The organism is Streptomyces sp. NBC_01460, from assembly GCF_036227405.1.
Taxonomy (GTDB): domain Bacteria; phylum Actinomycetota; class Actinomycetes; order Streptomycetales; family Streptomycetaceae; genus Streptomyces.
Genome location: NZ_CP109473.1, coordinates 7369749 through 7425907, shown reverse-complemented (window position 1 = coordinate 7425907; position 56159 = coordinate 7369749). Strand labels below are relative to the sequence as shown.

53 protein-coding genes and 2 tRNA genes (2 of these 55 cut by a window edge) are annotated in these 56159 nt (G+C 72.0%); 30 read left to right on the top strand and 25 right to left on the bottom strand.

Annotated features, from left to right (window positions below):
• A protein-coding gene (locus tag OG488_RS33480; RefSeq protein ID WP_329239186.1) for a type VII secretion system-associated protein crosses the window boundary here: on the bottom strand, window positions 1-198 show its start. Its footprint begins 609 nt before the window's first position; 198 of the gene's 807 nt are visible here — the first part of the coding sequence; it begins with the start codon at window positions 196-198; its stop codon lies off the left edge, out of view.
• A gap of 455 nt (window positions 199-653) precedes the next feature.
• Here OG488_RS33480 and OG488_RS33475 point away from each other — a divergent pair, with 455 nt between their 5' ends.
• A complete protein-coding gene (locus OG488_RS33475; RefSeq protein ID WP_329236057.1) occupies window positions 654-1427 on the top strand; it encodes a thioesterase II family protein in 774 nt (257 codons plus the stop codon).
• A 102-nt stretch (window positions 1428-1529) separates the two neighbouring features.
• On the opposite strand, the gene OG488_RS33470 is transcribed toward OG488_RS33475, so the two are convergent.
• The 4 genes from OG488_RS33470 to OG488_RS33455 all read right to left on the bottom strand — a co-directional run bounded on the left by OG488_RS33470 (window position 1530) and on the right by OG488_RS33455 (window position 7328).
• The gene (locus OG488_RS33470; RefSeq protein WP_329236055.1) at window positions 1530-2201 is read right to left on the bottom strand and encodes a HalD/BesD family halogenase; all 672 of its coding nucleotides are present in this window, start codon (window positions 2199-2201) and stop codon (window positions 1530-1532) included.
• 96 nt (window positions 2202-2297) lie between these two features.
• Complete coding sequence (locus tag OG488_RS33465) at window positions 2298-4040, bottom strand: acyl-CoA dehydrogenase family protein (protein ID WP_329236053.1); 1743 nt, start codon at window positions 4038-4040, stop codon at window positions 2298-2300.
• A 506-nt stretch (window positions 4041-4546) separates the two neighbouring features.
• Window positions 4547-4620 (bottom strand) — tRNA-Pro (locus OG488_RS33460).
• 50 nt (window positions 4621-4670) lie between these two features.
• Complete coding sequence (locus tag OG488_RS33455; protein WP_329236051.1) at window positions 4671-7328, bottom strand: ATP-binding protein; 2658 nt, start codon at window positions 7326-7328, stop codon at window positions 4671-4673.
• A 106-nt stretch (window positions 7329-7434) separates the two neighbouring features.
• On the opposite strand from OG488_RS33455, the gene OG488_RS33450 reads away from it, so the two are divergent.
• The 3 genes from OG488_RS33450 (at window position 7435) to OG488_RS33440 (ending at window position 8957) form a co-directional block, all read left to right on the top strand.
• Window positions 7435-8001 carry a DUF309 domain-containing protein gene (locus OG488_RS33450; RefSeq protein WP_329236049.1) on the top strand — a complete coding sequence of 189 codons (567 nt, stop codon included), beginning with the start codon at window positions 7435-7437 and terminating at the stop codon, window positions 7999-8001.
• Between the two features lie 105 nt (window positions 8002-8106).
• The gene (locus OG488_RS33445) at window positions 8107-8529 is read left to right on the top strand and encodes a DUF350 domain-containing protein (protein WP_329236047.1); all 423 of its coding nucleotides are present in this window, start codon (window positions 8107-8109) and stop codon (window positions 8527-8529) included.
• Window positions 8530-8591: 62 nt separating this feature from the next.
• Window positions 8592-8957 (top strand): hypothetical protein, encoded by a 366-nt coding sequence (locus OG488_RS33440; protein ID WP_329236045.1) that lies wholly within the window; start codon window positions 8592-8594, stop codon window positions 8955-8957.
• Between the two features lie 18 nt (window positions 8958-8975).
• Here OG488_RS33440 and OG488_RS33435 read toward each other — a convergent pair whose 3' ends face one another.
• Genes OG488_RS33435 through OG488_RS33425 form a run of 3 tightly spaced genes read right to left on the bottom strand, consistent with a single transcriptional unit; the run spans window position 8976 to window position 13089 of the window.
• A complete protein-coding gene (locus OG488_RS33435; protein ID WP_329236043.1) occupies window positions 8976-10241 on the bottom strand; it encodes an FAD-dependent oxidoreductase in 1266 nt (421 codons plus the stop codon).
• Window positions 10238-11659 carry an FAD-dependent oxidoreductase gene (locus OG488_RS33430; protein ID WP_329236041.1) on the bottom strand — a complete coding sequence of 474 codons (1422 nt, stop codon included), beginning with the start codon at window positions 11657-11659 and terminating at the stop codon, window positions 10238-10240. The genes OG488_RS33435 and OG488_RS33430 overlap by 4 nt, the downstream gene beginning before the upstream one ends.
• Window positions 11656-13089 (bottom strand): FGGY family carbohydrate kinase, encoded by a 1434-nt coding sequence (locus tag OG488_RS33425; protein WP_329236039.1) that lies wholly within the window; start codon window positions 13087-13089, stop codon window positions 11656-11658. The genes OG488_RS33430 and OG488_RS33425 overlap by 4 nt, the downstream gene beginning before the upstream one ends.
• A 373-nt stretch (window positions 13090-13462) precedes the next feature.
• Between OG488_RS33425 and OG488_RS33420 the strand changes: the two genes are divergently transcribed.
• Together OG488_RS33420 and OG488_RS33415 are read left to right on the top strand one after the other, a co-directional pair.
• Entirely contained in the window at window positions 13463-14470 is a 1008-nt protein-coding gene (locus OG488_RS33420) for a hypothetical protein (RefSeq protein ID WP_329236037.1), read from the top strand.
• A gap of 104 nt (window positions 14471-14574) precedes the next feature.
• Window positions 14575-16104, top strand: a complete 1530-nt coding sequence (locus tag OG488_RS33415) for an amino acid permease (protein ID WP_329236036.1) — start codon at window positions 14575-14577, stop codon at window positions 16102-16104.
• A 22-nt stretch (window positions 16105-16126) separates the two neighbouring features.
• Here OG488_RS33415 and OG488_RS33410 read toward each other — a convergent pair whose 3' ends face one another.
• Window positions 16127-16894: a sulfite exporter TauE/SafE family protein gene (locus OG488_RS33410; RefSeq protein WP_329236034.1), complete on the bottom strand. Its 768-nt coding sequence runs from the start codon at window positions 16892-16894 to the stop codon at window positions 16127-16129.
• A 146-nt stretch (window positions 16895-17040) separates the two neighbouring features.
• Here OG488_RS33410 and OG488_RS33405 point away from each other — a divergent pair, with 146 nt between their 5' ends.
• From OG488_RS33405 to OG488_RS33370, 8 genes are all read left to right on the top strand, one after another.
• A complete protein-coding gene (locus OG488_RS33405; RefSeq protein ID WP_329236031.1) occupies window positions 17041-18162 on the top strand; it encodes a substrate-binding domain-containing protein in 1122 nt (373 codons plus the stop codon).
• Window positions 18163-18264: 102 nt separating this feature from the next.
• The gene (locus tag OG488_RS33400) at window positions 18265-19632 is read left to right on the top strand and encodes an ABC transporter substrate-binding protein (RefSeq protein ID WP_329236029.1); all 1368 of its coding nucleotides are present in this window, start codon (window positions 18265-18267) and stop codon (window positions 19630-19632) included.
• Window positions 19633-19680: 48 nt separating this feature from the next.
• Window positions 19681-20682: a carbohydrate ABC transporter permease gene (locus tag OG488_RS33395; RefSeq protein ID WP_329236027.1), complete on the top strand. Its 1002-nt coding sequence runs from the start codon at window positions 19681-19683 to the stop codon at window positions 20680-20682.
• Entirely contained in the window at window positions 20679-21554 is an 876-nt protein-coding gene (locus OG488_RS33390; protein WP_329236024.1) for a carbohydrate ABC transporter permease, read from the top strand. Before OG488_RS33395 ends, OG488_RS33390 begins: the two co-directional genes overlap by 4 nt.
• A 37-nt stretch (window positions 21555-21591) precedes the next feature.
• On the top strand, window positions 21592-22620 hold the full coding sequence (locus OG488_RS33385) for a hydroxyacid dehydrogenase (RefSeq protein ID WP_329236022.1): 1029 nt from the start codon (window positions 21592-21594) through the stop codon (window positions 22618-22620).
• Window positions 22617-24509, top strand: a complete 1893-nt coding sequence (locus OG488_RS33380) for a DUF2264 domain-containing protein (RefSeq protein WP_329236020.1) — start codon at window positions 22617-22619, stop codon at window positions 24507-24509. Before OG488_RS33385 ends, OG488_RS33380 begins: the two co-directional genes overlap by 4 nt.
• 471 nt (window positions 24510-24980) lie before the next feature.
• Window positions 24981-25643 carry a fascin domain-containing protein gene (locus tag OG488_RS33375; protein WP_329239184.1) on the top strand — a complete coding sequence of 221 codons (663 nt, stop codon included), beginning with the start codon at window positions 24981-24983 and terminating at the stop codon, window positions 25641-25643.
• A gap of 250 nt (window positions 25644-25893) precedes the next feature.
• Entirely contained in the window at window positions 25894-26805 is a 912-nt protein-coding gene (locus OG488_RS33370) for a hypothetical protein (RefSeq protein ID WP_329236018.1), read from the top strand.
• A 101-nt stretch (window positions 26806-26906) separates the two neighbouring features.
• On the opposite strand, the gene OG488_RS33365 is transcribed toward OG488_RS33370, so the two are convergent.
• The 5 genes from OG488_RS33365 to OG488_RS33345 form a co-directional block, all read right to left on the bottom strand.
• A complete protein-coding gene (locus OG488_RS33365) occupies window positions 26907-27539 on the bottom strand; it encodes a LutC/YkgG family protein (protein WP_329236016.1) in 633 nt (210 codons plus the stop codon).
• A complete protein-coding gene (locus OG488_RS33360) occupies window positions 27536-29080 on the bottom strand; it encodes a lactate utilization protein B (protein ID WP_329236014.1) in 1545 nt (514 codons plus the stop codon). Before OG488_RS33360 ends, OG488_RS33365 begins: the two co-directional genes overlap by 4 nt.
• Window positions 29077-29844: a (Fe-S)-binding protein gene (locus OG488_RS33355; RefSeq protein ID WP_329236012.1), complete on the bottom strand. Its 768-nt coding sequence runs from the start codon at window positions 29842-29844 to the stop codon at window positions 29077-29079. Before OG488_RS33355 ends, OG488_RS33360 begins: the two co-directional genes overlap by 4 nt.
• Before the next feature lie 153 nt (window positions 29845-29997).
• Entirely contained in the window at window positions 29998-30729 is a 732-nt protein-coding gene (locus OG488_RS33350; protein WP_329236010.1) for a FadR/GntR family transcriptional regulator, read from the bottom strand.
• 81 nt (window positions 30730-30810) lie between these two features.
• Complete coding sequence (locus OG488_RS33345; RefSeq protein ID WP_329236008.1) at window positions 30811-31071, bottom strand: hypothetical protein; 261 nt, start codon at window positions 31069-31071, stop codon at window positions 30811-30813.
• A 213-nt stretch (window positions 31072-31284) separates the two neighbouring features.
• Between OG488_RS33345 and OG488_RS33340 the strand changes: the two genes are divergently transcribed.
• From OG488_RS33340 to OG488_RS33320, 5 genes are all read left to right on the top strand, one after another.
• Window positions 31285-32238, top strand: a complete 954-nt coding sequence (locus tag OG488_RS33340; protein ID WP_329236006.1) for a HAMP domain-containing sensor histidine kinase — start codon at window positions 31285-31287, stop codon at window positions 32236-32238.
• Between the two features lie 2 nt (window positions 32239-32240).
• A complete protein-coding gene (locus tag OG488_RS33335) occupies window positions 32241-32912 on the top strand; it encodes a response regulator transcription factor (RefSeq protein WP_329236004.1) in 672 nt (223 codons plus the stop codon).
• A gap of 51 nt (window positions 32913-32963) precedes the next feature.
• Entirely contained in the window at window positions 32964-33356 is a 393-nt protein-coding gene (locus OG488_RS33330; protein WP_329236002.1) for a MarR family transcriptional regulator, read from the top strand.
• A gap of 189 nt (window positions 33357-33545) precedes the next feature.
• Window positions 33546-34085, top strand: coding sequence for an ArsR/SmtB family transcription factor (locus OG488_RS33325; protein WP_329236000.1), 540 nt, complete (start codon window positions 33546-33548; stop codon window positions 34083-34085).
• A 17-nt stretch (window positions 34086-34102) separates the two neighbouring features.
• A complete protein-coding gene (locus OG488_RS33320; RefSeq protein WP_329239181.1) occupies window positions 34103-35419 on the top strand; it encodes an MFS transporter in 1317 nt (438 codons plus the stop codon).
• Here OG488_RS33320 and OG488_RS33315 read toward each other — a convergent pair.
• Window positions 35416-35940 (bottom strand): SMI1/KNR4 family protein, encoded by a 525-nt coding sequence (locus OG488_RS33315; RefSeq protein ID WP_329235999.1) that lies wholly within the window; start codon window positions 35938-35940, stop codon window positions 35416-35418. The genes OG488_RS33320 and OG488_RS33315 overlap by 4 nt on opposite strands.
• A gap of 251 nt (window positions 35941-36191) precedes the next feature.
• On the opposite strand from OG488_RS33315, the gene OG488_RS33310 reads away from it, so the two are divergent.
• Together OG488_RS33310 and OG488_RS33305 are read left to right on the top strand one after the other, a co-directional pair.
• Window positions 36192-37100, top strand: coding sequence for a DUF2510 domain-containing protein (locus tag OG488_RS33310; protein WP_329235997.1), 909 nt, complete (start codon window positions 36192-36194; stop codon window positions 37098-37100).
• 276 nt (window positions 37101-37376) lie between these two features.
• Window positions 37377-38600, top strand: coding sequence for a hypothetical protein (locus OG488_RS33305; protein ID WP_329235995.1), 1224 nt, complete (start codon window positions 37377-37379; stop codon window positions 38598-38600).
• Window positions 38601-38776: 176 nt separating this feature from the next.
• Here the strand turns inward: OG488_RS33305 and OG488_RS33300 are convergent.
• Window positions 38777-38850 (bottom strand) — tRNA-Pro (locus tag OG488_RS33300).
• Window positions 38851-38978: 128 nt separating this feature from the next.
• Here OG488_RS33300 and OG488_RS33295 point away from each other — a divergent pair.
• From OG488_RS33295 to OG488_RS33285, 3 genes are all read left to right on the top strand, one after another.
• Window positions 38979-39680: a transketolase gene (locus OG488_RS33295; RefSeq protein WP_329235994.1), complete on the top strand. Its 702-nt coding sequence runs from the start codon at window positions 38979-38981 to the stop codon at window positions 39678-39680.
• A 34-nt stretch (window positions 39681-39714) separates the two neighbouring features.
• Entirely contained in the window at window positions 39715-40614 is a 900-nt protein-coding gene (locus OG488_RS33290; RefSeq protein ID WP_329235992.1) for a transketolase family protein, read from the top strand.
• Window positions 40615-40839: 225 nt separating this feature from the next.
• Complete coding sequence (locus OG488_RS33285) at window positions 40840-43884, top strand: ThuA domain-containing protein (RefSeq protein ID WP_329235990.1); 3045 nt, start codon at window positions 40840-40842, stop codon at window positions 43882-43884.
• A gap of 30 nt (window positions 43885-43914) precedes the next feature.
• On the opposite strand, the gene OG488_RS33280 is transcribed toward OG488_RS33285, so the two are convergent.
• From OG488_RS33280 to OG488_RS33255, 6 genes are all read right to left on the bottom strand, one after another.
• Window positions 43915-44535, bottom strand: a complete 621-nt coding sequence (locus OG488_RS33280; protein WP_329235988.1) for a GTP-binding protein — start codon at window positions 44533-44535, stop codon at window positions 43915-43917.
• A complete protein-coding gene (locus tag OG488_RS33275) occupies window positions 44513-44884 on the bottom strand; it encodes a DUF742 domain-containing protein (protein WP_329235987.1) in 372 nt (123 codons plus the stop codon). Before OG488_RS33275 ends, OG488_RS33280 begins: the two co-directional genes overlap by 23 nt.
• 2 nt (window positions 44885-44886) lie before the next feature.
• Window positions 44887-45321: a roadblock/LC7 domain-containing protein gene (locus OG488_RS33270; RefSeq protein ID WP_329235985.1), complete on the bottom strand. Its 435-nt coding sequence runs from the start codon at window positions 45319-45321 to the stop codon at window positions 44887-44889.
• Between the two features lie 7 nt (window positions 45322-45328).
• Complete coding sequence (locus OG488_RS33265; RefSeq protein WP_329235983.1) at window positions 45329-47416, bottom strand: sensor histidine kinase; 2088 nt, start codon at window positions 47414-47416, stop codon at window positions 45329-45331.
• Window positions 47417-47778: 362 nt separating this feature from the next.
• Window positions 47779-48558 (bottom strand): hypothetical protein, encoded by a 780-nt coding sequence (locus OG488_RS33260; protein ID WP_329235981.1) that lies wholly within the window; start codon window positions 48556-48558, stop codon window positions 47779-47781.
• Between the two features lie 337 nt (window positions 48559-48895).
• Window positions 48896-50692 carry an ABC transporter ATP-binding protein gene (locus OG488_RS33255; RefSeq protein WP_329235979.1) on the bottom strand — a complete coding sequence of 599 codons (1797 nt, stop codon included), beginning with the start codon at window positions 50690-50692 and terminating at the stop codon, window positions 48896-48898.
• A 179-nt stretch (window positions 50693-50871) separates the two neighbouring features.
• On the opposite strand from OG488_RS33255, the gene OG488_RS33250 reads away from it, so the two are divergent.
• Entirely contained in the window at window positions 50872-51207 is a 336-nt protein-coding gene (locus OG488_RS33250) for a hypothetical protein (protein ID WP_329235977.1), read from the top strand.
• A 141-nt stretch (window positions 51208-51348) separates the two neighbouring features.
• Here the strand turns inward: OG488_RS33250 and OG488_RS33245 are convergent, their stop codons facing one another.
• On the bottom strand, window positions 51349-51792 hold the full coding sequence (locus tag OG488_RS33245; RefSeq protein WP_329235975.1) for an SRPBCC family protein: 444 nt from the start codon (window positions 51790-51792) through the stop codon (window positions 51349-51351).
• Window positions 51793-51943: 151 nt separating this feature from the next.
• Window positions 51944-52444: a cupin domain-containing protein gene (locus OG488_RS33240; protein ID WP_329235973.1), complete on the bottom strand. Its 501-nt coding sequence runs from the start codon at window positions 52442-52444 to the stop codon at window positions 51944-51946.
• A gap of 274 nt (window positions 52445-52718) precedes the next feature.
• Here OG488_RS33240 and OG488_RS33235 point away from each other — a divergent pair, with 274 nt between their 5' ends.
• Window positions 52719-53462, top strand: coding sequence for a LamG-like jellyroll fold domain-containing protein (locus tag OG488_RS33235; protein WP_329235971.1), 744 nt, complete (start codon window positions 52719-52721; stop codon window positions 53460-53462).
• A 165-nt stretch (window positions 53463-53627) separates the two neighbouring features.
• Here the strand turns inward: OG488_RS33235 and OG488_RS33230 are convergent, their stop codons facing one another.
• On the bottom strand, window positions 53628-53942 hold the full coding sequence (locus OG488_RS33230) for a glycosyltransferase (RefSeq protein WP_329235969.1): 315 nt from the start codon (window positions 53940-53942) through the stop codon (window positions 53628-53630).
• 208 nt (window positions 53943-54150) lie between these two features.
• Between OG488_RS33230 and OG488_RS33225 the strand changes: the two genes are divergently transcribed.
• From OG488_RS33225 to OG488_RS33210, 4 genes are all read left to right on the top strand, one after another.
• Complete coding sequence (locus tag OG488_RS33225) at window positions 54151-54888, top strand: SDR family oxidoreductase (RefSeq protein ID WP_329235966.1); 738 nt, start codon at window positions 54151-54153, stop codon at window positions 54886-54888.
• Between the two features lie 136 nt (window positions 54889-55024).
• Complete coding sequence (locus tag OG488_RS33220; RefSeq protein WP_329235964.1) at window positions 55025-55498, top strand: carboxymuconolactone decarboxylase family protein; 474 nt, start codon at window positions 55025-55027, stop codon at window positions 55496-55498.
• 100 nt (window positions 55499-55598) lie between these two features.
• Window positions 55599-55964 (top strand): iron chaperone, encoded by a 366-nt coding sequence (locus OG488_RS33215; protein WP_329235962.1) that lies wholly within the window; start codon window positions 55599-55601, stop codon window positions 55962-55964.
• A gap of 140 nt (window positions 55965-56104) precedes the next feature.
• A protein-coding gene (locus OG488_RS33210; protein WP_329235960.1) for a sigma factor-like helix-turn-helix DNA-binding protein crosses the window boundary here: on the top strand, window positions 56105-56159 show its start. It continues 797 nt past the right edge of the window; 55 of the gene's 852 nt are visible here — the first part of the coding sequence; the start codon lies at window positions 56105-56107; its stop codon lies off the right edge, out of view.

Sequence of the window (56159 nt, the reverse complement as noted above, 5' to 3'; positions counted from 1 at the left end):
CTCCTCGGTCCACTCCGGATCCACCACCCCGATCCAGTGCCCCGGTGCCTCTCGGGCGGCGGCCTTCACGGCCTCGGGTATCTCGGGCGGTTCGGCGGCCCCGTCAGCGGGTGACGGCTGGTCAGCGACTGGGCCGACGGCGTCCGGCACGGTGAACGGAGCTTCGTGCCCGCCCTCTTGCCGCTCTCCGGGCCGCATCTCCACCTGAACTCTTGGGTCCGTACGAATCCTTGGGCGCCGAGCGACACGCGCGTACGCCGACACTGATCAAACCGAGTCAACAGGATGTCACACCAGCCCCGCCCGTTGACGTCCCCCCAGGGTCCGTTTCGGTTGCCCGCACACCCGTTTGCCGCCCGGACAGGTCACGATCCGGGAGCAGAGAGGCGCAGACGGACAATTCGACGAGGGGGCATTCCGGGCGAGGGGGCACCGTCGCCTCACGACGGGTTACGTGGTGTACGCCTTCGGCCCCCTGGGGGCATGCGGTTCCGGCCGCACCGCAGGCCGGGCCCCGGACGACGACTCGGTCCGCCCCCCTCTCGGTTGCGTGGAATCGCGTGCCCTTTCGACAGCGATGCGAGAGGCTGTCGCTCTGCAAGGTAGGCACATGAGGCACCGAAGCGTGATGATCCGTCAGGGGTGTTCCGGAAGTGGCACGTAGTGAACGGGATCTCTGGCTACGGGGATTCGGCACGGACGCACAGAGAGCTGCGGCGGCCGACGCGCCCTTCGAGCTGATCTGTTTTCCGCATGCCGGCGGCTCGGCATCGTACTGGTGGGGGCTCGCCAAGGCGCTCGCCGGTGACGCGGATGTCCTGGCCGTCCAGTACCCGGCCCGCCAGGACCGCTACCAGGAGTCGGCCGTGCCCGACCTGCACCGGCTGGCAGACCTGATCGCCGGAGTGCTGGACGGTCCCCGCGACCGCCCCCTGGTGCTGCTCGGCCACAGCATGGGCGCCTCCCTGGCGTACGAGGTGGGCGCGCGGCTCTCCCGCACCGCCGGCGGCGGTCCCGGTCTGCTCGTCGTGTCCGCCCGGCGGGCCCCGAGCGTCCCCGAGACGGCCTGGGACCGGATCGGGGACGACGCGGCCCTGGTCAAGAGGGTGCGGGCACTCGGCGGAACCGACCCCGCCTTGCTGGACGACCCCGATCTGCTGGAACTGATCCTGCCCGGGCTGCGCGGCGACTACGGGGCCCTCGCCTCCTACCGCGGGACCACGGGGAAGCCGCTGTCCTGTCCGGTGCTGGCCCTCGCCGCCGACGAGGACCCGTCGGTGCCTGTCGAGGAGGTCGAGGCGTGGCAACGGCACACCTCGGGCACCTTCCGCCTGCACGTCTTCGACGGCGGCCACTTCTACCTGGCCGACCGGCTCGATGAACTCGCCGAGCTGATCCGCCGCAGCGTCACGGCCTCCGCCCGGTGACATCGTGCGCGGGTCCGCGGTCTGCGGCGTCTTCGCCGGAGCCGCGGGGTCCTGTGGCTGCCTCTTCGTGAGGGGGACGGGTTCCCGCGGCGCGGGTTCACCTCAGTCGTAGAGGAGCGAGGCGGACGGCGCGGTCGTTCCCTGGCGGCCCGGTGTGGTGTACGCGAAGTTGAGCACCGTACGCCGCAGTCCGGGACGCCCGAGCGGGGTGACGCGGTGGGCGGTGCGGTCGCTCCGCAGGAGGTAGCCGTCGCCGGAGCGGTGGTGCACGAGCCGGGCGCCGGGTGCGTCGAGGCCCTCGAGGTCGCTGCCGGGGTGGAACGCCAGCAGTCCGCCGTCGGCCGGGTGCGTCGGGGCTTCGAGGAAGAGGACGAGGGCGAGCGGGTAGTCATCGGTGTGCGCGCCGTGGGTGTCGCCCGGGCGGTGCAGGACGTTCAGGACGTGCCGTTCGACGGGGTCGTGGACGGCGACGACCGTCTCGCCCAGGAGCGAGGACAGGAGCCGCATCAGTTCCCGGTCCTCGTAGAGACGCGTGATGAGCGGTGAAGCGCGGGCGATCCGGTGTCCGCCGAGCGTGGTCATGTGCCGAGGGCTGTCCGCCGTGCACGGCATGCGGAAGTCCCGCCGTACCGCGTCGGACTCCAGCCGGCGCGCTTCCCCTACGAGCGCCGCCAGCCCGGCGGGGCCGATGAGCCCGGGCAGGGCGACGTAGCTGTCGGCGGAGAACCGTCGGCGCAGGGACTCCCAGCGCGAGTCCACGGGCAACGAGAGCATGGACGATCCATCCCTCGTGCCCGAACCGGACAAACCCACCTCGACCCGGTCCGCTCAAGGCGACCGAGCCGATGTCCCCCGTCGTCGGGGTCTCGTTCAGGCGGATGTCAGCATCGGCAGGGACATCAGGTACTCCTCCGGGATGTCGAAGGCTCCGGTCAGGGTCTGCAGATGAGGGGCGAGCCGGGACGTCAGCGTGCGCACCGTCTCGGGGAGGGCGCGGACCTGGTCCATGGTGAGTGCGTTCTCGACCAGGAGGAGGCCGGTCAGAGTGGTCAGCCGGTCGAGCAGGAACAGCGCGCGCAGGTCGTCCAGGGTGGCGCGGGTGCCCGGGTGGGTGACGTCGGAGCAGGCTGCGGCGAAGGCGTCGGCGGCCTGGCCCACGGCGTACGTCTCGACCAGGGCGAGGGCGGCGGCGGACGCGTGGTTCCAGCGGCCGAGTGCGTCGCCCCCGGCGCCGCCGCGCAGGTCGCGCCGTGCGGCCAGGTGCCAGTGGCGTTCGGCGGTGGCGAGGGCGCGGCGCAGGAATTCGGGGTCGGTCAGGGGCTCCTGGCCGGTCGCCCGCGCCGGCTCCGGGAGGATCGCGTGGCCGAAGATCATCTCGGCTCCGGCCTTGCACCAGATCGCCAGGTTGTCCCCTTCGGCGGTGATGGCTCCGTCCGTGTTGGCGGCGAACTCCGCCAGTCCGTTCACCGGGAACAGGGCCCTGGCACCGCAGCGTTCTCGGCTCTCGATCGTGATCTCGCGGGCCCGCCAGGTGATCCAGCCCTTGGCCACCGCGACCAGCCGTTCGGTTGCGGCCCGGTCCTCGGGGGCGTGGGTGATCCAGCGCTCGGTGACGGCCCGGTGCAGGAAGGTCATGGCGTAGGCGGTGGCCGTGCAGGTGAGCAGCCTGGCGTGATGGCTGCGGTGCGCGGCCAGGGGAACGCTCTGTCCGGCCACGGGACCGGAGATGCGCCGGATGCCCCCGTAACGGACCGCGATCGCCAGGGCGGCGCGGCTGCCACCGAGGGTGCTCGCGCTCATGCACAGCTTTCCGACCGTCACCCGGCGGATGGCGTGCAGGAACCGCTTGCGCGGGCTGCCCACGGCGCTGGTGAAGGTGCCGTCCGGCCGTAGCTCTCCGTGCTCCCCCTGGATCAGGGCGGTGCGCGGCAGACGTACCTGGTCGAAGGTGGTGACACAGTGGTCGACCGGGCTGCCGATACGTTCCGGCAACACCGTCACGGTGATGCCCGGCAGGGTTCCGTGACGATCGCTCAGCGGTGTGAGGAACAGGAAGACGCCGTGGTCGCGGTCGTCGACCAGGAGCCGGGCCGCCACCAAGGCGCTCTTCGGCCCGCCGGCGGGACTGGTGTTGGGCATGTACTTCTGCGCGCCCTCGTGCGGGGTGTGCAGCACGAACTCGTCACGCTCGCGGTCGTAGCGGGCCGAGGTCTCCAGCGCCGCCGCGTCGTTGCCATGGGCGCGCTCGGTACAGAGGAACGTCCCTGTGCGCGCCAGCGCGGCGAACCGGGAGAGGTCACGCACCGGTGAGGTGCGGTCGTCGAGCAGGCTGCCGAGGAAGAGGTTGTAGTGGATGCCGGCCACGGTGGCCGTGGCCCCGTCCACCACCGAGGTCCACTCGTGCAGGGCGGCCAGCCCGCGGGCGTCCTGAGCCAGGGACTGCGGGCACAGCACCTCTTCGTTCAGAGCGCGCAGCCGGTCGTACGACAGCTGCCACCGTTCCTCGGCACCCATATCGGCCCGATGGCGGAACCGGTCGGTCGAGATCACCTTGCGCCAGGAGCCGTGGATGTCCGGCCCCCCTACACCGTCCCGGAAGAGGATCTCGGCCAACTCATTCGGGCGGGGCGTGAGTTGCGTACCGCCCTGCGTGTGAACATCGATGCTGATCATTATGCCCGACCCAACGAGCGGACCGGTTCACAGAAACGTTCTTTACGAAACTGTTCGGCGGACGGCCCACTCGCCGCCGTCCGGAGCCCGATGTCGGTACGGACGGGTCCCAGCGCTGACCCCCGCGACGTGACTCACCAAAACGACGTGGTCACCGAGCTCGGCCACGAGCACCTTCGCCCCCCACGGCCTCCGACGCAGGGGACCGACCTGGTTCGCCGACCCCGGGGTCCAGATCCACGTCCTGCGCAGGATCGCGCGGCCACGGATCACTGATGACCACACGGCGCTACCCGCACCCGGACACACCAGGATCACGGCAGCCGGCACAGCGCTCTCCGCACACCGCGGCGTGCTCCCCGCCGAGCCCGGCCGAACCCCCAAAAACGATCAAGGGCCGGTTTCGGATTTCTCCGAAACCGGCCCTGACCTGCGACTGTCTCCAGTCGGGACGACAGGATTTGAACCTGCGACCCCTTGACCCCCAGTCAAGTGCGCTACCAAGCTGCGCCACGTCCCGATGCGTTTCCCCCCGGTGTTCCCGGGTGGCCGCGCAGGACAAACATTACCTCACTCCGAGGGCCGGATCGACGCGCGTACCTGCTGGGCGCGGGCCGCGAGTCCTTCCGCGCCGCAGGCCGTGGCGATCTTCTGGGCCCGGGCGACCTCCCGCTCGGAGTGGATCGCGATGCCGTACTCGAAGCGGGCCAGCGCGTGCTCGTAGGCGGACGAGGACGCCTCGAGGTGGCGTACGGACTCGGCGAGCAGCTGCTTGGCCTCCTCCTCGGGCGCGAAGAGTGCCACGCAGCGCAGCGCCTCCCCGATCGCCGTGTCCGTGCCGAAGCGCTCCGCGTGGACCCGGGCACGACTGGCGAGCTGGGCGGCCCGGACCGGGTCGCTGTCGGCCAGGGCACGGGCCAGGTCGCCCGCCCAGGGTGCCCAGACGCCGTTGAAGCGGCCTCGTGGCTCCAGGGCCGCCCCCGCCGATTCCAGCTCGGCCACGGCCTCCTCCGTACGGCCTTCGGCCAGCAGCAGCCGTCCGCGTACGCACGGGGCGTCCGGCAGGACCATCGCCGTGGGGTACGGCGGGCCGAAGTCGTACCGGTCGGCGACCAGCCGGGCCTCGGCCGTCCGGCCGCGGGCGAGCAGGGTGTCGACGAGAAGGCAGGCGGCGTCCCAGTGGACGGGCAGTCCGCGTCCGGCCCGGTCGGCGAGGCGCAGGCCTTCGCGCAGGAAGCCCTCGGCCTCGGCGAGACGGCCGCGCCTGCGGTGCACGAGGCCGAGGAGGGTGTGGGCGAACGCGAGGTGCGCGCCGCTCCACCCGGAGATCTCGAAGGCGCGCACGGCCTCGCTGAAGAGTTCCTCGGCGCGGTCCGTCCGGTCGGTGAAGGCGTAGGTGATGCCGACCATCGTGGGGAGTTCGAAGCCCCATTCGGTGTCGGTCCAGCCGAGCCCGCGGGCCGGCCGGCCGTCGACGAGGGCGCGTTCGCAGAAGTCGACGACGAGTTGGGCGTTCTCCCCGCGGAGCATGGCGTCGAAGGCCCGCAGGGTGAGCAGGGCGCGCTCCGCGTTGTCGCGGCCCTTGAGGTGGTCGGCGTTGCGGGCGAGCCGGGCCGACCGTCCTGGCCCGTCGTCCTCGGCGGCCTGCATGCCCTCCCAGAGGAAATGCGCGGCTTGGAGACGCATCAGGCCGGGCCCGGGCGCGGTCCGGGACGCCTCGGCGGCCAGCGAGAGCGCCGCGTCCTTGAGCTGGTTGTTGTGGGACAGGGCGGAGGCGAGCCGGAAGGTGGCGTCGATCCGGAGCGTCTCGTCGAGGCCGGGGGTGTCGAGTGCGGCGCGCAGGTGCTGCACCGTCGTGGCCGGCGAGAAGAGCAGCGTGGCGCAGCCCAGTTCGTACAGCAGGGCCGCCCGCTCGTCGGGGCGCGGCGGTTCGTCCAGGGCGCGTTCGAGGCAGCGCCTGGCGGCTTCCGGGGCGCCGACGGCGAGGTGCTGCCGTGCCGCCTCGCGGAGCTGCGCGACCAGTTCCTGGTCGTCGTCCGGGTGGACTTCGAGCAGGTGGCGGGAGGCGGCGGCCGCCCCGAGCCCGGCCTGGGTGATCGCCCAGGCCGCCCGTCCGTGCATGGCGGTGCGGGTGGCCGGCGGGATGGAGCGGTAGACGGCGGTGGCGATGAGCGGGTGGACGAATTCCAGCGGGTCGAAGCCGCTGACGATACGGGCGTCACGCAGGCGAGCCGTGCAGTCGGCGGCCTCCGCCGAGCTCATGCCGGCGAGTGTCGCGGCCAGCTCCTGGGAGATCTCGGTCCCGAGCACGGCGGCCGCCCAGGCGAAGCGGTTGGCGTTGGTTCCCAGGCGTTCGAGACGGGCGACGAGTCCGCTGCCCCGGGCCGACGCGCCGAGCTCGCGGAGGAGTCCGGCGGACTCCTCGACCGGTGCCAGCTCGCGGTCCTGCGCCTTGGCGACGAGCTCGACCGCCTCGTACGGATTGCCTCCCGTCACGGCCCAGACCTCGCGGCAGAACGGGTCGTCCGCGTGGTCGCCCAGGCCGGCGCGCACCAGCTCGGCCGTGGCGTCCGGGGTGAGCGCGCGCAGCGCCACCCGGGTCAGCGCCGGGTGGGAGGCGGCCGTGCCCCGCTCCTGGGAGCGGGCGACGGCCCAGTCCGCGTCGCGGTCGGCGAGCTCCTGGGGGCGGTGCGCCTGGACGACCAGCACGGGCAGTTCGGACAGCCGTGCGGTGAATCCGGAGAGCCAGGCGAGGGATTCGCCGTCGGCCCAGTGCGCGTCATCCACTATGAGGAGCAGGGGCCGGTGACTGAGGCGGGAGGCGAGCCGGGACACGACGTGGTCGAGACCGTCCCGGACGCCCTGCGGGTCGGGCTGCGGGCCGCTGGGGTCGGCGAGGCCCAGAGCCGGCGCGGCGATCTCGAACCAGTCACCGAACAGGGCGCGGATCTCGTCGGCGGGGAACCGGTCCAGTGCGGGCTGGAGCAGCTGACGTACGACGTGGAACGGCACCGAGGTGACCGTCTCGCCGCCGCGTGCGGACCACACGGTGCAACGGTCGGCGGCCATGGCCTGGATCTCGCCGAGCAGCGCGGTCTTGCCGATGCCGGCTTCGCCGCTGAAGACGAGCAGCCCGCCGGCTGCTTGTCCGCCGCAGAGGGCGTCCACCGCCTGTGCGGCGACGGCGAGTTCCGGTTCGCGCTCGTACAACGGCCGGGACGGCTGCATGCCTCCCCTTCCCAGGGTGGTTGCGGAGAGTTCGAGCCTAGCCGTGCGCGGGTGCTCGCGGACAGGGTTCACGTGGTTCCCCGCAGGTGCGAGGCACAATCGGGGGGTGGACGAATCTCGCAGGGACCGGGACGAGGAAGGGCGGGCGCGCAACGCGCGCCCCAGGGACGGGCTGGGGCGCCCCCTGCCGTACGGGACTCCGGGGGTGGAACGGCAGCCCGAGGGAGTGGTCCGTTCACCGGACGAGACGGTGCGCGAGGCCCAGCGGCTGCTGGACGCGGGCATGCCGTTCCACGCCCACGAGGTGTTCGAGGACGCCTGGAAGTCGGGGCCGGACGGGGAGCGCGAGCTGTGGCGCGGGCTCGCGCAGATGGCGGTGGGGCTCACTCACGCAGCCCGGGGCAACGCCGCGGGCGGAGCACGGCTGTTGCGGCGGGGCGCCACCGCCGTCGAGGGGTTCGGGGCAGCCGCTCCGCACGGGATCGGTGTGGACGGGCTCATCGGCTGGGCACGGGAGCTGGCCGACCGGGTGGACGGGTCCGCCCCGGCCGGGCCCGAGGGCGGCCCGGGCGGCGCCCGCGGCGTGGGCGGGGACACCGCGCACGCTGCGGCCGTGGTGGACGCGGCCACGGAGGCACCGCGGTTGCGGCGGGAGGACCGGGCCGGGGGGTGAGCGCCCGCATGGGATAGGTTTTGCCTTTTCCTGACGGCGTGTTGATCACGCCTGTCACACTCCTGTTCCATTCTTCGCTCACGCGCTCAAGAGACGGACGCCCCGATGACCGACATCATCAACGGCCTCGGCCGTGCCACCGCGTACGGGGCCCTCGGCGTCGTACTGCTCGTTCTCGGCATCTTCCTGATCGACGCCCTGACGCCGGGCAAGCTCGGCCGCCAGATATGGGAGGAGCGCAACCGCAACGCCGCGCTGCTCCTCAGCTCGGCGCTGCTGGGCATCGGCGGCATCGTGTTCACGTCGATCTGGACGACCTACGAGGACTTCGGCAAGGGGCTCGTCTCCACGGCCGCCTTCGGACTGCTCGGTCTGATCATGATGGCGGTGGCGTTCCTCGTCGTGGACCTGGTCACGCCCGGGAAGCTGGGAGCCACGCTGGTGGAGCGTGAGCCGCACCCGGCGGTGTGGGTGACGGCGTCCTGCAACCTGGCGGTGGCCGCCATCGTCTCGGCGTCGATCGCCTGATCACACGGGTGATCCAACGGTCCGGCGAACACCGCGCTGCGCAGCCATTACGATCCGGCGTCATGAGCACTTCTGACCAGGACCAGGACCAGGAACACGAGCAGGCCCGCGAGCAGGACGCGGAGCAGGGCGAGAACGACGGGGCGATACCCGGGCCCGCCGCGCAGGAGCGGAGACTCACGCCGCGTCAGGCCCGGCGGCTGCGGATCGTCCTCTCCTCGGCGGGCATGGCGGCGATGGCCGTCGTCCTGGCCCTGCGGATCGCGAGCCGCTCGTCGGTGCTGGTCGTCGGGGTGTACGGCCTCGCCCTCATCCTCTGCGGTGTGGTGATCGAGCTCAGCAGGAACGGCCGCACCCGGCTCGGCAGCTGGCTGCTGGCGGCCGGACTGGTGGCGGCGGTCGGCGCGGACTGGCTGCTCATCCCTTAGGGCACGCCGCTCCGCCGGTCACCGCGCGGAGATCCGTACGGAGGCGCCGTCCGGGTCGACCCGGTCGAGCCAGTCGGCCCGGAGAGCGATCGGCCGGCCGGGGACTGCGGGCAACAGCAGGCGCTCCCGGTGGAGTTCGCGCCCGTTCTGCGAGACGACCAGCGTCGGCCGGAGCAGCCGGCGCGCGGTGCGCAGCACGAACCGGTCCCCCGTCGGCCGCGCACCGTGCGGTCCCGTCACATTGGGGGCGATCCACCGCAGGGGGGCGTCGACGACCAGCCGTCGTCCCTCTCCGGAGGGATCCTCGGTGCCGGCCAGGTGGTGCAGCACGGACACCGCCACGGCCCGGCCCTCCTGGGCCGCGAACCCCGCCCGTTCGACGGCGTGCAGCAGGTTCCCGGCGGCGAGGACGCCCGGCCGCGAGGTGCGGAAGGCGGCGTCGTACGCCGGGCCCCGGGTGCCGGGATCGAGGCGGAGGCCGCCGCGCCTGGCCAGTTCGTGGTCGGGGACGAAGTCGCCGGTCAGGACGACGGTGTCGCAGCGCAGCGTGGTGGTGCGGCCGTCGTCGTGGCGCAGTTCCACCCCGGTCAGCCGGGCCCTGCCGGTGAGCCCGGTGACGGTCGCACCGGTGAGCAGCGGGACGTGCCGGCTCCGGGGCAGGACCGGGAGGGGCGTCCGGTCGGTGACCACGGCGACGACGTGGACCCCCGCGGCACGCAGGGTGGCCACGGCTGCGTGGGCGACGGGCTCGCCGCCGACGACGACCGCGGTGGTGCCGATCCGCTGCCCGTACAGGTGGACGGCCTGCTGGAGCTCTCCGGTGGTCCATACGCCGGCCGGCCGGGTGCCGGGGATCAGACGGGCGCTGCGCGGCCGTTCGCGGGCGCCGGTGGCGAGGACGACGGCCCGGGCGGTGATCCGTTCGAGCCCGCCTGGTCCGGTGGTCTCGACGGTGCGGGGGCCCGCCCAGCCCGTGACGGAGACCCCGGTGCGCAGGGCCGCGCCCGCGTCCAGCGCCGCGGCCACACTCCGCCGGGCGTACGCGGGCCCACTCGTCCCGCTGCCGGCGTACGCGGAGCCGGTCGCGGCGGCCCAGGCGTACACCGTCCGGTCGAGGCGCCCGCCGAATCCGCCGTGGTGGCAGTGGCGCGGGACGCCGCCCGCCTCCTGCTCGCGTTCCAGGATCTCCACCCGGCCCGCTCCGGCTCCCGCGAGTTCCGCTCCGGCCGCGAGCCCCGCAGGGCCGGCGCCGACGATCAGGACGTCGACCTCGCGTGCGCTCACGGTCGTGCCTCCTCGAACAGGGCGCGGACGGCGGCGCCGCAGTAGAAGCCCTGGCACCGGCCCCCTCGGGCCCGGGTGCGGCGCCGCAGGCCGTCCAGGGAGTGCGGCGGGATCGTCGCGCGGAGGGCGTCCCGGATCTCTCCGAGGGTGACCTGTTCGCAGTGGCAGACCAGCGTGCCGTACGCCGGATCACCTGCGATCAGCTCGGCACTCCGGTACGGCCGGGGGAACGCCTCGCCGAGGTTCGGCATCGTCAGGGGCGGCAGGGGGCCCGGCTCGCCGGCGTCCAGGCCGGTGTCCGCGAGGAGCCCCCTCACGTGCCGGGCGATCGCCATGGACGCGGTGAGGCCGGTGGAGCGGATGCCGCCCACGGCGACGTAGCGCCGGGCCGGGTACTCCTGGATGCGGTAGTCCTCCTGCCCGGTGGCGGCGCGCAGGCCCGCGTAGACGGCGGTGACCTCCTCGTCGAGCAGCGCGGGCACGATCCGGCGGCCCTTCTCGCGCAGGAGGCGGAGTCCCCCGGCGGTGGACCCGGTGGCGGTCCGGTCGTCGAGATCCTCGGCGGTGGGGCCGAGGAGGACGTTGCCGAACACGGTCGGTGCGACCAGGACGCCCTTGCCGGCCGGCCCGGGGACCGGCAGGAGGATGTGGGAGACGAGGCCGCGGGCGAGCTTGTCGAAGACGACGAGCTGCCCCCTGCGCGGGGTCACGGTGAACACGTCGTGTCCGAGGAGCCGGTCGATCTCGTCGGCGTACAGTCCGGCGGCGTTGACCAGGTAGCGGGTGCGCAGCGGTCCGCGCGTGGTGGTGAGCAGATGGTCCCCGGCGTCGCTCCCGACGTCTCGCACCCGGCAGTTCAGGTGCAGGTGGACACCTGCCCTGACGGCCTGGGTGGCGAAGGCGAGCGGGGTGGTCCAGGGGCAGATGACGCTCTCGTCGGGAACCTCGAGCGCGCCGAGCGCGCCGGGCCCCAGATGCGGTTCGCGCCGCCGTAGTTCGTCGGCGCCGATGATCCGGGAGGCGTGGTAGCCGTTGCGCCCCGCCTTGGCCCGCAGTCCGGGCAGTGCGGCGAGCTGCTCCTCGTCCCAGGCCACGAGGAGCGCGCCGACCCGCTCCACGGGGATGCCGGTCTCCCCCGCGTAGGCGGCGAGGAGCTCCTGTCCCTCGCGTACGAGGCGGGCCTCCAGCGAACCGGGTACGGCGTCGAAGCCGGTGTGCAGGATCGCGGTGTTGGCCTTCGATGTGCCGTTGCCGATGTCGTCGGCGGCGTCGATCAGCGCGGTGCGCAGCCGGTGGCGGGCCAGTTCCCGGGCGATGGCCGCGCCCACGACCCCCGCGCCGACGACCGTGACGTCGTACGTGTTCTCCGCGTCCTGGACCGAGGGCAGGGGGCCGGCGGTGGTGAGGGTGACGGTCACGCGCGCTCCAGCAGGCCGTCGACCGCGGCCCGGAAGCCCGCGAGGCGCTCCGACGCCTCATCGGGGCCGATCCGGGGCTCGTACACGGCGGACGGCCGCCAGTCGGGGACCGCGCGGCCCGGTGGAAGCCGCGGGTCGAGGCCGAGCCGGGCCACCACGCCGGCGCCGAGCGCGGTCGCGTCGGGCAGCGCCGAGACCTCGACCGGTCGTTGCAGCAGGTCGGCCTGGGTCTGCATGAGCAGGGCGGAGCGTGTCAGGCCGCCGTCCACCCGCAGCGTGGTGAGCGGTGCGCCCAGGTCGTCGGCGACGGCGTCGGCCAGGGCGACGACCTGGGCGGCGATGCCCTCGCAGAGGGCGCGGACCAGGTGTCCCGCGGTGGTGTCGAGGCCGAGGCCGGTGACGGAGCCCCGCAGGTCGCCGCGCCACCAGGGGGCGGCGAGACCGGCGAGCGCGGGGACGAAGGTGACCCCGCCGGCGTCCGGCACCGAGGCGCCGACCGGGTCGAGGTCCGCGGCCCCGGAGATCACCCCGAGGTCGGTGAGCCAGCGCACCGCCGAGGCCGCCGTGTAGACCTGGCCGTCGAGGCAGTAGTCCGTGCGGCCGCCGAGGCGCCAGGCGACACAGCTCACCAGACCGCTGGAGCCGGTGCTGGGCAGGCCGCCGGTCTGGGCGAGGAGGAACGCGCCGGTGCCGTAGGTGCATTTGGCCTGCCCGGGCTCCAGGGCGTTCTGCGCCAGCAGTGCGGCCTGCTGGTCGACGAGGAGACCGGTCAGGGGGATCTCCCCGCCGAACACGGTGGTGGTGCCGACGGGGCCGGCGCAGTCGACGACGGCGGGCAGCCGCTCGTCGGACAGGCCGAAGATCTCGAGGGCGGCGGGCGACCAGGCGACGTCGTGCAGGCCGAGCAGCTGGGTGCGGCCGGCGGTGGCGGCATCGGTGACGAACGCGCCGGTCAGCTGGTGGACCAGCCAGGAGTCGCTGGTCGTCACGACTCCTTCCCGGGTGAGCTCGCGGCGGATCCAGGCCATCTTGGGCGCGGCGAAGTAGGGATCGAGCGGGAGCCCGGTCAGCCGCTTCAGCTCGTCGCCGTGCGGGGCGAGTTCCTCGCATAGCCCTGCCGCGCGCCGGTCCTGCCAGACGACGGCATCGGTCAGGGGTCTTCCGGTCGCGGGATCCCAGGCGAGCACCGTCTCCCCCTGGTTGGCCAGACCGACGGCGGCCACGGGTTCGGCGGCGTCCTCCATCGCCTGGCGGCCGGCGTCGAGGACCGATCCGATCAGCTCGGCGGGATCGGTCTCCACCAGGCCCCCCGCGCCGTGGCGCGTGCGCACGGGCGCGGAACCGGAACCGATCACCCCGCGCTCGGGACAGATCACCAGCGCCTTCGTCCCGGACGTCCCCTGGTCGATGGCGAGTACCGGTCCTGTCAATCGACGCTCCTGCCGTGCGGCCGCCCGGACCCGGGCGGAATCGTGATCATCTGGTCTCTCCGCCCACAGTCGTGCAGACCACGTCGTGCGTCAACCCTCTCCAGAACATCCCGTCCGGAGCCACGCACGGCGATCAACGTCCGGTTCGACGGCGCCACTTGAGTAAGATCCACGGAGTCCCCCGACGGACGGTGCGGGGCGCTCTACACTCACCGCCCAGTGGACAACCGGACGATGACCACCGGGTGTTCAGGACCGAACCGCCCAACCCCCCACGTTCCTAGAGGATTCATGACCAGACGAACTTGTGCCGCGCCACGGTGCCCGGCTCACCGCCCCTCCCCCACCGTGTGTTCAGGGGCAGGGCGCGTCCATGGCAGGCGGTGACTTCCGGCCGGTGTACCACCCCGCGGGGCACGACCACGCACTGCGCGTGGCGTTACAGGACCTGCGCACCGGCCGTTGGCTCGCCATGCGGAATCTGCTGGAGAGCACACCGGACTGGGCGCTCTGGACCCAGCGGACCCAGGTGCTCGCGGCCGTGGCCGCGGGGTCGGACACGGTGCAGGCCTGGCTCGCGGAGGAGCCGCGGAGCGTCGCGGCGGCGGTGATGCACGCCAGGGTGACCGTGGAACGTGCCGTCCGTGCCCACCGGGAGAAGCGGCCGAGCGCCCAGCAGCTGTGGCAGGAGGCGTGGGAGGGGTGCCGTACCGCCGCGCACGCCTCACCCCAGGATCCGGTGCCGTGGGTCTGTCTGCTGGCGCTCTCCCAGCTCGACGAGGGGCAGCGACTGGAGGAGCACCGGCTGCTGCCGCCGGGGCCGATGCTGTTCCCCGGCCCGTGGGGTCTGCTCGCGGAGGCGGACAAGCGCGATCCGTTCAATCGCGAGGCGTACCACCGGATGCTGCAGTTCGTCTACGCCAGGCAGGCGAGCGGCACGCTCTCGGAGGCGGTCAACTTCGTCCAGTGGGCGGCCTCTTCCGCGCCGGAGGGCTCCTCCCTCCATGTGCTGCCGCTGTACGTGCGGGTGGAGCGCTACCGCCGTGAGCACGGCAACGAGCACGCACTGGACCTGCACTGGGTGACCGAGGACGGTGAGCGTGACGCCCGGCGGGCCCTGTCCGTCTGGTTCGCCGCCGCCGACCCGGCAAGCCGGTCCCTGCTCGACCTCAACCATCTCGCCCACGCGCTGTGGGGCTCGCTCCGGTTCGCCGACGCCGCTCCGGTGTTCCACGCGATGGGCCCGTACTACACCTCGGTCCCGTGGGCGCACCGCACGCGCACCCCGCAGGATCCGGCCGGGGCCGAGGACGTGTTCCTGCGGGCCCGGAGCCGCTGTCTCACCGCCGAGCACGAGCCCGGGAGGGGCCCGCACGGCTGACAGGCCGGGCGCGTTCGCTCCCACGGGAGGGATCCACGTGCCGGTCAGGCCGGAGCCCTCCACGTACGTCCCCGTCCCCCATCCCCCACCCGGAGGTCCTCTCCATGTCCATATCCGCCTCGCCCCAGTCGGGCACGGAGCCCACGCCCCAGAAGGACGAGGAGCAGCGGCTGCGCGAGCTCGGCTACCAGCCGGTGCTGGCCCGCCGCATGGGCGGCTTCGGCAACTTCGCGATCAGCTTCTCCGTCATCTCGATCCTCTCCGGCTGCATGACCCTGTACGGCTTCGGCATGTCGACCGGCGGACCGGCCGTGATGCTCTGGGGCTGGGCCGGTGTCGGCCTGTTCGTGCTCTGCGTGGGCATGGCCCTGGCCGAGGTCACCAGCGCGTACCCGACGTCGGGGGCCCTCTACTACATGGCCGACCGGCTCGGCGGCCGTAAGTGGGGCTGGTACACCGGGTGGCTGAACCTGCTCGGCCTGCTCGGCGCCATCGCCGGCATCGACTACGGCGCCGCGCTGTTCACGGGCGCCCTGCTCAACCTGCAGTGGGGGTTCGATCCCACGCCCGGCTCCACGATGCTGATCTTCCTCTGCATCCTGCTCCTGCACGCCGTGCTGAACCTCTTCGGGGTGCGCCTGGTCAGCGTGCTCAACTCGATCAGCGTCTGGTGGCACCTGGCCGGTGTTGCCGTGATCGTGACGGTGCTGGCGATCGTGCCCTCGAACCACCAGTCGCCGTCGTTCGTCTTCACCGAGTTCGTCAACGACACGGGCTGGGAGAATCCGATCTACGTGGCCGCGATCGGTCTGCTGCTGGCGCAGTACACCTTCTGCGGTTATGACGCCTCCGCCCACCTGTCCGAGGAGACGTCCAACGCGTCGGTGACGGCGGCCAAGGGCATCGTCCGGGCCATCTGGGTCTCCTGGGTCGCCGGATTCGTCCTGCTGGCCGGGCTGACGTTCGCCATCCAGGACTACGCGGGCACCCAGAACAGCGCCACCGGGGTGCCGCCGGCCCAGATCCTGATCGACGCGCTGGGCACGGCGGGCGCCACCGCCATGCTGCTGATCGTCATCGCGGCGCAGCTCTTCTGCGGCAACGCGGAGGTGGCGGCCGCGAGCCGGATGGTCTTCGCCTTCAGCCGTGACAACGCGCTGCCGGGCTCCGCCCTGTGGCGCAGGGTCAGCGCGCGCACCCAGACGCCCGTGCCCGCCGTCTGGCTGTCGGTGGCGGTCGCCGCCCTGCTGGCGGTGCCCTCGCTGTACTCGGCGACGGCGTACGGGGCGGTCACGGCGATCAACGTCATCGGGATCACGCCGGCCTACGCCATCCCGATCTATCTCAAGCTGCGCGCCGGGGACCGCTTCGAGCGCGGTCCGTGGCACCTGGGCCGCTGGTCGAAGCCGATCGGCTGGATCGCCGTGACGTGGGTCGCGATCGTGACCGTGATCTTCCTGCTCCCCCAGTCCTCGCCGGTGACCATCGACTCGATGAACTACGCGTCGATCGCCCTGGTCGTCGTCCTGGTCCTGGCCACGGTGTGGTGGTTCGTCGCGCGCCGGTCGTACAGCACTCCGGCCGCGTACGGGAACGCCCGTGAGCAGGCGGAGATCGCCGAGGGCATCGTCTGACCGTCCCTCCCCCGGGCGGCCTTCAGCGCAGCAGCAGCTGGAGGCCGCCCAGGACGGTGGCTCCGATCACGATCCGGTCGAAGAGCTTCTGGTTGATCCGGCCGACGCAGGCGCGGCCGAGCCAGGCGCCCGGGATGACGAAGAGCACCAGGGCGGCGTCCAGCAGCAGCGACCGCGCGTCGATGAGGCCGAGTCCCACGCTGAAGGGGACCTTGGAGGTGTTGACGATCAGGAAGAACCACGCCGACGTCCCCAGGAAGCCCAGCTTGCGGAAGCCCGCCGACAGCAGGTAGAGCGACATCACGGGGCCGCCCGCGTTGGCGACCATGGTGGTGAACCCGCCGAGCACCCCGTACGCGCGCGCCCTGAACCGCCCGCCGCGCGAGGGACCGTCCTCGTCCTCCCCCTCGGGGGCCGGCTCGGGCCGCGCGCGCCGGCGCCACAGGGTGACGCCCGCCATGAGGAGCAGGATCGCGCCGATCGAGGTGCGTACGGCGTCGTCGTCGGCCCACAGCATGAAGACGGTGCCCGCCACCACCCCGACGGCCACGGCGGGGAACAGCCGCAGCAGGGTCGGCCAGTGGGCGTGACGGCGGTAGACGAGCACGGCGAGGAGATCGCCGGCGATCAGGATCGGGAGCAGCACCCCGGTGGATTCGCGGGCCGGGAGGACGGCCGCGAAGACCGCGAGGCTGATCGTGTTGGCACCACTGACCGCCGTCTTGGAGAAGCCGACGAGGGTGGACGCCGCCGCCAGCGCGGCCAGTTGCCAGAGTGTGAAGGTATCCATTCCGGCTCAGATGGTAGACACATCTCCCTCTCGGCGGATCATCGTTCCATCCTGTGACCTCCCCGGGCGCGGGTCCCTCGCTATGCTGCGATCACTCACGGAAACGTTCAAACGAACATCGCACAGCGGTAGGCAAGGGGGCCAGCATGCGGGAGCCGGTCGACGTGAGGCGCACGCGCATTCTCGCGGTGGTGCACGCGCGGGGCGCCGTCAAGGTGAGTGCGCTCGCCTCCGAGCTCGAGGTCTCGATGGTCACGCTCCGGCGGGACGTGGAGGAGCTCGCGAGGACGGGGATGCTGCGGCGCGGGCACGGGGTGGTCCGGCCGATGGGCGACACCGGGCCGACGACGCCCGTGCCGGCCGCACGCAGCGGCGAGCCGGTCGGTGCGGGGGCAGCCGTGGGCCTGGTCGTCCCGGAACGCCACTCCTACCTCTACGAGACGCTGCACGGCGCCAGGACGGCCCTGGAGGAGGCGGGGGCGCGGATCACCCTGCACATCGCCCCGCAGATGGCCGGGGCCGAACGGCCGCAGGTGGAGCGGGCCCTGGCCGCCGGGGTGCGCGGTCTGCTGATCGCCCCGCGGTGGCGCAGCGCCGCCGGCGAGGAGGCGGACTACGGCTGGCTGGCCGAGGTGGGGGTGCCCACCGTCATGATGGAGCGGCGGCCCCGGTCCGGCAGCATGCTGCACGCCATGGACACCGTGTGCTCCGACCACTGGTACGGGATCCACCTGGCCGTGGACCACCTGGTCTCTCTCGGCCACCGCAGGATCGTCCTGGCGGCCAGGAACGACAGCCCCACGGCACGCTCCATACGGGCCGCGTTCGCCGAGATCGCCGCCGCCCGGCCCGAGGTCGAGGAGTGGTCGGTGGTGCTGAGCTCGCCGAACGCGGGCCCCGGGGAGCCCGGCACGCTGGAGGAGGCTCCGGATCTCACGGCGCACCTGCGGGAGCGACGCGTCACCGGCGCCGTCCTGCACGGCGACGAGGACGCCCTGATGCTGGTCCAGCGGATGACGGAGAACGGGATCGGCGTACCGCGGGACTGCTCCGTGGTGGCGTACGACGACGTCGTCGCGGCCCTGGCCAGCACCTCCCTCACAGCGGTCTCCCCGCCGAGGGCCGAGATCGGACGGGCGGCGGCCGAACTCCTTTTGTACCGGCTGGGGCAGCCGGCCGGCACGACCGGTCCGGTACGCAGGACGGAGTTGCTGCCCCGTCTCGAAGTGCGTGGATCGACCCGGGCGTTGCCCGGCCCGGCCGACTGATCGATTGAACACTTCACGCTTCTTTTGATCGATCTATTGACCGCGATCGACCAGCCGATCAGTATTCCCCGTGTCTCGAATCAGGAGCCGCGGGAGGCGCACATGCCTGGTCGACAGAGCCGTCGATCCGTGCTCGCCACGATCACCGCACTTCCTCTGGCAGGCGCGCTCAGCGCCTGCGGAGGTGGTGGCGGAGACACACGATCGGGCAGTACGAGCAGTACCGGGAAGACAGTGAGCAGCAGGACCGGCAGGAAGACGCGGATCACCTTCTGGTCCGCCCTGCGGGGCAGTCAGGAGGTCGTGGACGCGTTCAACCGCACACACGACACCCTCCAGGTCGACTACCAGCAGGTCCCCGGAGGGATGCAGGGCGGCTACGCCAAGCTCAGCAACGCGGCCCGGGCCGGAAACGCCCCGGACATCGCGACCATCGAATACCCCCAGGTCCCGGGCTTCGCCATCGACGGGGTCTGCCGCGACATCACGGACCTGGTCGGCGAAGGCCTCCGCGCCAAGCTGCTGCCGCAGTCGCTGGGGCTGACCACCTTCGAGAAGCGGGTGTTCAGCGTCCCGCTGGACATAGAGCCGATGGTGCTGCACTACCGCACCGACCTCTTCGAACGGTACGGCCTGACGGTCCCGCGCACCTGGGAGGACTTCGAGGACGCGGCGAGGACCCTGAGCCGCAAGAGCCACGACCGCCGGATTGCCCTCCTCCCCACGGACGGTGACACCCACATCGCCGCGTTCGCCTGGCAGGCGGGTGCCCAGTGGTTCGACACGGCGGGCGGGGCGTGGAACCTCTCGCTCGCCGACGCCCCCACCCGCCGCGTGGCGGCCTTCTGGCAGCGGCTCGCCGACCAGGACCTGGTCTTCATGAACGCGGTGGAGAGCCGGCACAGCGATGTCCAGATCGCCGACGGCCTGGTGGTCAGCCGGCTCAGCGGCGCCTGGGACGCCGGTGCCCAGATGAAGGCCCGGCCGGCCCAGAAGGGACAGTGGGCGCTCGCACCGCTCCCCCAGTGGGATCCGGCCGACCCCGGGGTCGGGACCCATGGCGGCTCGACCTTCACGATCACCAAGGACAGTGCGCACCCCGAGGCCGCGATGGAGTTCATCGAGTGGCAGGTCTCGCACCCGGACGCACTCCGCGCCCGGCTGTCCAGCGGCGCGAGCAGCCAGTACCCCGCCGCGCCCGGGCTCGTCGAGGTGGGCCGCAGGGCCTTCGACCGCACCTACTACGGCGGCCAGGACATCTACACCCTCTTCGATCAGGAGGCCCAGAAGATCCGCCCCGGCTGGGTCTGGGGCCCCCGGATGACGGCCACCGGCAAGATCATGAGGGACGGACTCGCGCGGGCGAGCGGAGGCCAGGGGTCCATCCTCGGAGCGGTCCGGGCGGCGCAGGAGGGCACCATGCCGGATCTCAGAGCACTGGGCCTCACCACCACCCAGCATTCCACCTGACCGGCGATCCGCCGTCCGTTCCCAGCAGCAGAGAGGCAGGTGACACCCATGACCAGCGCCACCCCCGTATCCGTACCGGCGGAAGCCGCCGCTCGGCCGTCGCCGAAGAGTCCGGCCGCCGCCGCACCGGCGCCCACGGCCCGCAGGTCCGCCCGACGGCGTGAACTCGGCGCCTGCGGCGTCCTGATGACACCGTTCTTCGTCCTCCTGGTGACCGTCTTCCTGATCCCGGTCGCCACCGCCGTCTATCTGAGCTTCTTCAGCGACGACCAGCCCGGGCTCGGCTTCGGCCCCGAGCGGACGGTCTTCGCCGGACTCCGCAACTACACCGCCGTCCTGGCGGATCCGACCTTCCTCGCCGGCCTGGGCGTCGTCGCCCTGTACTGCGTGGTCTACATCCCGCTGATGGTGATCGGCGCGCTCGTGCTGGCGCTGCTGCTGGACTCCGGTGTGGTCCGTCTGCGGGGCACCGTCCAGCTCGCGCTGTTCCTCCCGCACGCCGTGCCGGGCATCATCGCGGCCCTGATCTGGCTGTACCTGTACACCCCCGGCATCAGCCCGGTGATCGACCTGCTCGGCAGGGCCGATCTCACCGTCGACTTCCTCGGGGTGCACATGGTGCTCCCGTCCATCGTGAACATCGCGCTGTGGAGCAACCTCGGCTACAACATGGTCGTGTTCTACGCCGCCCTGCAGGCGGTCCCCCGCGAGGTCATCGAGGCGTCGGTCGTCGACGGCGCGGGTCCCGTCCGCACGGCCCTCCAGGTCAAGGCCCCGCTGGTGCGCTCGTCGATCGTGATGGTCGCGATGTTCACCCTTATCTTCGCGCTCCAGCTCTTCACCGAGCCGATGCTGCTCAGCCAGTCGACCCCGATGATCAACTCGCGCTTCTCCCCCAGCATGTACATCTACGACGCCGCCTTCACGCGCAACAACTACGGTCTCGCGGCCGCCGCCTCGGTCATCCTGCTCCTGTGCACGATCGCCCTCTCCTACGGCGTCACCCGCTGGACCAACCGCGCCAACGCCGCCGAGGAGGCCGCCCGATGAGCGCGTCGACCGTGTCACGCACCGCCTCACCCCTGCGGCCCCGGCTCCTCGGACGCTCCGTCGTCACTCTCGTGGTGCTCGTCTCGGTGATGTACACCCTGCTGCCGGTGCTCTGGCTGGTGCTCGCCTCCACCAAGAACAGGGACGCCCTCTTCAGCAGCAACATCCTGTCGCTGAGCGACTTCTCCTTCGTCCAGAACATGAAGGACCTGTTCGCGATGGACGGCGGGCTGTTCGGCCGCTGGTACGGCAACAGCCTCCTGTACGCGGTGCTGGGGGCGGCCCTCGGCGCGCTGATCAGCATCGCCTGCGGCTATGCCTTCGACAAGTACCGCTTCGCCCACAAGGAGAAGCTGTTCGGACTGGTGCTGGCCGCCGTCATGGTGCCGCAGACGGTGCTCGCCCTGCCGCTCTACCTGATGGCCTCCGGCACCGGTCTCGTGAACACCTTCTGGGCGGTCTTCATCCCCGTCCTGTTCAACCCCTTCGGGGTCTATCTCGGCCGGATCTTCAGCCAGGGCTACGTCCCCGACGAGGTGCTGGAGGCGGCGCGGATGGACGGCGCGGGCGAACTGGCCGCGTACTTCCGGGTGGCGCTGCGGATGCTGGGCCCCGGGCTGGTCACCATCTTCCTCTTCCAGCTCACGGCCATCTGGAACAACTTCTTCCTGCCCATGGTGATGCTCTCCGACCAGGACCTGTATCCGGTCAGCCTCGGCCTGTACACCTGGAACAGCTCCGCGTCCGTGTCACCCGAGTACTACCCCGTCGTCATCATGGGCTCGCTGCTCGCCGTGGTGCCGCTGATCCTCGCCTTCGCCCTGCTCCAGCGTTTCTGGAGGTCCGGTCTGACGGCGGGCGCCGTCAAGTGACCGTGCCGCCCCACCCGGACCACCGCACAGGAGAACCATGCACAGCACTCCCCCCGCACCCCGCCGGCCGCGCGCCGCGCTCGCCATGGGAGCGGACGCCGCAGCCGCGGTGCTCGCCCCCGGCTCCCTGGCGGCGCTGGCCGAGGTGTGCGCCCTCGCACCCGTGCCCGCGATCGACGACTTCACGACGGAGGCCGCCCGGGCCGTACTCGCGGACACCGAGGTCCTGATCACCGGCTGGGGCTGCCCGCCGATCCACGCGGGTGTCCTGGCCGCCGCGCCCGCACTGCGGGCCGTGGTGCACACGGCGGGCACGGTGCGCGGTCATGTCACCGACGCCTGCTGGGACAGGGGCATCGAGGTGTCGTCCGCGGCGGCGGCCAACGCCCTCCCCGTGGCGGAGTACACCCTCGCGATGATCCTGCTGTCCGGCAAGCGGGTCCTGGAGCGGGCCAGGGACTTCCGGGCCGCCCGCGTGCGCGACGCCTGGCTCGCCACACCGCCCGACGTGGGCAACTACCGCCGCACGGTGGGCATTCTGTCCGCCTCCCTGATCGGCCGCCGGGTGATCGAGCTGCTCCGCCCCTACGACCTGCGGGTGCTGCTCCACGATCCGTACGTCACGGACGAGGAGGCCGCCGGACTCGGTGTCCGCCTCGTCTCCCTGCCCGCCCTCTTCGCCGGGAGCGACGTGGTCAGTGTCCACACCCCGCTCCTGCCCGCGACCACGGGGCTGGTCAGCCGCGACCTCCTCGCCTCGATGAGGCCCGACGCCGTCCTGATCAACACCTCCCGGGGCGCGGTCGTCGACCAGGACGCCCTCACCGACGTCCTGCGGGCCGACCGGATCCGGGCGGTGCTGGACGTCACCGACCCCGACCCGCTGCCGCCGGAGCATCCGCTGTGGGAGTGCGGCAACGCCACGATCACTCCCCATCTCGCGGGGTCCCAGGGCAACGAACTGCGGCGGCTGGCCGATCTCGCGGTCGGTGAGGTCGCCCGCTGGGCCGCGGGCGACGGCTTCGCCCATCCCGTACGACGCGAAAGGCTGGCATTCCTCGCATGACCTCCCTTCCCTTTGCACTCCCTCCCGAGGACCGCGCGACGAGCCCGCACACCGGCTACACCCGGGCGCACTGGGAAGCGGTGGCGGACGGCCTGCTGGACTCCGCCTGGAAGTGGGCCACCCCCGGCCGGGCCCTCCTCGACCTGCCCGGCCGGCCCTCCCGCTCGGGGGTCCGGTCCGACGGGCTGGAGGGCTATGCCCGTACGTTCCTCACCGCGGCGTTCCGGGTCGCCGGCGCGGAGGGAAAGGACCCGTACAACTGGCTGGAGCGGTACGCCGACGGGCTCACCGCCGGTACGCGCACGGCCGGCCGCGACGACGCCGAGTCCTGGCCGCTCATCCTGGACCACACCGTGTTCGGCCAGCCGATGGTGGAGTCGGCGTCGGTGGCCATCGGGCTGCGGCTGACCCGCCCCTGGCTGTGGGACAGGCTGGACGCGGCCACCCAGGACCGGGCCGAGGAGTGGCTGCGCGGGGCGTTGCGGCACACCCCCGCTCCCAACAACTGGTATCTCTTCCCCTTCTCCGTCGCCGGATTCCTGGAGTCGGTGGGCCGGGGTGACGCGGAGACCGCAGGGGCGCGGCAGCGGGCGCTCGACCTGCTGGAGGTCTGGTACCGGGGCGAGGGCTGGTACGCCGACGGTGACGGGCGCGCCTTCGACCACTACAACGGCTGGGCGCTGCACCTGTATCCCGTGCTGGACGCGTACCTCTCGGGCGACGCGGAGCTGTCCGCCCACCACGGGGCGCGGCTGAGTGAGCATCTGGAGAGCTTCTCCCTGATGTTCGGCGCGGACGGCTCCCCGCTCCACTTCGGGCGCTCCCTCACCTACCGCTTCGCGGCGGGCGCGGCGGTCGGCATGGGCGCGGTGTCCGGGCACACCCCTCTGGCGCCAGGGGTCTCCCGGCGGCTGATCAGCGGATCGCTGCGGTACTTCCTGGACAACGGCGCGGCGGGGGACGACGGTCTGCTGAGCCTGGGGTGGCACGGTCCGCACGACGCGACGCTCCAGGTGTACTCCGGTCCCTCGTCGCCGTACTGGGCGTCGAAGGCCTTCGTCGCCCTGCTGGCCCCGGCGGAGCACCCCTTGTGGACGGCGGAGGAGGAACCCGCTCCGAGCGAGGGCCCGGACCAGGTGCTCTCACTCCCCTCACCCGGACTGCTGGTGCACTCGACGCGGGCGGACGGCATCGTGAGGCTGCACAACCACGGCAGCGACCATGTCCGGCCGCACGAGGGCGAGACCGCGGACGTGGCCGACCCGCTCTACGCGCGCCTCGCCTATTCGACGGCCACCGGCCCCACGGCGTCCGCGAACACGGCGGACAACCACCTGTCGGTACGGGTCGGAGGCTCTCGCAGCAGCCGGGTCCGTATCCATCCGCTGGGCGCGGGGCACGGTGAGGGCTGGGGCTGGGCCGCGTCCTGGCACACCCCGGTCTTCCCGGGCGGCCCGCCGACCTGGCCGGGCCTGCGGGTGGAGAGCGTGACCGTCGTCCGGGGACGGTACGAGCTGCGGCTGCACCGGATCCTGGGTGCCCCCGCCGGGGCCCTGGCCGAGCAGACGGGCTGGGCGACCGACCCCCGGGGCACGGTGCGTTCAGCGCTGCACGGGCTGCACGGCTGGGAGGAGCAGGAGGACGTACGGGCGCCGCAGGGAACGGCGTTCACCCGCTGGGCGGTGCTGCCCCGGCTGAGCGCCGAGGTGGAGGGGACCGACGTGCTGGTGGCCCTGGCCTCGCTCACCGCCGAGCCGGACGCCGGCCCCCTCGCGGCGGCGGTCGGCGGGGTGGACGTCGACGGGGAGACCGTCGCGGTGCGCTGGGCCGACGACGGCTCGACGACCCGTGTCTCCTTCGCACCGCTGGAGGTCACGCACGAGCTGTAGTGCGGGGGCGACGACCACGGGCCTCCTGCCGCGCGCCGTTCACGCGGCAGGAGGCCGGCCGGTCGCGCGAGCAGTCGCATCCCCCGAGCCAACACCAGGGAAACAGAAAACCTCGTCCGCCTTAATGGGAAACCGCGGAATCGGTAATTCAGGAAAACCTTTCCGCGACTTCACGGAAATCCTCGAAATAAATTCCGAATATCACGTCGCACGGTTACGCTGAGGCCGCTTCGCCGAGTGGCGAGGCAGCTGCCGGAACGCCTGGGGAGGCGTCGACGCGGCTTTCGGGGGTGCGGGGGAAACCAGGGGGCGGCTTTGCCGTGCACGGGAGCAGGTCGACGGGTGCACACCCGTCCCTGCCACTGACGTTCATTCGACGGATCGTCCGGGGTGGCGACCGAGAACTCCTTCACGAATCCTTCCCGCGGCCCGCAATTGATCGACGACGAGTGAGGAAGACCCGTGCGACGAATCACGTCCGTATTCCTGTCCCTGAGCGCCCTCCTGGCGGCCTCCGCACTGGCCGCACCGGCAGCCGGAGCCGCGCCGCAGGCCGACACGGCTCCGGTACCCAGCGGCTGGGTCGCGGTGGACGGTGCCGCACTGCAGCACGTCGCCGACGCGGCGGACACCCTCCAGGCCCCGCTCACCGCCGGCCGCAGCGCCTCCTCCGCGGCTGTCGAGCCGGAACTCCTGGCCCTGCAGTCGGCCCGCAACGAGAAGTTCGTCGCCACCGAGGCCGGTTACGCGGCCCCGAACACCGGCGCGCTGCGGGCCCGTTCCGCCCAGGTGGGCGGCGGCTGGGAAGGCTTCGCCTTCGAATTCGACGAGGCCACCGAGACGGTCGCGCTGAAGTCGCTGGCGAACGACCGCTATGTGGCGGTCGAGAAGAACTACACCGGCAACGCGCAGAACCTCCTGCGCGCCCGCTCGACGAGCGTGGGCGGCTGGGAGCGGTTCTTCCTGTACTACAACGAGAGCCTGGACCGCTTCGCGCTGCAGTCCACGCTGAACGGGCTCTTCGTCGCCATGGAGAACAGCTACACCGGATCCCTGCAGTACGCGCTGCGCGCCCGCTCGGCCGAGATCACCGGCTCCTGGGAGGAGTTCACCCTCTACGGCCTGGAGGCCTGACTCTAACCCCGCGTCCCGGCACCCGCAGGAACGGGCGCCGGGACGCGGGCCGTGCGGGGTGCGCGTTCGACACCCCGGAGCGCCTGGCTGGCTGCTCGTGGTCACCTGCGCCACAGAGGTTGGCCTGAACCTCAACAAGGCACTCCTGAAACCCAGTTGTCGTCGAAGCCCTCCGTTGCCAGACTCTTCCCGCTGCTGACGGGACACCTCGTCGGCGAAGCGGGAACCGTCTTCCCAGGGGGGAACACACATGAAACTCACCATGCCCGGACGCGCTCCGGTCAGAGGCGCGGCCGTCCTCGCGCTGGCCCTCGCCATGGCGACCGGCACGACGGGGCTGCTGTCCGGATCCCAGGCCCACGCCCAGCCGGTCACGGACGGATCGCTGGCCTTCAGCGGGGACGAAGGCGACTGGATCAGCGGCGGCGGATCGTACTCCTACTCGACGGACTCCCAGGACAAGGTGTCGGTGACGGGGTCGAGCGACAACCGGGTGGTATCGCTGTCCGTCGACGGGGCGAACGGGGACTGGTGGGACCTGGACCTCGCGGCTCCCGCGGGCACCACCCTGGCACCCGGCACCTACGACGGGGCCACCCGGTACCCGTTCAACGAGGGGGCCGAGCCGGGTCTGTCCCTCGGCGGGAACGGACGCGGCTGCAACACACTCACCGGCAGTTTCACGGTCACGGCCGTCGAATTCGGCCCGCTGGGCTACGTGAAGGAGCTCGACGCCACCTTCGAGCAGCACTGCGAGGGTGGTGAGACCGCCGCGCGCGGTGAGGTCCACGTCGACAACCCGGCCCCGCCCGCCGAGCTCGGCCTCGGGCTCGCCGTGGCGCTCGACGGCACGGCGAGCACGCTGAACGGCAAGGCCACCCTGCACGGCACGGTCAGCTGCAACAAGCCGGTGCACGTGGACGTGGCGGGCGAGGTCACGCAGGTGAAGCGGAAGCAGCTCATCCGGGGCTCGTACTCCACGTCGGTGGAATGCGTCCCCGGAGCGCCGGTCGCCTGGGAGGCGAAGGCCGTCCCCACCGGGTCGGTGCCGTTCCAGCGCGGTGACGTCGAGGTCGAGGCGCGGGCGACGGCGACGGACCCGGACTACGACCAGCCGGTGACCGCCGGCGAGACGGTGGCCGTCCACCTGAGCAAGGGCTGAGGCACCCCGGGCACCACGTCCGCCGGCCCGGCCTCCCGGGGTGCCGGGCCGGTCGCGGGCCCGTGCCCGACTCCCGGACGCCTGGGCGGTGGAACCCCTGCCTAGGCGTCCGTGCGGATCACCACCACGAGGTCGCGCGGGCCGTGGACGCCCTCCACCCGCTCCAGTTCGATGTCGGACGTCGCCGAGGGGCCGCTGATCAAGGTCGTCGGCCGCTCCGGCACCAGCCGGGCCACCGCCTCCGGGACGCCGACCACGACCGAGGACAGGTCGACGACGCAGACGTGGAGGTCGGGCACCAGGGAGAGCGCGCGCCGGCCCTGGCCGGCCGATCCGTCCAGGAAGATCGTGCCGGTCTCCGCGCAGCTGACGGCCGACGCCGTCACCACGCCGTCCAGCGCGTCCAGGCTCGGCGCGGGGATGTCCGTCGAGTCCCGCTGGACCTCGCCGTCGTAGGCACTGAGCCACCGCTCGTCCAGGCCGTCGGGGATCCCGATCCGCCGGGCGCCGCGTTCGCGCAGGATCTCGGCGATCAGGCCGGCCGTGCGGTCGCTCGTACCGGCGTGGACCGTCGCCTTGTAGTCGACGAGCCGGTCGGTCAGGAGCGCGAGGCGTTCGGCGTCCGCGAGGGTCCGGCCCGTGCGGTAGGCGCGGGGGACGACTGCGGCAGGAGCGGGCGCGATGGACAGGGCGTCCCTGATCCGGCCGAGCACGGTGTCGCGGGCGGTGGTCACTGGTCCTCCTCGGGTGCCTCGACGGTGTGCCGGGCGCCTTCCTCCGCCGCGGCCCGCATCGTCTCCGCGCCCTCGGCCGATGCCAGCCAGGAGCGGAAGGACTGCTTGGGCGGTGCGGCGGTGTCCCGGCTGTCGCTCCAGCCGCTGAGCGGTGCGGGCAGGCGGGAGAGGGTGCCGTCGCGCCCGCCGGCGACCCGCCCGAGGGCGGCGGCCTTCTGGGCCGCGGTGAAGAGCTTCGGCCTCCTCATCACCCCGGCCGCGGCCTTCATCGCGAGCTTCTCCGCCGTGGTGCCGGCCTGTTCGGTGTGCTGGTGGCGCAGTTCGACGAGCATCGAGGGGATGTCGATCTTCACGGGGCAGGCGTCGAAGCACGCGCCGCAGAGGCTGGAGGCGTACGGCAGCGAGCTGTTGGGGTCGCCCTTCGCCGCGTCCATGCCGGCGAGCTGCGGGGTGAGGACCGCGCCGATCGGACCGGGGTACGTCGATCCGTAGGCGTGGCCGCCGGCCCGTTCGTACACGGGGCAGACGTTGAGACAGGCCGAGCAGCGGATGCAGTTGAGGGCCTCGCGGCCGATCGTGTCGGCCAGCGCGGCGGTGCGTCCGTTGTCGAGGAGGACGAGGTGGAAGTCCTGCGGCCCGTCGCCGGGGGTCACTCCCGTCCACATCGAGGTGTACGGGTTCATCCGCTCGCCCGTCGAGGAGCGTGGCAGCAACTGGAGGAAGACCTCCAGGTCCTGGTAGCGCGGCAGGACCTTCTCGATGCCCATGACGGTGATGAGGGTGTCGGGCAGGGTCAGGCACATGCGGCCGTTGCCCTCCGACTCGACCACGGCGAGGGTGCCGGTCTCGGCGATGCCGAAGTTGGCCCCGGAGACGGCCACCCTGGTCGTCATGAACTTCTCGCGCAGATAGGCGCGGGCCGCGGCGGCGAGGTGCGCGGGCACGTTGTCGAGGTCCGGGTCGACGCCGGGGATCTCGTCGAGGAAGATCTGCCGGATCTCGTCGCGGTTGCGGTGGATCGCGGGGACCAGGATGTGTGAGGGTTTGTCGTCGGCGAGCTGCACGATGAGCTCGGCGAGGTCGGTCTCGTACGGGGTGATGCCCGCCGCTTCGAGATGCTCGTTGAGGCCGATCTCCTGCGTGGCCATCGACTTGACCTTGATGACGTCGCTGCTGCCGGTCGCGCGGACCAGCCGGGTCACGATCTCGTTGGCCTCGACGCCGTCACGCGCCCAGTGCACGGTGCCGCCGTGCTCGGTGACCTTCCGCTCCAGCTGCTCCAGGAGTTCGGGAAGCCGGTTCATCGTGTCCGTCTTGACGGCTGAGCCGGTGTCGCGCAGCTGCTCCCAGTCGGGGAGCTCGCCGGTGACGTGGAGGCGCTTGGCACGGATGGTGCGGGTGGCTCTGCCGAGGTTGCGGCGCAGCTGTTCGTTACGGAGTTCGTCGTGGGCCGCCTCGGGGAACGTCCTGTCGCCGCGCAGGTTCCCCGTGCCGTACGGGGAGCGGGGCGGGGCGGCGGGCATGCCGAGGAACGTGCTCATCGGGCGGCCTCCATCAGGGCGTACGGCGCGGTGCGGGTGGAGCCGAGGATCTGGGCGAGATGCAGGGTGCGCGTACCGGACCTGATGCGGGAGAGCCCGCCGCCGATGTGCATCAGGCAGGAGGAGTCCCCGGCGGAGCACACGTCGGCCTTGGTGTCGGTGATGGCGCGCATCTTGTCCTGGAGCATCGCCGTGGAGGTCTCGGCGTTCTTGACGGCGAAGGTGCCGCCGAAGCCGCAGCAGGATTCGGCCTCGGGGAGCTCGACCAGATCGATGTCCTCGACGGCGCGCAGGAGTTTCAGGGGCTTGTCGCCCACCCTGAGCATGCGCAGGGAGTGGCAGGTGGGGTGGTAGGTGACGCGGTGCGGGAAATAGGCGCCGACCTCGGTGACGCCGAGGACGTCGACGAGGAGCTCGGAGAGCTCGTACGTCTTCGCTCTGACCGTGGCGACCCCCGCGCGCAGGGCGGCGTCCCCGTACCGCTCGGCGACGAGTTCGTGCTGGTGGCGGACGGAGCCGGCGCACGAGCCCGACGGCATGACGACCGCGTCGATCGTGGCGTCCCCGAACTGCGCGGCGAAGTTGCGTACCAGCGGGACGGGTTCGCGCTGGTAGCCGGTGTTGACGTGCATCTGGCCGCAGCAGGTCTGGTCCGGCGGGAAGACCACCTCGTGACCCAGACGGGCGAGCAGCACCGCGGTGGATCTCACCGCCTCCGGGAAGAGCGTGTCTCCCAGGCAGGTGGCGAAGAGTCCGATGCGCATGGGACCTCCCCGGTCGTTTTATGGTCCGACCATACTAGCCTCGGTCCGCATGGGGAAGCGTGCGGGCACGCCCTGCGGAGGAAAAGCGGAACGGGAGTGGGGACGGCGCGCACGCACCGTCCCCACTCCCGTTCGCCGCAGGGCGTCCCGCCCCTACCGGGGGTCGTTCTCGTCGACCAGGGTTCCGTGGAGACCCCGGATGTGCTCCTCGACCAGGTCGGCCGCCTCGCCGCCCCGCCCCTCGCGCACCAGTCGGAGCAGGTGGGCGTGCTGGGCGTTGAGGGCGCCGGCCGTCGCAGGCCAGTCGTCGGTCTCCTCCAGCGCCCGCAGGATCAGCGGACGGACGGACTCGCGGACCGCCGAGGTGAGCGTGGAGGTCAGCGCGTTGCCCGAGCTCCCGGCGATCAGCACGTGGAAGCGGGTGTCGAGGTCGTTGAATTCGGCGACGCCTACGTCCGGCTCGCCCATCCGCCGGACGAGCTCCCCCGCCGCGTCGAGGTCCTCCGCCCGCGCATGGCGCGCGGCGGCCTCCCAGCTCGACCGCTCCAGCACGACGCGCGCCTCCAGGACGTCGTGCAGGCTGTAGCTGCCGAGCGCGAAGTGGAGGCGCAGCAACCGCCCCAGCGCGTCGTCGGGATTGCGGACGATGCGCGCCCCGGAGTCCGGGCCCCGGCCGGGCTGGGCGACCAGCACGCCGATGGTCTCCAGCACCCTGAGCGCCTCGCGCAGCGCGGACCGGCTGACGCCGAGCACCGGTGCGAGCTCCCGTTCGGGCGGCAGGCGGTCGCCCGCCTTGAGCTCTCCGGCGAAGACCCGCTCCTCGATGCTCTGGAGCACCAGCTCATGGGTACGGGACTGCCGTACGGGTTGCCACTCGACGGGCATCCGCTACTCCCTGCTCCGGCCGATACGCATCCCCCGACTATGTCACACAGGACGTGTGGTCGGACCAAAGCCGAAGGCGGCTCAGCGGGGACGCGGCACCCTGTTCCGGTGCCTGCTCCGCTGCGGGTCGAGGAGCTGGCCGGCCATCCCGGCCACCACCAGGCCGGCGGCGATGAGGAGACCGTGGCCCATGACGATGCCCGCCATCAGGCCGACGATTCCGACGGCGAGCCACACCCACTTCGGGCCCGGGCGCCGATCGCGCGGGGCGCTCGTGGGTGCGCGGCCGTCGCTGCCGGTCCGGCTCTCGTGGCAGCGCGGACGCTCGTCGTCGTGGGGCATGGTGACTCCTTCCCGGATCAGGACCCGTCGGGTCCGGCTCCATCGTCGCCGCGTGCGGGTACCCCGGGACATAGGGGCCGGCACCCATCTTCGAGGGGGTCGGCCATGCAGACGCGGCCGCGGGACGCTCCCGCGGCCGTGCGCCGCCCCCGACCGGCGATAGTGGAGACAGTCCGCCCGCCCGTGGACCCGATCGAAGGAGGCCGTGCGGTCTTGTCCCTGTTCTGGCGCATCTTCCTGCTCAACGCAGCCGTTCTGGTCGCGGCCGGAGCGCTGCTCCTGCTCGGCCCGATCACCGTCTCGGCCCCGGTGGTGCTGACCGAGGCCCTGATCCTGGCCGGCGGCATGGCCCTGATGCTCGGCGCGAACGCGCTGCTCCTGCGCGTGGGCCTCGCCCCGCTGCAACGGGTCACCCGCGCGATGACGACCACCGATCTGCTGAGCCCGCGTCCGCGCCCCGAGGTCGGCGGCGAGGGGGAGGTCGCGGCGCTGATCGAGACGTTCAACAGCATGCTCGACCGCCTGGAGGCGGAGCGCGCGACCAGCAGCGCCCGCGCCCTCTGGGCCCAGGAGGCCGAACGCCGCCGGGTCGCACAGGAGTTGCACGACGAGGTGGGCCAGACCCTGACCGCGGTCCTGCTGGAGCTGAAGCGGGTCACCGGTCACGCCCCGGAACCCCTGCGCGCGGAGCTGGCCCAGGTCCAGGAGATCACCCGGGGCAGCCTGGACGAGATCCGCCGGATCGCACGCCGGCTGCGCCCCGGCGTGCTGGAGGAGCTGGGGCTGGTCAGCGCGCTGACGGCCCTGACCACCGAGACGCCGACGCCGGCGGGACTGACGGTCCGGCGCCGCATGGAGAAGGACCTCCCTCCGCTCGGGGAGGAGGCGGAACTCGTCGTGTACCGCATCGCCCAGGAGGCGGTCACGAACACCGTCCGGCACGCCCGGGCCACCCTGGTGGAGCTCTCCCTGCGGCGCACCAGCTCCGGGGTGGAGCTGCGGATCAGCGACGACGGCCGGGGCCTCGGCGGCGCCCCCGAAGGCGCGGGCCAGCGCGGCATGCGCGAACGCGCCCTGCTCATCGGCGCCACACTCACCCTCGCCGACGGCGCGACGGGCGGCACGGACGTACGCCTCGACGTGCCCGTACGGAACGGAGACGCCTGACCATGCCCCACTCCCCCACCGGTTCCGGGAAGACCCGCATCCTGCTCGCCGACGACCACGCGCTGGTCCGCCGGGGCGTGCGGCTGATCCTCGACGGCGAACCCGACCTCCAGGTCGTCGCCGAGGCCGGCGACGGGGCCGAGGCCGTCGAGATGGCACGCGCGGAGCGCCCGGACCTGGCTGTCCTGGACATCGCGATGCCCCGCCTGACGGGTCTTCAGGCCGCCCGTGAGCTGTCCCGGGTGATGCCGGAGCTGCGCATCCTCATGCTCACCATGTACGACAACGAGCAGTACTTCTTCGAGGCCCTGAAGGCCGGCGCCTCGGGCTTCGTGCTGAAGTCCGTCGCCGACCGGGACCTCGTCGAGGCGTGCCGGGCGGCCATGCGTGACGAGCCGTTCCTCTACCCGGGCGCGGTCACCGCCCTCATCCGCAACTACCTGGACCGGGCCAGGGACGGCGGCGACGTACCGGAACGGGCGATCACCGAGCGCGAGGAGGAGATCCTCAAGCTGGTCGCCGAGGGCCACTCGTCGAAGGAGATCGCGGGCATGCTCGTGATCAGCGTCAAGACGGTCGAGCGGCACCGCGCCAACCTGCTGCAGAAGCTGGGGCTGCGCGACCGCCTGGAACTCACCCGGTACGCGATCCGGGCCGGACTGATCGAGCCGTGACAGCCCCCGTGCGGCCCAGGCCCCCCACGGATATGAGGGAGAACAAGCGGGGTGCCCGGCACCCGATGGAAGGGCCGGGCACGCCGCTCGCCGCTCGCCGGTTCAGAAGACGGCGATCGGGTTGACGACCAGCCCGGTGGTGCCGGTGATGCGCGGCGGCGCCAGGACAAGCATGAAAATCCGAGGACATCGCTGAGCGTCGCGGAACTGGCCCGCCGTGCGGGGGTCACCCGACAGACGATGCATCGCGCTGTCACGCAGCTCGTCGGCGAAGGCCTGCTGACCCGGGCGCCGGGGCCTGGATTCCCGCGCAGCACCCTCTCGGACCGACCGACGCGGGGTCTCGACGTCGTGACGTCGCCCTGGGAGTTCTCCGCGACCTGGAACAAGATCTCGGCAGTCAACTGGGGCCCACGGCGCCGGCGGAGTTGCGCGACAGACTGACGCGGGCATGGCCGCAGTGAGAGCCGGCCGCCTCCATGGACGCCGCGCCCGGGCCTGCTACGTCCGAGTCCGGCACTCCGTCTCCCCCAGTCAGGAGCGGTGCATCGAGCCCGGTCTCGGCCGTCGGGAGGCAGAAGTCCGCACGCAACCCACTTGCGCAATGGTCAAGAAACGTTGACCATTGGGCGCATGCCAGCCGACGAGCTTCCTGAGACGTTCCACGTCACCACTGACGAACAGTTACGCGCCGTTTCCAACCTCACGCGGCACCGGATCATGGCCGTGCTCCGCTTCGAGCCCGCGACGATCACGCAGATCGCCGAGCGCATGGGCCTCGCGAAGGGGAGTTCCAGTTACCACGTGCGGCTGCTCGAACGGGCGGGCCTGGTCAAGGTGGTACGGACGCGGAAGGTCCGGGGGGTCACCGAGCGGTACTACGCGATGGCCGCACGGTCGATCGAGATGCCGGATCCGGGCGAAGGAGCGCCGGACGTGCTGATGCGGCACGCGGTGGCGGACCTGGAGGCATCGCCGGTGGACGGCGAGCGGCACGTGCGGATGGCGCATCTGCGGCTCACCGACGAGCAGTTCGCGGAGCTGGGGGCGCGGCTGGAGGCACTGGCGGACGAGTACCGGGAGCTGTCCGATCCGTCGCTGCCGGACGTGTCCCTGACCTTCGCGCTGTTCCGGCCGGCGCCGCGCGGGCAGGTCGAGGAGGACTCCGAGTGACCCTGCATGGAGACACGTTGCCGCCCGGGTTCGGGCGGCTGTGGACTGCGCAGACGGTGTCCTCGCTCGGGGACGGGGTGACGCACGCCGCGCTGCCGCTGCTCGCGCTGGCGCTGACGCGGGATCCGATGGCCCTCGCCGTCGTCACGGCCGCCGGGACGCTGCCCTGGCTGCTCTTCGGGGTGCTCGGCGGTGCGCTGGTGGACCGCTGGGACCGCCGGCGCACGATGTGGGTCGCGGACGCGGCGCGTGCGCTGCTGCTCGCGATACCGGCGGCGGCGGCCGCGCTCGACGTGCTGAGCATTCCGCTGCTCGCGGCCGTCGCCTTTTTGCTCGGCCTCGGCGGGCTCTTCTTCGACACGGCAGCCACGGCCTACCTGCCGGATCTGCTCGGCCGCGACTCCACGCTCCTGGAGCGCGCCAACTCCCGCATGCACGGCACCCGGACCGCCGCGTCCGGCTTCGCGGGGCCGCCCGCGGGCAGTGCCCTGCTCGCGCTCGGGCGGGCGGTTCCGCTGCTCGCCGACGCGGTGTCGTTCGCGGTCTCCGCACTTCTCGTACGGTCGCTGCCCGCCGCACCCCGGCCCGTACCGCAGGCCCGCGAGTCGTTGCTGCGGCAGGCGCGGGCCGGTGCCTCGTACGTGTTCCGGGATCAGCTGCTGCTCGGACTCGCGCTGCGTCCGGCGGTCGGGAACGTCGCCTTCCTCGCCGTGGAGACCGTCCTCGCCCTCTTCGCGCACGATCACCTCGGCATCGGCACCTTCGGCTTCGGACTGCTCCTCACGGCGGAGGCCACCGGAGGTCTGCTCGGCGCGGCCATCGCCTCCTTCCTCGGCCGACGACTCGGCACCGGCACCGCGTTGACCTGCACGGCCGCGGTCGAGGGACTCGCCGTCCTGGGGCTTGCCGCTGCCCCGGACCCGTACGTCGCCGGGCTCGCGCTCGCCGTCTGCGGGGCGGGCATGGGCGCCACCATGGTGCTCGCCCCCTCCCTCCGGCAGGCGATCGTCCCCGCCCACCTGATGGGCCGGGTCGCCTCCACCTCCCGCATGCTCGCCATGTGCGCCGCCCCGTTCGGTGCCTTCCTCGGCGGCTGGCTGGCCACCACCTACGACGTACGCACCCCGCTCTGCACCGCCGCCGGCCTGCTGCTGACCATGACCGCCGTCACGGCGACCATGACCAGCAACCGCCGGGTCGAGGCGGCGCTGCGTGCCGCGGCCCCGGCCGAGGAGAAGGATCACCCGGACTCCCGGGATCCCGTTCAGGAGGGTGCCGTCGAGGTCTCCGCGGGTACGCCCTCGGGGACCATGGCCGACAGCGGCTACAACTAGCCGGGCTCGCCCGTTTCCGCGAACCGGGCCGCGGACCAGCGGATGAGTTCGAGGAACTCAGGCAGATCCTCGGCGACCCTGTCGAACTCCGCCTCGTCCGGGGAAGGCGTCCGGGACCGGTGGATCACGCCACCCCAGTCGGCGACGAACGGAATGCCCCTTCCGTCCGAGCCGATCACCATGCCGTGAGGATCATCAGCCATGGGGATGAAGACATAGCCCTCCTCTGCCACTCGGTGCAGGACATCGCGCGCCGTGTGGATGAAGTAGCCGTTTCCCACATCGGACAGGGCGACCTCCCCGATGGACTCGTAGAACGTGAGCAGTTCGTCGAATCCCAGCGACTCACGCGCGTACTCACGCGCGGCACGCCGATCGTCCTCGTCCGCGACCCGGACCTCGTTGCGTCCGGGCGGGAATCCGTGCTCATCCCCGGAGGTCGAGACCATGCCCCTCACCGCGGCCATGACGTCCTCGCGCCATTGCGACAGCCAAGCGGCTGAGTACGGGATCCGGTTCATGGTCCGGATCATCTCACCCCCGCACAGGGCCTCTTCCGGGCTTCTGGGCACCTCCGACCTGCACGGACGGCACCCGGAGTGACGCGTCAACGCCGTCGTCGCCGGTCCGGCGACTCGATGAAGACGTGGACTCACCGGTCGCCCGCCCGGAACGACCCGCCCCCGCACGGTCGTCATGGCGGCCTGGGACGTGACGACGACCACGCTGTGCGTTTCATACGATTCTCACCCGGTGCGCCTACGGTGCTCTCGTGACCCAGACGACCCCGCCCGGCTGGCATCCAGACCCCGGGCACTCAGGAATCGGCCCCCTCCAGGAACGCTGGTGGGACGGCAGCCGCTGGACCGACCAACTCCGGATACCCCCCGCGACGGTCCGGCGCCGTCGCATACGCATCGGCGCGGGCATCGCCGCAGCCGTCGTCGTACTCGCGGCCGTCGGCGGCGGCGCGTACGTGCTGGGAGCCGGTTCCGACGACCGGGCCGACTCCTCCGCCTCGCCCTCCGCGCCTTCGGAGAGCCCCCGCATGCCGGGCGCCCCGGGCGGAGGCGGGCAGGACGGCGGGCAGGGCGGCGGCGGACAGGACCCCGACCAGCAGCCGATGCCGCAGACCGAGGACGGGTACGCCACCGACGCGGCCAGCGGCATCAGCATCCCCGTGCCCGACGGCTGGACCGGCCAGTCGGGGCCGATCGGCGCCGGGGTGCAGACCGGCGAGTACGCCTGCCCCGGTGCCGAGTCGGAGACCTGCGTACGCGGCGGGGTGACCTCCGCACCGGCACAGGCGCTGAAGATCGACGCGACCACCGCGAAGGCCGCGGCCCAGGCCGACATCAAGGCCAACGCCGAGGAGTCGTACGGCGAGAAGATCTACGGCGGGATCACCTCGCACGAGGAGCTCAGGTCCGAGGCCGTCACGGTCGCCGGCCAGAAGGGCTACGCGGTGCGCTGGAAGGTGGTGACGAAGAACGGCGACGACGGATACGTCGAGTCGCTCGCATTCCCCTCCCCCAACGTCAAGGGCATGCTGGTCGTCCTGCGCTCAGGCTTCGACATCAACGCCAAGGCGCCGAAGCTCTCGGTCCTGGACGACATCACCAAGGGCATCAAGGAAGCCGAGGGGGCCGGTTCGGCCGCCGGTTCCGGCGAGACCGCCTGAGGCGTCCCGCACCCGCGAGGCCGCACCGGACCGTTCCGGTGCGGCCTCCGCCCGTGCGGCCCCTCACCCACCGTCACATGAGGTCGACGCGGACCGCTGCGGCCCGTCGAAGGGGACGGCGGAAGGGACGGCGGAAGGGGACGAACACCCCCAAGCACCCCAGGAATGCCTGCATGATGCAACCGATCGGCGCCGAGAACAGTCTTCGCCTACCGAAGGGCTGTTCACCCCATAGGACAGCGTCCGCCCAACTGCGTCCGACAGAGGTTCATCTCCATGCTGATCCCCCCTCACCGCACCGCCCGCACCGTCGCCGCCGCACTGAGCGCCGCCGGCCTCGTCGTGCTGGGCATCTCGCCCGTCGCGTCCGCCGACGAGACCGCCCCCGAGCTGGCCCTGCAGAGCATCGCCCCGGTCGACGGCGTGAAGCCGGGCAGCACCTTCGACCCGCCGGTCGTCCTGACGAACAAGGGCACCGCGACGGCCGACAAGGCCTGGGTCATGTACTCCGCCACCCGGGGACTCGACTACGCGCAGATCCCGTCCAACTGCCAGGCACACCAGGTCACCGCCTACGACGAGATGACCGCCAAGTCGAACGTGGTGTGCGAGTTCGACCAGGCGGTGGAACCCGGTACCGCCTACACGCCGGAGAAGCCCCTCACGATCAAGGCGCTGCCCCACGCGCTCAACGACGTAGTGCGCGTGAGCGTCTGGGACTACGCCCCGGGCCTGGACGACGCGGCCACGCCGCCGGTGGCCGGGACCGCCCCCGCGGTGAAGCTGGTCGAGAGCCAGGCCGGCGGCCAGGCCGAGGAGGAGGCCGTCGACGTGCCGGTCACCTCCGTCAACACGGCCGACTTCCAGGTCGAGGGTGCCGCGCTCGCGGGCAGCCCCGGCGACACCGTGACGCTGACGACCAGGTTCACCAACGCCGGACCCGCCTGGGTGCTGACGGACGAGGGGGACCCGCTGCCCAAGGTCCTGATCACGCCTCCGGCCGGAACGTCCGTCGTCAAGGCCGACGGATTCTGCGAGCCCGCGGGCAAGGCGTACGAGTGCGGCACCAGCCAGCGGTGGGTCGACGAGGGCAAGGGCGAGACCTACACGTTCAAGCTGAAGATCGACAAGCGGGTGGAGGGCGCGAAGGGCTCGGTGGCGCTGAGCTCCGACGCCCGGCCGTTCGACCCGGACAAGAGCAACGACAAGGCCGACATCACCCTGGACGTGAAGAGCGGCGGCTCCTCGACCGGCTCGACGGGGTCCACCGGCTCGACGGGTTCCACCGGCTCGGCGGGTTCCACCGGCACCACCGGCTCGACGGGGTCCACCGGTTCGACCGGTTCGACCGGTTCCAACGAGCCGACGACGAACGGCAGCCAGCTGGCAGCGACCGGCTCCTCGTCCGCGACTGCCGTCGCGGGCACCGCTGCGGCAGTGGCGCTCGCGGGCGGGGGCACCCTCCTCCTCGTGCGCCGCCGGACCCAGGGCCAGGGCTGACCGAAACACGGCGGTGGGTCCCCGACCGGTCGGCCGGGGACCCACCGCACGGTGAGCAGGCTCACCGCCCGAGCCGACATGCCCGGGGGCACGGCGCACTCCCGACGGCTCCGGAAACGACTCAGGGGCCGTGTCGGATTTCTCCGACACGGCCCCTGACCTGCGACTGTCTCCAGTCGGGACGACAGGATTTGAACCTGCGACCCCTTGACCCCCAGTCAAGTGCGCTACCAAGCTGCGCCACGTCCCGCTGCCCGTCTGACCTGGGGTTTCCCCTGGCCGAACGCGCATGAGAACAATACCGCACTTGCACCGGTGCTCACGAACCCGTTTCCCCGGCTTGACCTCAACCTCGGTTGAGGTAGAACGCTGAGCCGCATGACGCACACGACATCCCTTCCGGTGCACGGCTACGACGAGCTCGACCGGCTGATGAGCCTCATGACCGGTGACGAGAAGCACGGTCCGGCCGCGACCTCGACGCTGGACGCCCTCTGGGTGCTGTACGACCGGGTGCTGCGGGTCTCACCCGGCACCGCGGACTCACCGGCCCGTGACCGTTTCCTGCTCTCGAAGGGGCACGGCCCCATGGCGTACTACGCCGTGCTCGCCGCACGCGGGTTCTTCGGCGAGGAACTGCTCACCGGCTTCGGTTCGTACGACTCACCGCTCGGCCACCACCCCGACCGGCTGCTGGTCCCCGGCGCGGAGATCGGCAGCGGGTCCCTCGGCCACGGCCTCCCGCTCGCCGTGGGCAGCGTGCTGGGACTGCGGGCGCAGGGCCTGACGGACCCGCGCGTGTGGGTGCTGACCGGCGACGCCGAGCTGGACGAGGGAAGCAACCACGAGGCGATCGCGTACGCGGGCCCGGCCGGGCTCGATCAGCTGCACACCGTGGTGATCGACAACGCCTCGGCGACGTACTCCAGGCCGGGCGGCATCGCGGCCCGGTTCGAGGCCGCCGGGTGGTCCGCACGGACCGTGGACGGCCGCGACCACGAGGCGCTGTACGCCGCCTTCACCGCACCGCACCCCGGCCGTCCGCACGCCGTGATCGCCCGCGTGGCCCCGAAGCGCTGAGCACCCCGCCCCACAGACGACGGAGAACATGCCCATGGACACCATGCGTGACCGTTTCATCGCCACCACCGCCCGACTGCTGGACGAGGATCCACGCCTCGCCCTGGTGCTCGCCGAGATCAGCCGCGACGGCTTCGAGCGGGCCGAGCGGACCCACCCGGACCGGGTGGTCAACGTCGGGATCAGGGAGCAGCTCCTCATCGGCGCGGGCGCCGGGATGGCCCTGACGGGGGTGCGGCCGATCATGCACACCTTCGCGAGCTTCCTCGTGGAGCGCCCGTTCGAGCAGGTGAAGCTGGACCTGGGGCACCAGGGGGTGGGCGGGGTACTCGTCAGCGCCGGGGGCTCGTACGACTGGCCCGCCGGCGGCTTCACCCATATGGCGCCGGGCGATGTCGCGCTCCTCGACACCCTCGACGGCTGGACGGTGCACGTGCCGGGCCACCCCGACGAGGCCGAAGCCCTGCTGCGGCAGGCCGTCACGGGGGACGACCGTGTCTATGTCCGGCTCTCCCTCCAGTCGAACAGCACCGGCCGCCCGGTCACGGAGCCCGGCTTCAGCACGGTGCGGCAGGGGAACGACGGGGTGGTGATCGCCGTGGGACCGATGCTCGACAACGTCCTCACGGCGACCGACGGCCTGGACGTGACGGTGCTGTACGCGACGACCGTCCGCCCCTTCGACGCGACGGGGCTCCGCCGCGCGGCCGGCGCCGGGACCGCGGCGGACGTCGTGATCGTCGAGCCCTATCTGGCAGGGACTTCCACAGCGGCGGCCAACGACGCCCTGGCCGATCTGCCGCACCGGGTGCTCGGGCTGGGCGTCGGGCGGAACGAGCTGCGCAGATACGGGCAGATGGCGGAGCACCTCGCGGCCCACGGCCTCGACGCGCGTGCACTGCGCCGACGGATCGCAGGATTCCTGCACCGCTGAGGCGCCCCGCGCGGCGTCGGAGGCGGGCAGGGCTCCGGTCGCGCGGCGTTCGGGGGCGGGCCGGCCCGGGCCCGGTTGTCCGGCGAGGATCCGTCGGGACCTCGGCAGACCCCACCCGCCCCACGGCACCATTGACCCGGCCATGCCATGAACCTAATCTGAACCACGCACATCAGTAAGCGCTTTCTATCCCCTGCCCGGCCCCCACGCACCGGGAGCGCCCTCATGAGCAGCCGCCCGTTACCCAGCGACCCCGTCTCCCCGGCCCTGCCCCCGGCATCGGTCGCCCTCATCTCCCTCCTCGCCCTTCTGGTCCTGATCACCGGCTCGGTGGCGGCCGCCTCGCTCCCGAGGAGCCCGGCCGCACCCTTCCGCGTACTCGTGTACTCGGGGGCGGCGCACCCCTCCCAGGACACGGTCCGCGCCGGCGTCGAGGCGGTGCGGGGGCTCGGTGTCCGGAACGGATTCGGGGTCGAGGCGACGAGCGATCCGGCCGTCTTCAACGACACCGACCTCGCGCGGTTCCACGCGGTCGTCTTCAACAACACCGCCTCCGCGCCGGGCAGGCCCGGAGCCTTGGACGAAGGCGGGCGTGCCGCTCTGCGGAGGTACATCCGGGCCGGAGGCGGCTGGGTCGGCCTCCACGACGCCTCCGCCTCCACGGGCGAATGGGACTGGTACGAAGGGCTGGTGGGCGCCGCCCTGGACCGGCGCACGCCCGTGCAGGCCGGACGGGTCGAGGTCCTCGACCACGCGCACCCCTCGACGGTGATGCTTCCCGATCTCTGGGAGCGCACGGAGGAGTGGCTCGACTGGCGCACCGATCCGACCTCCACCGTGCACACGCTCGCGCGGATCAGGGTGCGCGACGGCATCGCGGGCCTCGGCGCGGGCGTGGACCATCCCTGGTCGTGGTGTCAGAACTACGACGGCGGCCGCTCGTGGTTCACGGCGGGCGGCCACGCGCCGTCGGCCTTCAAGGACGACGCCTTCCTCGCCCATCTGCTGGGCGGCATCGAATGGGCGGCGGGCGCAGGGCCGGGCGACTGCACCGCGACCCAGGCCGGTTCCTTCCAGCGGACACCCCTCACGGCCGGCGGCCTCGCCGATCCGGTGGACGTGGCGGTCGCCCCCGACCGGCGGGTGTTCGTCGCCCGGCGCACCGGTGAGCTCGAGGTCGTCGACCAGCGGACGATGCGGATTTCCACGGCTCTCGACCTGGCGTACTCACCGGAGGCGGTCGCCCGTTCCGGCGGACTGAGCGCCCTCACCCTGGACCCGGGTTTCGCGGAGAACGCATGGCTGTATCTGCTGCGATCCGACGCGACGGGAAGGAGGCTGTTCCTCTCCCGTTTCAGGGCCGTCGGGGACACGGTCGACCCCGCGTCGGAGAAGCGTCTGCTCACCCTTCCCGGGCGGGCGCCCACAACCGGCGGGCCGCCCCCGCCGTCCGGGTCGCTCGTCTTCGACCGGGAGGGCCGGCTGTACGTGGCCACAGGCGACATCACACCTCCCGACACCTCTGACGCCCCTGACACCCCTCACGCCCGGAGCGATCTGCGGGGGGCGGTCCTGCGGATCACCCCGCAGGACGACGGCACCTACACCGTGCCGGAGGGAAACCTCTTCCGGGCGGGCACGGCCGGCGCCCGCCCCGAGATCTACGCGACGGGCATGCGCAACCCCTTCCGCGTGACCGTGGACCCGGCGAGCGGCACTCCGGCAGCCGCCGCGACGGCCCCCGACGGCACGGTGGAGTACGTCCGGATCACCCGGCCGGGGCAGGTGGGCCGGCCGTACTGCTCCGGCGGCGCCGCTCAGGCGAACCAGGCGGCCGGCTGTCCTCGCGCCACCGGTACGCCGGTGACCTCCGCCGGCCGGGGTGGCGTCGGTGCGTTGAGTGGATCGGTCTACGACTACGCCCCGGGGAGCCTCTACCGCACGAAGTTCCCCGAGTACTTCGACGGGAAGTGGCTGACGTACGACCCGGTCGGCCGGCGCTTCACCACACACTCGTTCCAGCGCGGGGACCAGACGTTCTCCGACCCGCGGCTCGGACCGGTGGAGGACGGGGAACTCCAGTCCGTCAAGGGCCTGTTCGGCGACATGGAGTGGCACCGGCCGACGTCCGCGGTCTTCGGCCCGGACGGTGCGCTGTACGTCGTCGACGCGGGCATCGGCAGCGGCACGGGGCGCGACGGCGGCAACGAAGGCGCCGGGGTCTTCCGGATCGACCACGTCGGTGACAGCCGACTGCCCGGTGCGGGCATCGCCGTCGACCGCGACAGCGGCTCCGCCCCTCTCACCGTCGCCTTCGAGGGGGCCGGCTCCGGCGCGGCCGGCCGGGCGCGGGTCACGTACGCCTGGGACTTCGACGGTGACGGCGGCACGGACTCGACGGAGGCGAACCCCTCGCACACCTACCGCACCGAGGGCCGGTTCACGGCGCGCCTGCTGGTGACCGGGCCCGAGGGCGCGACGGCGTCGGCGGGCCACGAGATCACTGTGGGCAACACCCGGCCCCGGATCACCGTCCGCCGGCCGCCGGACGGCGGGATGTTCCGACCCGGCGACGCCCTGTCCTTCACCGTGGGCGTGAAGGACGACGAGGACGGATCGACCGCTCCGGTCGACTGCGCCCAAATCCTCGTACGCTCCGATGCCGGCCGCCCTGGACCGCTGCGCCCCCTCGCCGGCTCGCGGGAGTGCCAGGGCTCGATCGCCACGGAGGCCGGGGACGCCTCCCGGTCCGGCGCCCTCCGGATCACGGTGCGGTACACGGACAAGGGTGCCCCGAAGGCCCCGGAACTGACGGGCTCCGCCTCGCTCACCGTCCGTACGGCCCTCCAGGAGGCGGAAGGGTTCACCACGACCGGAGGTGCCCACGACGGAGCCGTCACCGGCAGCCGCGCGCACGCGTCGGGCGGCAGGGCCCTGACGGAGATCGAGGACGGCGACTGGATCGCCTTCGACCCGGTGCACCTGGGCGGCATCCGGTCGGTGACGGTCGATGCGACCGCGTGCGGACTCGGCGGAACGGTCGAATTCCGGGCCGGCTCCCCCGACGGACCCCTGCTCGGCTCACTGACCGTCCCCGGCGCGGGGGCCGGGGTCGTCTCACCGACGACCGCTCTCAGGAACCCCGGCGACACCGTGCGGCTGTACGTGGTCTTCACCAACTCGGCGTGGGACAGCGAGAGTCCGGACCTGTTCACGGTGGACCGGCTGCGCTTCCACGGACCGGGCGCCGGGAGGGCCGGAGCGCGGTGAACGGCGGCGGAAGTCCCGTTCCGCACGGAATCACGGGTGGGCGCCGAAGCCGGAGAGCGGTGCCGGTGCCGTGGCGTTGAGCAGGTGCTGGACGAGGGTGACCAGCGCTCCGGTGCCCGAGCTCGCGATCCTGGCGTCGCACAGGACGACCGGCACGTCGGGCCCCAGGTCGAGCGCCGCCCGCACTTCTTCGGGCTCGTAGCGGTAGGCGCCGTCGAACTCGTTGACGGCGACGATGAATCCGATGCCGCGCCGCTCGAAGAAGTCGACGGCGGCGAAGCACTCGGCCAGCCGGCGGGTGTCGGCGATGACGACCGCTCCCAGCGCGCCTTTGGACAGCTCGTCCCACATGAACCAGAAGCGCTCCTGCCCCGGGGTGCCGAAGAGGTAGAGCACATGCTGTTCGGACAGGGTGATCCGGCCGAAGTCCATGGCCACGGTGGTCGCCGACTTGGACTCGATTCCTTCGAGGCTGTCGGTCGCCGCGCTGACCTGTGTCAGGAGTTCCTCGGTACTGAGCGGCGCGATCTCACTGACGGCGCCCACGAACGTCGTCTTGCCGACGCCGAACCCTCCCGCGACCAGGATCTTGAGGGCCACGGGGAAGTATCCGGAGCTTCCGGAGCTGTCAGAGCTGTCGTCGTAGACCATCGAGCACTGCCTCCAGCAGAGATCGGTCGGTTGGCATGTCTTGGAACGCGGGGGCGTGCGCGGTGACCGCTCCGCAGTCGACCAGGTCGGAGAGGAGGACCTTGGTGATGACCGCGGGCAGCCGGAGATGTGCGGCGATCTCGGCCACGGACATGGGACCGTCGCAGAGCTCCAGGGCCACGGTGTGCTCGGGGCCGAGGTGGAACTGGGGTCTGCTTCCCGTGGCCATCACCAGGGAGAGCAGGTCGAGCACGGTGGTCGGCCTCGTCCGGCCGTTGCTCACGGTGTACGGGCGGATGAGCCGGCCTGCCGCGTCGTCGAGCAACGGCCCGTCCTGCGGGGCCGGCATCCTCACAGCCCCGGAGTGAACGGAGCTCCGGCCGGCTGCCGGAGCGGCGTCATCAGGTAGGGGCGCACGCTCTTGACCAGCATGGCCATCTCGTAGCCCAGCACGGCGGCATCCGCCTCACGGCCCGCGAGGACGGCGAGACAGGTGCCGGCGCCCGCGGTCGAGACGAACAGGAGCGTCGAGTCGAGCTCGACCACGACCTGCCGCACGTCGCCGTTGTCGCCGAACCGGGCACCCGCGCTCCGGCCGAGCGAGTACAGGCCGGCGGCCAGGGCCGCCATGTGGTCGGCGCTGTCGGCGTCCATGCCGTGCGCGGATTTCACCAGGCCGTCCGCCGAGAGGAGGACCGCGCTGCGGGTGTACGGCACGCGTTGGACAAGGCCGCTCAGCAGCCAGTCGAGGTCCGAGACCTGACCGGACGGCATTTCTGTCGTCATGGTGTTACTACTCCTTGAACATGTTCTCGGTTCGTGGATCCGGTTCGGACGTCTGCGGTCCCCGGTACACGGGGATCCCCCGCTCGGGGACCGTCGTGGTGGTGGGGGTGCGGAACGGCAACGGGGCCAGGCCCGGGGACCGCCGGCCCCCTACGCGGACGGCGGGGCCGCCGGTGCCGGGAGGAGCGGAACCCGGGGCACCGTACGGTTCCGCGGGTGGTGACTCCTCGGCGGTCTGGGCCTCGGCGAGGTCGACCCCGCGCCGGAAGGCCGCCATCAGTCCGGGGTCGTGCAGGACGTTCTCGTCCTCCGTACGCGGGGCAGGAACCTCCCGGAGCTGCGGAACCAGATGCTCCTGGTTGCTGCGCCTGGGGAGCCGGGGCCGGCCGGGATCCGACCCGGCTGCGGCGGACTCTTCGGCGGGAGCACCCGCGCCCGTCGCGGGCCGTACGTGCTCGACGGACCCACCAGGAGCGGCCCCGGCAGGAGCGGACCCACCCGGAGCGGCCCCTGCGGGAGCGGCTCCCGCAGGAGCGGACCCGGCCGAGGGCGCGGGGACCGCGGCGGAGGGGCCCGGAACGGCGGAACCGACGGGGGCGGTCGACACCACGGGACCGGCCGGCGCGACGGAGCGGACGACCGGTGGGGAGGCGGCGAGGTTGGGGCGGTCGACCCGCTCCGCTCGCAACGGCAAGGGCGGCCCCTCCGCTTGGCGCCGGTCCGGCCCGGGCTGCTGGTCCAGCCGCGGCGGGGGCGGCCCAGCCTGCTGCGGGACCAGGGGCGGTGTGTCGTGGGTGGGCGGCCGGTGCACGGGACCGGCGGGCGTGGCCGGTACCGCCTCCGGAGCCGTCGTGGCATCGATGTCGATGCCCAGAAGGACCTCGGGCAGCACGAGTACCGCTTGCGTGCCTCCGTAGATGTTGCTCTGCAGCCGTACGGCGATGCCGTGCCTGCGGGCCAGGGAGGCGACCACGAACAGCCCGATCCGCCCGTCCTGCAGGAGGTGCGCGACATTGACCTGGTCGGGGTCGGCGAGCAGGGTGTTCATCCGCTTCTGCTCGGGGCCGGGCATGCCGAGCCCCCGGTCCTCCACCTCGAGGGCGAGCCCGGCGGTGACGCGCTGGGCGCGCAGCAGGACCTGGGTGTGCGGCGCGGAGAACACCGTGGCGTTCTCCACGAGTTCGGCGAGGAGGTGGATCACGTCGGCGACGGCGTGCCCGCGCAGGGTGCCGTCGATCGGCGGGACCAGCTTCACCCGTGGGTACTGCTCGACCTCGGCGATCGCCGAGCGGAGGACCTCGGTCATGGTGACGGGGTTGCTCCACTGCCGCCGTGACACGGCACCACCGAGTACGGCGAGGTTCTCGGCGTGCCTGCGGATGCGGGTGGCGAGGTGGTCGACGTGGAAGAGGCCCTTGAGGAGGTCGGGGTCCTCGACCTCCTGCTCCAGCTCGTCCAGGATCTGGATCTCGCGGTGCACGAGGGACTGCAGCCGGCGGGCGAGGTTGACGAAGACCTCGACCTTCTGTTCGTTCCCGTTCCCCCGGAAGAGCTGCGAGGCCTGGACGACGGCCGCCACCGCGTCGTCCTGCGCGCGGCTCATCTCCTGGGCGAGGAGGTCGAAGGCGTCCGCGCCGGGGGTGGCGGCGGGCGTGGCGGGGCGGGCGGGCAGGGGTTCACCGTCACGGAGCTGTTCCACGACGCGCTGGAGCTCGGCCTGGTGCCGGGCGCCGGTGCGCCGCAGCGCCGTACAGCGGTCGTGGACTGCGGTGGCGACACGGTTGGCTCCGAGGAGGGCCGCCGCGACGGCCGCCACGGCCAGCGCCCCGGATCCGCCGAGCGCGGCCAGGAGGCTGCCGGACGGGCGCACCCCGGAGGCCCGGATGGTGAAGATGACGGCTGCGGCCCCGCTGAGCACGGCGGCCACGGTCGGCAGGAGGGCCGTGCGCAGCAACTGTGGCCGCAGGCGGGTGTCGGGGGCGGACTGCGCGGCGCGCGGCCGGTTCGCGGCCGAGTGCGAACGGCCACCCGGACGGCCGTGCCGTCCGCCTTCGCGGCGTTCCGGTCGCGCGGTGGGTGCGCGAAGTTGAGACATCATCGTCCTCGGTACGTGGGGCACCAGGAATCGGCATTCGTGTGGTGACACCTACGGTGGTCGGTCAGGCCCGGGTCAACGGCTGGGGCAGGCTCGACCGATAGGAGCCCACCGTTGATCACCGGCCACACACGGTAGTCGTCAATCGTCCGCGCTCGGCGTGCAGTTGTCGAAGTTGCCCGCCGGGCGTCCCGCTCTGGTATGACGCCTCGCACGGGCAGCCGAATCCGGGCGTCGTCAACTTCGTACAGGGATCCTGGTACCGACCGTGTGCGCGTATCGCGTCCTCCTCAGGAGGACGGCCCTCGGGGGACACCGGGGCGGGCGGCCGCCACGACGTGACGCTCGGGCGCCCGCAGGTGTCAGAAGGCAGGCAGGTTCAAGCGGTAGCCGGCGTCGGAGTCCCCGCGCATCGAGCGCGCCAGTCCGGAGACGTGACAGGCCTGGGCCGCGGACAGACGGCGCGCCTCCCACAGCAGTGCCGCGGCGTCCTGCACCTCCGGAGCCGGAGGCCGGGGCACACCGGGAAGGACGACGGCCGTCAGCGCGGCGAGTTCACCGGGGTCCATGCCCAGCAGGCCGGCGAAGTCCGTCACCAGGCGAGGCGTCAGGCTCTTGCGGCCTGCGCCGACCGCGCCGTAGGTCGCAGCCGACGGACAGGTCGGGGTCACGACCGCCAGTAGGTGGGCCATGCCTGTCCGGCTCAGGTTGCGGTACTGGAGCATACGGATGATCCACGCGCCCGGACCGTCGGCGGGCTGCGCAAGCAGCCTCGGGGCGAAGGGGGACGACGGTTCCGCCTTCGGCAGCGAGCGGATGAGCCGCAGGAGTTCCCGCCGTCCCGCCGCCGGGAGGTGCACCCCGTCGATCACCATGTGCCCCACCCACTGCTCGGCAGCGGCGTCCACCGGCGCGACATCGTCCGGGACCGCCCCACCCGCGAGAATGAACAGATCGAGGGCGTGGAGACCCACGGCGGGCGCGAGCCGCCGGAGCAGCTCCTCCTCGGGGGCCTGCCCGGCGAGCACCGCCCGGATCTCGTCCGCAGCCGATCCGGCCCGCTCGGCCGGCACCTCGGCATCGAGCTCCCTGTGGTGCAGCAGCCGTGCCAGCAGCGCGCCGAACCCGGGGTACTCCGTCATGCCCGCAGCCTAACCGGAAGCACACCGGCGGAAGCAGGATCCGCGACCGGCGGGGAGGGGCCGCCCGTGGCCGCGTCCGTCGCCCGCGTCTCCCGCCCCGGAGACCTGCGGATCGACCGGCACTCCCCGCCGGCGGACCGGCGTGACGACCAGGAGAGCAACCGCCTTCGGGCAGGCCGCTCCCCGGTCACCTCACTCCCCGTCGGAGCATCTTCTCGGCCACCGGTCTCAGGGAGGTGTCCGGGCCCGGAGGGACGTACAGGCCCAGAGGGACGTCCAGGCCCCGCGGGACGTCCACGCCCCGCGGGACGTCCACGCCCCGCGGGACGTCCGTGCCTCAGCCCGGGTGGACGGGCTGCAGTCCCGCGTACACGCCGTCCGTGCGCAGGAGCTCGTCGTGCGTCCCCACCTCGGCGATCCGCCCGTCCTCCATGGCCACGATGCGGTCGGCCCCCTGGATCGTGGACAGCCGGTGGGCGACGACGAAGACGGTCCGGCCCTCCACGAGCCGGGTGAGGGCCTCCTGCACCAAGGCCTCCGAACGGTTGTCGAGCGCGGAGGTGGCCTCGTCGAGCACCAGCACCCTCGGGTCCCGGATCAGAGCCCTGGCGATGGCGAGACGCTGCTTCTGACCACCCGACAGCTGTGCGCCCCGCTCCCCGATGACCGTGTCCAGTCCCCGGGGAAGGCCGTTGACGAACTCCAGCGCGTTGGCGTCGCGGAGGGCGCTCATCAGCGTGTCCTCGTCCGTGTCCGCCATGCCGTACGTGACGTTCTCACGGATGCTGCCCTCGAAGAGGATCGATTCCTGGGGCACCACCGACAGGAAGCGACGGTAGGACCGCAGATCGAGTCCGGCCATGTCGGTGCCGTCGAGCAGGATGCGGCCCGAGGTGGGCCGGATGAATCCGATGAGCAGGTTGAGCACGGTGGACTTGCCCGCACCCGAGGCCCCGACCAGCGCGATGGTCTCCCCCGGCCGTGCCGAGAGCGTGAATCCGTCGACCGCCGGCTCCCCGTCCTCGTAGGCGAATCCGACGTCCTCGAAGTCGATGCGGCCGACGACGCTGTCGACCCGCGCCTTGCCCGCGTTGTTCTCCAGGTCCGGTGCCTGGAGCACCTCGCCCGCCGACCGCACCGACTCCAGGCCCTTGGTGAGGACGGGAGCCAGGCCCAGCAGCGTGGTGACGGATCCGGTCAGCACGGTGAAGAAGGCACTGAGCATCACCACGTCGCCCGCGGTGATCGGCATCCAGCCGTGGTAGGCGACCAGGGCCGATCCCGTGAGGCAGAGGACGCCGAGCGTGTTGAGGATGACCCAGGCGAGCGACCCGAACCGGCCGTTGATCATGTCCAGACGCAGCCCGGCCGCGAACACCTGGCGCAGCGATCCGTCGACCCGGCCGAGCGCGGTCCGCTCCAGCCCGTGGGCGCGGGTGATGGGGATGAGGGTGGTCATCTCCCCTACGCGGGAAGAGAGTTGTTCGACCTCGCGCCGGAAGGACTCGTTGTGGCTGCGCAGTCGGCTGCGCAGCTTCATCACGAGGATGCCGGAGGCGGGGACCACGACGAGGAAGACGGGCAGGAACTCGGGCACCCGTATGCCGATGACGACGAGCCCGCCGACCAGGGTGACGACCGCGCCGAGTCCCATGTCGGAGCTCTGCTGGACCATCTGCTCCACGGCTTCGACGTCACGGACCACCTTGGCCTGGAGCACGCTCGAACTGACCCGCGAGTGGTAGCCGATGGACAGTTGCTGCATGCGGCGGCAGAGCGCGGAACGCAGGGTCGTACCCATGCGGCGGATGCTGCCGCCGAGGCACCGCACGTACCACTGGTGCAGCGGATAGTTGATCACGAGGATGAACAGGAGCAGGCCGACGGACTGCCAGATGCCCGACTCCGGGCCATGCTGGACGACGACGTCGAGGACGGTGGCGGTGATCAGCGGGAGCAGCCATATGGGGCTGTGCTTCACGACGAAGAGGGCGACCGCCAGGGCCAGCCGGCCGCGGTCGGGGCGGAAGAGAAGACCGAGGGTGCGGACCGGGTTCTCGCCGCGGTAGCGGTGATCGAGGTGGTCGAAGGGCGCGTGGGGTTCGGCGCCGAGCGGTGAAAGCGCTTTCTTCATGAGGTCATCCCATCTGCTCCCACCGCCTCCGACAACCCCCCTTCCACGAGGAGAGACGGAAGCCGCGCACGCACCGGTGCGTGCGCGGCCACCTCCTCCCCCGGAGTCCTCCGGAGCGGCGTGCGGTTTTATTCGGGGTCACGCTGCGTAATCCCCCGCCGACCGGGTAGCGGGCCGAGATGTTCAGGTATAGGCGTGTACGAGTTCTGACCGTGCTGCTCGGCGGCTGGGTGGCCCTGACGGCCGTGGAGCGATGGGCCGAGCAGGAACCGTGGCCGAGCGCGGTCCTGGGCGGCCTTATGTGGTCGTGCGTGGTGGCCGGCGTCTGGTGGTTCGCCGAGTGGACCCAGTCACCGCTGCGCACCGCGCGCGAGGCGAGGGCGGCCCGCGAGTCCGAGGTGCGCGCGGCCGGGGCGGCTCCCGTGGCGAAGGACGAGGCACCGCACGAGCCGCAGGCCGACGCCACCGGACCGGCCACCCGCGGGCCCGAACCCTCCACACCGTCCCGACACTGATCCCGCGGTCCGAACCCTCCACGCCGTCCCGACGCTGATCCCGCGCCGGCCGCGACAGACGTGACCGCCCGTGCACACCTCCGGAGGTGTGCACGGGCGGTCACGTGTGCGGGGCTGTCGACGCCCCGGCGGACGCGGTGGTCACAGCCCCCGGGGGCCGTCACCCGCCGCCGTGGACTCGGCCAGCTTCTGGAACTCGCCCAGGTCGTAGTTGGCGAGAGCCGAGTCGAGGTTGGTGAGGGCACCCAGGTGCTCGACGAACCCACTGGGGTCGTACTCGATCTGGAGGGCGACCCGGCTGGACGTGTCGTCGAGCCGGTGGAAGGTGACCACACCCGCGTGGTGCACGCCCTCGATCGTCTTCCAGGCGATCCGGTCCTGCGGGACGACCTCGGTGAGCTCCGCGACGAAGCCCTTGTCGGCGCCCGGCAGGGACAGCTGCCAGGAGAACCTGCGCTCGTCCATCGGGTCGACCCTCCGCACATGGCTCAGGAACTTGGGCCACTGGGTCACATCGCTCCACAGCGCCCAGGTGACGCTGACCGGGGCCTTGATATCGACGGTTTCGACGAGGGAGGCGGACATGGAGAACAACCCCTTCTTTCACTCGGTTACGCCTTGCGCTGCCGACTACCCGGTAGTCGGCAGCGCACGCATGCCCGCGCACGTCCCGGTCGCCCGCGCGGGGTGCGGCGGCCCCGACCGGAGCCGCCCCGCACCTCCCGCCCGCACGCGCTCACGATGCCTGCAGCGCGGCGCTCCAGGCAGCACTTTCCACGTAGTGGTTGTCGAAGCGCCGGGCGGACTCGGCGATCTCCTTCGGGTCGGCCTCTCCTCGCATCACCCTGTTGAGCAGACGCAGGTACGCGAAGCGGTCCATGTGACGGTCGAACACGAACAGCACGTCGGCGGTGGAGCCGGGGGCGGCGGCGAAGGCATGCGGGGTGTGCGGCGGAACCGCCAGGAAGTCACCGTCCCGCAGCACGGTCACCTCGTCGCCGACGAGCACGCGCAGGGCTCCCCCGAGCACGAAGAACAACTCGGTCGCCTTGGTGTGGAAGTGGGCCGGCGCCCCCACCGCCCCTTCGGCGAAGGAGGACCGGTAGCTGGTGAAACCCCCGCCGGCGTGGCGGCCCTCGCCGAGCAGACGCATCACGCTGCTCGGGTCGACCGTCGTCTCGGCGTCGGCGTGACGAGTGAGCACCGGAAGGGGCGAGTCGATCGCGTTCTCAGTCATGGACACGACTCTATGGCCACACCGGCCCAGTACCGAGGGCCACTTGGGCGCAGGGTTCCTGGGCCAATCAGGTACCCGGAGGCGCCCCGGCGTGCCTTGCCGGAGACGCGCTCCGGCGCACCTCCCCCGCTCTCCTGCACCCACCCGAACGCCGTTACCCCCGCGATCGCCTGCTCCTAGAGTGGGACGGTTCGCCGCCGCTGCGCCGCTTCGTCGTGAGAGACGGCATCAGCAGCCGAGCAGCGGTGCGACCGGCAGCGAGGAGGAAGTTTCCGTGAGCAGCTACGACCAGATGATCCTTTCGGACGACCCGGTGCTGTTCCTGAGACTCGGCGGCGCCGGCACCGAAGTGTCCCCGGGCGGACCGACCGCGGCGTATCACGGCTCTCCCGGACACACGCATCTGCCGAACGGCGACCCTGCCACACTGTTCGACGGCACCGGTGGCCAGTACGTCGAAGTGCCCGACAGTGACGCCCTTTCCGTCTCCGCCACGGGAACGCTGACCATCGAGGCGTGGCTGCGTCCGGACGTACTGGTCTTCCCCCGAACGGAAGGCTCCGGTTACGTCCACTGGCTCGGCAAGCTCACCTACGCCACCGTCAACCAGTGCGAATGGGTCGCCCGGATCTACTCGGCGGACAACACGGAGGGCCGCGCCAACCGGATCTCCGGTTACGCCTTCAACCCGCCGGGCGGGCTGGGCGCCGGCTCGTACTTCCAGGACCCGCTCCGGCCCGGCGAGTGGATCCACTACGCGCTCGTCATCACCACCGCACCGGACGGCCCGGCCCGGCCGCCGGGTCGCACCAAGCTCTACCGGGACGGCCGGCTGCGGGACAGCGACGCACTGGCCGACTACGACATCGTCCCGGGCAACACCACGTCACCCCTGCGGATCGGCAGCGCGGCCCTGCGCTCCTACTTCCTCGGCGGGATCGGCAAAGTCGCGGTGTACCCGAGGGAACTGACCGAGGCGCGCCTCGCGGAACACCACGCGGCCATGACGGCTGACTGACCGGACCGAGCCCCGGACGGACGATCGACCTGGCCCGGTGGGCTCTCCACGAAGATCGCGAAGAGCCCACCGGTGTTGCGGATGCCGCCCCGGGACGCGCCTCGGCCGGACCTGGCGGCGGCTCGGACCCGGCCCTCGACACACCGGGGGTGCGCGGAGGGACGGTCAGACGGCGACGACCGCGTCCTCGCGCACCCAGCCACGGCCGTCCGCCGCCGCGTCGGAGGCGACCAGCACGTAGCCGTACTCGTTGTACGCCGCGCCCTCACAGGTCGACGCTCCGACTATGTCGCCGGCGTGCTTGGTCTTGACGACGACACTGTTCGGATTCGGATTCTCGTACACGCCAGCGGTCGGCCACACGACCTTGTACTGGCATCCGGCCTGCGCCGAGGCACTGGCACCCGGACCGGTGGCGAGCGCGCCGGCGAGGCCGAGCGCGGTGACCAGGGCTGCGGAGGTGAGACGGGTCAAGCGCATGAGTGATGACGCTCCTCAGGGATCGACGATGTGTCAGCGCACAGAATGGCAGGCCGTCGGAAGCCTCCGCTCCGCACCTTCCGTCTCGACGGTCCGGTCCGTCCGCGCCCCGCCGGTGGGAGAGAGCGTGTGCGGCACGGAGACGGCCGTGTTTCAGTGGATCGGTGATCTGCGACAGGAATGCGGATCCCCGGAGGAAAGGCCTGTCATGAGATTCGCGGTGGTCGGTGGTACCGGGCTGATCGGCTCGAAAGTCGTGAAGAAGCTGAATGAGGCCGGGCACGAGGCGGTGCCCCACTCGAAGTCGACGGGCGTGGACGTCATCACGGGCGAGGGCCTCGATCGGGCGGCTGCCGGGGCGGACGCCGTCGTCAACCTGACGAACTCCCCGACGTTCGACGACGCCTCGTCGGCCTTCTTCCAGCAGTCGATGGACAACCTGCTGGAAGCCGGGCGGAAGGCGGGCGTGCGGCACGTCGTCGTACTGTCGATCGTCGGCGTGGACCAGGTGCCGGAGCTGGACTACTACCGCGCCAAGACCCTCCAGGAGGAGGTCCTCGCCGCCGGGCCGCTCCCGTACTCCGTCGTCCGCGCCACCCAGTTCATGGAGTTCGTCGACTCGATCATGAGCTGGACCGCCGACGCCGGCACGGTCCGGTTGCCCACCACCCCCCTCCAGCCCATTGCCGCCCAGGACGTCGCCGACGCCGTCGCGGCGGTCGCCGCCGGGGAACCCCTGCAGGGAATCCACAACATCGCGGGGCCCGAGGTCTTCCCTCTCGACGAACTCGGCAGGATCACTCTCGCGGCCCGTTCCGACAGCCGTACCGTCACCACGGACGACACGGCCGGCATGTTCGCCGCCGTTCGCGGAGACGTCCTCACGGGCCGGGCCGACGCCTCGCTCGCGCCCACCCGCTACGCGGACTGGCTGGCGGCACACTGAGCAGTAGGGGCACCGCCCATCCCACGGCCGTACCACCCGGCAGGCGATGAGACGCAGGTCACACCCCGTTCGCTGTCACATCTCCCAGGTCTTCCCGGTCAGAGGTGTGTAACCGCGACACGGCTAGGAGAACCTCGTGGAATCACGTCTCGACTACTTCGGTAACCCCTTCGCCGGGAAGGTGCTGAGGCACTTCAACTCGGCGAGCAAAGCGGTGGCTGACTCGACGCTTCCGGCCGCGACCCAGGAACTGGTGAAGATCCGCTCCAGCCAGATCAACGGCTGCGGCTTCTGCACCGACATGCACACCAAGGACGCCGCACACGCCGGGGAAACCGCTCAGCGCCTCAACCTCGTCGCCACCTGGCGCGAGGCCACGGTGTTCACCGAGGCCGAGCGCGCGGCCCTGGAGATCGCCGAGCAGGGCACCAGGATCGCCGACGCCGCAGGTGGTGTCACCGATGAGGCCTGGGCGAACGCGGCCGAGCACTACGACGAGGAACAGCTGGTGGCGCTGATCTCCCTGATCGCCGTGATCAACGCCTACAACCGCATCAACGTGATCAACCAGCAGCCCGCCGGGGACTACCAGCCCGGCCGGTTCGGCTGACCTGCGCCGCCGGCCCCCGGCAGGTGGTCCGTCTCCTCACGTCGCAGTCGGCGTGGCGGACGGGCCACCGGCACCGCGCACCTCGACGTACGCTCGGCGCATGGTGCGGAGCGAGGCGGCGGATGTCGACGAGTACCTGGCCGAAGTGCCGGAGGACCGCAGGGACGTCATGCGCGGGCTGCGGCAGCTGTGCCGATCCGAGCTCGCCGGTTTCGAGGAGGTCATGGCGTTCGGCATGCCCGTGTACGAACGGGACGGTGCCGCCGAGATCGCCTTCGCGAATCAGAAGCGGTACATCTCCTTCTACCTCATGCGCAGTGATGTCCGGCAGGCGTTCGAGGAACGGCTGGCAGACCAGGACATGGGCAAGGGCTGTCTGAGGTTCCGCCATCCCGGAGCGGTCGACTTCGGCCTCGTACGGGACCTGCTGAGGGCGACCGCGGAGTCCCCGGGCACGGTCTGCTGACGGCAGCGACACGGGGTGCCGCGAGACGCCGGGGCCGCCGCTCCGGTCGCAGGTGGAGGTCAGCGTGAACCGGCCCGCGCATCGCGGGGCGTCCCCACGTGCCGGCTTGTAGCCTGATGATCCAGGGCTGGAGGAGACCTATGCGCGCCGCGGACGACCCGCACTCCCTCGACCGGGCCACGAGGGAGTTCATGG

Bases quoted from the DNA above. Each gene is read 5' to 3' on its own strand.
- OG488_RS33290 (WP_329235992.1), top strand. From the start codon at position 39,715: ATGGACACCATGCGTGACCGTTTCATCGCCACCACCGCCCGACTGCTG.
- OG488_RS33260 (WP_329235981.1), bottom strand. From the start codon at position 48,558: ATGACGGAGTACCCCGGGTTCGGCGCGCTGCTGGCACGGCTGCTGCAC.
- OG488_RS33470 (WP_329236055.1), bottom strand. From the start codon at position 2,201: ATGCTCTCGTTGCCCGTGGACTCGCGCTGGGAGTCCCTGCGCCGACGG.
- OG488_RS33385 (WP_329236022.1), top strand. From the start codon at position 21,592: ATGCACAGCACTCCCCCCGCACCCCGCCGGCCGCGCGCCGCGCTCGCC.
- OG488_RS33270 (WP_329235985.1), bottom strand. From the start codon at position 45,321: ATGACGACAGAAATGCCGTCCGGTCAGGTCTCGGACCTCGACTGGCTG.
- OG488_RS33250 (WP_329235977.1), top strand. From the start codon at position 50,872: ATGTTCAGGTATAGGCGTGTACGAGTTCTGACCGTGCTGCTCGGCGGC.
- OG488_RS33455 (WP_329236051.1), bottom strand. From the start codon at position 7,328: ATGCAGCCGTCCCGGCCGTTGTACGAGCGCGAACCGGAACTCGCCGTC.
- OG488_RS33370 (WP_329236018.1), top strand. From the start codon at position 25,894: ATGAAACTCACCATGCCCGGACGCGCTCCGGTCAGAGGCGCGGCCGTC.
- OG488_RS33410 (WP_329236034.1), bottom strand. From the start codon at position 16,894: ATGGATACCTTCACACTCTGGCAACTGGCCGCGCTGGCGGCGGCGTCC.
- OG488_RS33335 (WP_329236004.1), top strand. From the start codon at position 32,241: ATGCCCCACTCCCCCACCGGTTCCGGGAAGACCCGCATCCTGCTCGCC.
- OG488_RS33400 (WP_329236029.1), top strand. From the start codon at position 18,265: ATGCCTGGTCGACAGAGCCGTCGATCCGTGCTCGCCACGATCACCGCA.
- OG488_RS33380 (WP_329236020.1), top strand. From the start codon at position 22,617: ATGACCTCCCTTCCCTTTGCACTCCCTCCCGAGGACCGCGCGACGAGC.
- OG488_RS33255 (WP_329235979.1), bottom strand. From the start codon at position 50,692: ATGAAGAAAGCGCTTTCACCGCTCGGCGCCGAACCCCACGCGCCCTTC.
- OG488_RS33415 (WP_329236036.1), top strand. From the start codon at position 14,575: ATGTCCATATCCGCCTCGCCCCAGTCGGGCACGGAGCCCACGCCCCAG.
- OG488_RS33280 (WP_329235988.1), bottom strand. From the start codon at position 44,535: ATGGTCTACGACGACAGCTCTGACAGCTCCGGAAGCTCCGGATACTTC.
- OG488_RS33225 (WP_329235966.1), top strand. From the start codon at position 54,151: ATGAGATTCGCGGTGGTCGGTGGTACCGGGCTGATCGGCTCGAAAGTC.
- OG488_RS33275 (WP_329235987.1), bottom strand. From the start codon at position 44,884: ATGCCGGCCCCGCAGGACGGGCCGTTGCTCGACGACGCGGCAGGCCGG.
- OG488_RS33440 (WP_329236045.1), top strand. From the start codon at position 8,592: ATGAGCACTTCTGACCAGGACCAGGACCAGGAACACGAGCAGGCCCGC.
- OG488_RS33215 (WP_329235962.1), top strand. From the start codon at position 55,599: ATGGTGCGGAGCGAGGCGGCGGATGTCGACGAGTACCTGGCCGAAGTG.
- OG488_RS33325 (WP_329236000.1), top strand. From the start codon at position 33,546: ATGCCAGCCGACGAGCTTCCTGAGACGTTCCACGTCACCACTGACGAA.
- OG488_RS33355 (WP_329236012.1), bottom strand. From the start codon at position 29,844: ATGCGCATCGGACTCTTCGCCACCTGCCTGGGAGACACGCTCTTCCCG.
- OG488_RS33390 (WP_329236024.1), top strand. From the start codon at position 20,679: ATGAGCGCGTCGACCGTGTCACGCACCGCCTCACCCCTGCGGCCCCGG.
- OG488_RS33230 (WP_329235969.1), bottom strand. From the start codon at position 53,942: ATGCGCTTGACCCGTCTCACCTCCGCAGCCCTGGTCACCGCGCTCGGC.
- OG488_RS33405 (WP_329236031.1), top strand. From the start codon at position 17,041: ATGCGGGAGCCGGTCGACGTGAGGCGCACGCGCATTCTCGCGGTGGTG.
- OG488_RS33305 (WP_329235995.1), top strand. From the start codon at position 37,377: ATGCTGATCCCCCCTCACCGCACCGCCCGCACCGTCGCCGCCGCACTG.
- OG488_RS33360 (WP_329236014.1), bottom strand. From the start codon at position 29,080: ATGAGCACGTTCCTCGGCATGCCCGCCGCCCCGCCCCGCTCCCCGTAC.
- OG488_RS33245 (WP_329235975.1), bottom strand. From the start codon at position 51,792: ATGTCCGCCTCCCTCGTCGAAACCGTCGATATCAAGGCCCCGGTCAGC.
- OG488_RS33445 (WP_329236047.1), top strand. From the start codon at position 8,107: ATGACCGACATCATCAACGGCCTCGGCCGTGCCACCGCGTACGGGGCC.
- OG488_RS33350 (WP_329236010.1), bottom strand. From the start codon at position 30,729: ATGCCCGTCGAGTGGCAACCCGTACGGCAGTCCCGTACCCATGAGCTG.
- OG488_RS33265 (WP_329235983.1), bottom strand. From the start codon at position 47,416: ATGTCTCAACTTCGCGCACCCACCGCGCGACCGGAACGCCGCGAAGGC.
- OG488_RS33345 (WP_329236008.1), bottom strand. From the start codon at position 31,071: ATGCCCCACGACGACGAGCGTCCGCGCTGCCACGAGAGCCGGACCGGC.
- OG488_RS33395 (WP_329236027.1), top strand. From the start codon at position 19,681: ATGACCAGCGCCACCCCCGTATCCGTACCGGCGGAAGCCGCCGCTCGG.
- OG488_RS33240 (WP_329235973.1), bottom strand. From the start codon at position 52,444: ATGACTGAGAACGCGATCGACTCGCCCCTTCCGGTGCTCACTCGTCAC.
- OG488_RS33420 (WP_329236037.1), top strand. From the start codon at position 13,463: ATGGCAGGCGGTGACTTCCGGCCGGTGTACCACCCCGCGGGGCACGAC.
- OG488_RS33315 (WP_329235999.1), bottom strand. From the start codon at position 35,940: ATGAACCGGATCCCGTACTCAGCCGCTTGGCTGTCGCAATGGCGCGAG.
- OG488_RS33285 (WP_329235990.1), top strand. From the start codon at position 40,840: ATGAGCAGCCGCCCGTTACCCAGCGACCCCGTCTCCCCGGCCCTGCCC.
- OG488_RS33295 (WP_329235994.1), top strand. From the start codon at position 38,979: ATGACGCACACGACATCCCTTCCGGTGCACGGCTACGACGAGCTCGAC.